The sequence below is a fragment of the Pseudomonas sp. IT-P253 genome (genome assembly GCF_949768125.1).
Classification (GTDB): domain Bacteria; phylum Pseudomonadota; class Gammaproteobacteria; order Pseudomonadales; family Pseudomonadaceae; genus Aquipseudomonas.
The window spans coordinates 1-56,852 of the sequence record NZ_CATKPT010000022.1; the positions used below are offsets into that span (position 1 = coordinate 1).

Below are 56,852 nucleotides of genomic sequence, written 5' to 3' on the forward strand. Positions count from 1 at the left end.
TCGTGGTGAGATTTGACGGGTTGGAATCATCCGACCCGGTACTAAGGGATGAGCAATCTCAGCATTGCGGGTAATTGTTGCAAAGGCGGCGGCGGCCAAGAATCTGCACCAGACCGGGAAAATTTCCCGGGTATAACAAAAAACCGCAGAGGTAGCCGTCATGACCCAACCCGCACGTCGCCAACCCTTCGTCTTGAGTGTGCTGCTCAGTGCCATGCTGTTGTCCGGCCAGGCATTGGCCGCCGTCTCCGATCAAGACATCCTCCAGGACCCCAAGAACCCGGAGCAGATCGTCACCAACGGTCTGGGCGTCCAGGGTCAGCGTTACAGCCCGCTGGATACCCTCAACGTCGACAACGTGAAGGAGTTGCGGCCCGTGTGGGCGTTCTCCTTCGGCGGTGAAAAACAACGTGGTCAGCAAGCACAGCCGATGATCAAGGACGGCGTGATGTACATGACCGGCTCTTACTCGCGAGTGTTCGCGGTGGATGCACGCACCGGCAAGAAACTCTGGCAATACGATGCGCGCCTGCCCGACGACATCCGTCCGTGCTGCGACGTAATCAACCGCGGCGTGGCGCTGTATGGCGACCTGGTGTTCTTCGGCACCCTCGACGCCAAACTCGTGGCCCTGAATAAAGACACCGGCAAAGTGGTGTGGAGCAAGCAGGTCGCCGACCACAAGGAAGGCTATTCGATCAGTGCCGCGCCGCTGGTGATCAACGGCAAGCTGATTACCGGCGTGGCCGGCGGCGAGTTCGGGGTGGTCGGCAAGATCTCGGCCTACGACCCGAAAAACGGCGATCTATTGTGGACCCGGCCGACCGTCGAGGGGCACATGGGCTACGTCTACAAGGACGGCAAAGCGATAGAAAACGGTATCTCCGGCGGTGAAGCGGGCAAGACCTGGCCCGGCGATCTGTGGAAAACCGGGGGCGCGGCGCCTTGGCTGGGTGGCTATTACGACCCGGAAACCAATCTGCTGCTGTTCGGCACCGGCAACCCTGCGCCATGGAACTCGCACTTGCGTCCGGGCGACAACCTCTACTCATCGTCGCGTCTGGCCCTCAATCCAGACGACGGCACGATCAAATGGCACTTTCAGAGCACGCCTCACGACGGCTGGGACTATGACGGCGTGAACGAACTGATCTCGTTCAACTACACCGAAGGCGGCAAAGAAATCAAAGCCGCAGCCACCGCCGACCGCAACGGTTTCTTCTACGTACTGGACCGCACCAACGGTAAGTTCATTCGCGGCTTCCCGTTCGTGGACAAGATCACCTGGGCCTCTGGCCTGGATAAAGATGGCCGGCCGATCTACAACGAAGCCAGCCGCCCCGGCGCCCCAGGCTCAGAAGCCAAAGGCAGTTCAGTGTTCGTCGCACCGGCCTTTCTCGGCGCGAAAAACTGGATGCCGATGGCCTACAACAAAGACACCGGGCTGTTCTACGTGCCGTCTAACGAGTGGGGCATGGACATCTGGAACGAAGGCATCGCCTACAAGAAAGGCGCGGCGTTCCTCGGCGCCGGGTTCACCATCAAACCCTTGAACGAAGATTACATCGGTGTGCTGCGCGCCATCGACCCGAAAACCGGCAAGGAAGTCTGGCGCCACAAGAACTACGCGCCGCTTTGGGGCGGGGTGCTCACCACCAAAGGCAACCTGGTGTTCACCGGCACGCCGGAAGGTTTCCTCCAGGCGTTCAACGCCAAGACCGGCGAGAAGGTCTGGGAATTCCAGACCGGCTCCGGCGTGCTCGGCTCGCCCGTGACCTGGGAAATGGACGGCGAACAGTATGTATCGGTGCTGTCCGGCTGGGGCGGCGCTGTTCCGCTCTGGGGCGGCGAAGTGGCCAAGCGCATCAAGGATTTCAACCAGGGCGGCATGCTCTGGACGTTCAAGCTGCCTAAAGACCTCGTGGCCAAACACTAACCCTGAACCCACCGCATAACCCTGTAGGAGCGAGCTCGCTCGCGATGAACCCGAGAACGTCGCGGAGTGTCCGGTTTTCAGCGTTATCGTTGACGACCATCGCGAGCAAGCTAGCTCCTACGACCAAAGCCTGTTTGCCCGACAGGCATCGACCCAGACAGAGGCCCACCATGATCTACGCACAACCCGGAACACCTGGCGCCGTCATTTCGTTCAAAGCGCGCTACGGCAATTTCATCGGCGGCGAATTCGTCGCGCCGGTCAATGGCCAGTACTTCACCAACACGTCGCCGGTCACCGGTGAAGTGATCGCTGAATTCCCGCGCTCCAGCGCCGCCGACATCGACAAAGCACTCGACGCTGCCCATGCCGCCGCGGATGCCTGGGGCAAGACCTCGGCCCAGGACCGCTCCCTGGTGCTGCTGAAAATCGCCGACCGTATCGAACAGAATCTGGAAATCCTCGCGGTCACCGAAACCTGGGACAACGGCAAAGCCGTGCGCGAAACCCTGAACGCCGATGTGCCGCTGGCCGCCGACCATTTCCGTTACTTCGCCGGTTGCATCCGCGCGCAGGAAGGTGGTGCCGCCGAGATCAACGAACTGACCACCGCCTACCATTTTCACGAACCGCTGGGCGTGGTCGGGCAGATCATTCCGTGGAACTTTCCGCTGCTGATGGCTGCGTGGAAACTCGCCCCGGCCCTCGCAGCAGGCAACTGCGTGGTGCTCAAGCCCGCCGAGCAGACGCCGCTGTCGATCATGGTGTTCGCCGAATTGATTGCCGATTTACTGCCGGCCGGGGTATTGAACATCGTTCAAGGCTTTGGTCGCGAAGCCGGTGAGGCGCTGGCCACCAGCAAGCGTATCGCGAAGATTGCGTTCACCGGTTCCACCCCGGTCGGCGCGCACATCCTGCATTGCGCTGCCGAGAACATCATTCCAAGCACCGTGGAGCTGGGCGGCAAGTCGCCGAACATCTTCTTCGAAGACATCATGAACGCCGAACCGCAGTTCATCGAGAAAGCCGCCGAAGGGCTGGTGTTGGCCTTCTTCAACCAGGGCGAAGTCTGCACCTGTCCGTCACGGGCGCTGGTGCAGGAATCGATCTACGAACCGTTCATGGCCGAAGTCATGAAGAAGATCGTCAAGATCAAGCGCGGCAATCCGCTGGACACCGAGACCATGGTCGGTGCCCAGGCCTCGGAGCAGCAATACGACAAGATCCTCTCGTACCTGAAAATCGCTCAGGAGGAGGGCGCCGAGCTGCTTACCGGCGGCGCGGCCGAACGTCTTGAAGGCGACCTGTCCAGCGGCTATTACATCCAGCCGACGCTGCTCAAGGGCCACAACAAAATGCGCGTGTTCCAGGAAGAAATCTTCGGCCCGGTGGTGGGTATCACCACCTTCAAGGACGAAGCTGAAGCCTTGGCCATCGCCAACGACAGTGAGTTCGGCCTCGGTGCCGGCCTGTGGACCCGCGACATCAACCGTGCGTACCGCATGGGGCGGGCGATCAAGGCGGGACGTGTCTGGACCAACTGCTACCACCTGTACCCGGCCCACGCTGCGTTTGGTGGCTACAAGAAATCCGGGGTCGGCCGTGAAAACCACAAGATGATGCTCGACCACTACCAGCAGACCAAAAACCTGCTGGTGAGCTACGACATCAATCCGCTGGGGTTCTTCTAACCCCTCAAACACACCACTAACCCTGTGGGAGCGAGCCTGCTCGCGAAAGCGGTCTGTCAGTCAACCAATGTGTTGAATGTGATGCCGTCTTCGCGAGCAGGCTCGCTCCCACATTGGTTTGGTGTGGTGGTGAAGATCTGCGTGCACCCCCTACCAACGCACGCCGCCACCTCCTTCGAAAGTAGCATTCGATTGCCTGGCCCCCCGTGCATTAATGGCTTTACCGGAATGACCCGGCACAAGAAGAGGATTGACCCATGTGGAATAAACCCGCGTTCACCGACCTGCGCATTGGCTTCGAAGTGACGATGTATTTCGCCAACCGTTGATTGTTCACCCGGCCAACCGTTGTGTTGGCCGGGCCTGCCTTCAGGAGCATCGACCATGCATATCCGCGTTCTCGGTTCCGCCGCTGGCGGCGGTTTTCCGCAATGGAACTGCAACTGCCGCCAGTGCACCGGTGTGCGTAACGGCAGCTTGCGGGCGCAACCTCGCACGCAGTCTTCCATTGCCCTGAGCGACAACGGTGTGGAGTGGGTGCTGTGCAATGCTTCACCGGACATCCGCGCGCAACTTGCGAGTTTCGCGCCCCTGCAACCGGCACGCCGGTTGCGCGACACCGCGCTTGCCGGTGTCGTCCTGCTGGACAGCCAGATCGATCACTGCACCGGCCTGTTGAGCCTGCGCGAAGGTTGTCCACATTCAGTATGGTGCACCGCGCGAGTCCATCAGGACCTGAGCAGCGGCTTCCCGTTATTCACCATGCTGACGCACTGGAACGGCGGCTTGCAGTGGCAACCCATCGGCCTCGACCGCCAGCCGTTCAGCATCGCGGCCTGCGAACACCTGCAGTTTCGGGCGATTCCCCTGGTCAGCAACGCACCGCCGTACTCGCCTAATCGCGGCCATCCGCAACCCGGCGACACGATCGGCCTGTTTGTCGAAGACCTGCGCAGCGGTGCCTCACTGTTCTATGCGCCTGGCCTGGGACAGATCGATGACGACGTGTCGAGCTGGATGCAACGCGCCGATTGCCTATTGCTGGACGGCACGTTATGGCGCGATGACGAGATGCGCGTGTGCGAAGTCGGCCACAGCCTGGGCAGTGAAATGGGCCATCTGGCACAGAGCGGTCCCGGCGGCATGCTTGAGGTGCTGGAGGATTTCCCCCGCCAGCGCAAGGTGCTGATCCACATCAACAACACCAACCCGATCCTTGATGAAGAGTCGGCGGAGCGGGCGTTGCTGGAGCGGCGCGGGATTGAGGTGGCCTATGACGGCATGAGTATTGAGTTGTAGCGCAGGGCCCTTTCGCGGGCAAGCCTCGCTCCTACAGGACGTGGTCGTTCGCGAAATTAACGGCCAACACTTAACCCGTAGGAGCGAGGCTTGCCCGCGAAGGCGCCAGGCCAGACACCGCAGAGTTTCCAGGAGAACCGCAATGACCACCCCCCCCATGTCTCCCGCTGAATTCGAAGCCGCCCTGCGTGCCAAAGGCGCCTACTACCACATTCACCATCCGTTTCACCAAGCCATGTACGCCGGGCGCGCAACCCGTGAGCAGATTCAGGGCTGGGTCGCCAATCGCTTCTACTATCAGGTCAACATCCCGCTCAAGGATGCGGCGATTCTGGCCAACTGCCCGGACCGCGACGTGCGCCGTGAATGGCTGCAACGCATCCTCGACCATGACGGTGCGCCCGGCAGCGAAGGTGGCATCGAGGCCTGGCTGCGTCTGGGAGAAGCGGTGGGTCTGGAACGCGAGCAGCTGCTTTCCCAGGAACGGGTGCTCCCCGGTGTACGTTTCGCTGTTGATGCCTACGTCAATTTCGCGCGTCGCGCCTGTTGGCAGGAAGCGGCCAGCAGTTCACTCACCGAGCTGTTCGCTCCGCAGATCCATCAATCCCGGCTCGACGCCTGGCCCACTCACTACCCATGGATCGACGTCGCCGGTTACGACTATTTCCGTACCCGCCTGGGGCAGGCGCGGCGGGATGTCGAGCACGGTTTGCGCATCACTCTGGCGCACTACGTCACTGCCGAAGGGCAACAACGGATGCTGGAGATTCTGCAGTTCAAGCTCGACGTTCTCTGGAGCATGCTCGATGCCATGAGCATGGCCTACGAACTGGACCGGCCGCCTTATCACACCGTCACTGCACATAACGTCTGGCACCGGGGGATCGCGCTGTGAACCCGATTGATCAGCGTCCCGGCCCACCTTTGTGGCTGTTGGCAGAGCTGACTTACCGCTGCCCGCTGCAATGTCCTTACTGCTCCAATCCATTGGACTTCGCCGCATCAGGCGAAGAGCTGAGCACCGAAGAATGGATTCGGGTCTTTCGCGAGGCGCGAGCAATGGGCGCCGCGCAACTGGGGTTTTCCGGTGGCGAGCCGTTGGTTCGACCAGATCTGGCCGAGCTGATCAAAGCGGCGCGGGACATGGGTTACTACACCAACCTCATCACCTCGGGGATCGGTCTGACCGAGCAGAAAGTGCGCGACTTCAAGGTCGCCGGGCTGGACCATATCCAGATCAGCTTTCAAGCGGCAGACGAAGCGGTGAACAACATGCTCGCCGGCTCGCGCAAAGCCTTCGCGCAAAAACTCGCCATGGCCCGAGCGGTGAAGGCCCAGGGCTATCCGATGGTGCTGAACTTCGTCACCCACCGGCACAACATCGATCAGATTGCGCAGATCATTGAGCTTTGCCTGGAGCTGGAAGCGGATTTCGTCGAATTGGCAACGTGCCAGTTCTACGGCTGGGCCGAGCTCAACCGTGTCGGCCTGTTGCCGACCCGCGAGCAACTGCAGCGCGCCGAGCGCATCACCAACGAATATCGACAACGTCTGGAGGCGCAGGGCCACCCGTGCAAGCTGATCTTCGTCACCCCGGATTACTATGAGGAACGCCCCAAGACCTGCATGAACGGCTGGGCCAATCTGTTTCTCGACATCACCCCGGACGGCAGCGCATTGCCTTGCCACAGTGCCCGACAGTTGCCGGTCGAGTTTCCCAATGTGCGCGAGCACAGCATCGAACATATCTGGACCGACTCCTTCGGCTTCAATCGTTTTCGCGGTGATGACTGGATGAAAGAGCCGTGCCGCTCCTGCGATGAAAAGCACAAGGATCTCGGTGGCTGCCGCTGCCAGGCGTTCATGCTGACCGGCGATGCCAGCAATGCCGACCCGGTGTGCAGCAAGTCAGCGCATCACGGCGTGATCCTCAAGGCCCGCGAAGAAGCCGATGCGCCGGGGCGGGGTATGGAGCACCTGACGTTACGCAACGAAAAGGCCTCGCGACTGATCTACCGCGGATGAATCACGCGACACAAATCCCCTGTGGGAGCGAGCTTGCTCGCGATAGCGGTTTAACATTCAACATCTATGTTGACTGACACGCCGTCATCGCGAGCAAGCTCGCTCCCACAGGGGATCTCCGGTGAATTCGAGTCTGAGTGCACATCGGCCCGCTACCCATTGGTCTGATTGCATTCGCAGCCGGATGCTTTAGTGTGGGATCTACCTTTCAAAACAATAAAAACAGGCTTTCCAATGAGCCAGAATCTCAGTCAGCTGCGTAAATTCGTTTCACCTGAAATCATCTTTGGTGCCGGCTGCCGGCACAATGTCGGCAACTACGCCAAGACCTTTGGTGCGCGTAAGGTGCTTGTGGTCAGTGACCCCGGGGTGATTGCCGCCGGGTGGGTCGCCGATGTCGAGGCCAGCCTGCAAGCGCAGGGCATCGATTACTTTTTATACAGTGACGTTTCACCCAATCCGCGGGTCGAGGAAGTCATGCTCGGCGCCGAGCTGTACCGGGAAAACCACTGCGATGTCATCGTGGCGGTCGGCGGCGGCAGCCCGATGGATTGCGGCAAAGGCATCGGCATTGTCGTCGCCCACGGACGCAACATCCTTGAATTCGAGGGCGTTGACACCATCCGCGTCCCAAGCCCGCCGCTGATCCTGATTCCGACCACCGCCGGCACCTCGGCAGATGTCTCGCAGTTCGTGATCATTTCCAACCAGCAAGAGCGGATGAAGTTCTCCATCGTCAGCAAGGCAGCCGTGCCGGATGTGTCGCTGATCGACCCGGAAACCACCCTGAGCATGGACCCGTTCCTGTCGGCCTGTACCGGCATTGACGCGCTGGTCCATGCCATCGAGGCGTTCGTCTCAACCGGTCATGGGCCCCTGACCGACCCCCACGCACTGGAGGCGATGCGGCTGATCAATGGCAACCTGGTGCAAATGATCGCCAACCCGACGGACATCGCCCTGCGCGAAAAAATCATGCTGGGCAGCATGCAGGCCGGGCTGGCGTTCTCCAATGCGATCCTGGGCGCAGTGCATGCCATGTCCCACAGTCTGGGCGGCTTTCTGGATTTGCCCCACGGCTTGTGCAACGCGGTGCTGGTGGAACACGTCGTCGCGTTCAACTACACGTCGGCACCGGAGCGTTTCAAGGTGATCGCCGAGACCTTCGGTATTGATTGCCGGGGCCTCAATCACCGGCAGATCTGCGGGCGTCTGGTCGAACACCTGATCGCCCTCAAACGTGCTATCGGCTTTCATGAAACCCTCGGTTTGCACGGGGTCAGCACGGCAGACATTCCATTCCTGTCGCAACACGCCATGCACGACCCGTGCATCCTGACCAACCCGCGTGAGTCCAGTCAGCGTGATGTCGAGGTCGTCTATGGCGAAGCCCTCTGACGAACAGCAACGGGCGCTGGCCGGGTTACTGGGTTTAGGCAACCACTCGGCGCGCAAGAGCCATTACCCGGAACTGTCCGCGCGCCTCGACGAACTGGAAGCCGAGCGCAATCGTTACAAATGGCTGTTCGAAAATGCGGTGCACGGGATCTTCCAGGCCAGCCTGCTCGAAGGCATGCGCGCCGCCAACCCCGCGCTGGCGCGGATGCTCGGCTATCAGGACCCGCAAGAGGTGTTGTTCTCCCTGGCAGATCTGGCAAGCAACCTGTTTGTCGGCGGTGCCGAAGAACTGGAAAACATTGGCGAAATCCTGAAGACTCAACGCAGCCTGCACGGCTATGAAACCCAGTTGCGCCGCAAGGATGGCAGCAGCCTCGACGTGCTGATGAACCTGCTGCTTAAACCCGATCAGGAAGGTCTGGTGGAAGGCTTCGTGGCCGACATCACCGAGCGAAAACTGGCCCAGCAACGCCTGCAACAACTCAATGACGAGCTGGAACAACGGGTCACAGCGCGTACCGACGAGTTGCTGGAAGCCAACCGCAACCTGCAACAGCAAATTACCCAGCGTGAGCATATCGAGCAGGCACTGCGCGATGCCCGTGACGCTGCCCAGGCGGCCAACCGCAGCAAAGACAAATACCTCGCGGCCGCCAGCCACGACCTGCTGCAACCGCTCAATGCCGCGCGGTTGCTGATCTCGACCTTGCGCGAGCGCAGGCTGCCCGATATCGAGCAGGTGCTGGTGGAACGCACGCACCAGGCCCTGGAAGGCGCGGAAGATTTGCTCACGGATCTGCTGGACATTTCCCGGCTCGATCAGGCGGCAGTCAAGCCAGACATCGCGCTGTACCGGCTCGACGAATTGCTCGGGCCGTTGGTTTCGGAGTTCCAGTCAGTGGCGCAAGCGACCGGGTTGAACCTGCGGTCGCACATCGGCGATTACGCCGTTCATACCGACTTGCGTTTGATGACTCGCATCCTGCGCAACTTCCTCAGTAACGCCTGCCGCTACACCGACCAGGGCAGTATCTTGCTGGGGGCCAGACGCAGGGGCGACGTGTTGCGTATCGAGGTCTGGGACACCGGGCGCGGAATTGCAGCCGATCGGCTCGACTCGATTTTTCTGGAGTTCAACCAACTGGACGTCGGACGCGCCGCCGACCGCAAAGGCGTGGGGCTGGGGCTGGCGATTGTCGAGCGGATCGCCAAAATACTTGACTACCGGATTCAGGTTCATTCGCTGCCGGGGCGCGGTTCGATGTTCAGCATCGACCTGCCGATATCCCATGAGATTCCGCTGCCGATCAGTCTGGCGGCACCGCAGCCGGGGATGGGCAACCCATTGCCGGGCCGGCGTTTGCTGGTGCTGGACAACGAGGTGAGCATTCTCGAAAGCATGCGTGCGTTGCTTGGGCAGTGGGGCTGCGAAGTACTCACCGCCACCGATGAGGTCTCAGCGCTGGCCGCGTTACAGGGCCAGGCGCCGGAGCTGATTCTGGCGGACTATCACCTCGATCACGGTGTGGTGGGCTGTGACGTGGTCAGGCATTTACGCGAGCATTTCAACCAGACGATTCCAGCGGTCATCATCACCGCTGACCGCACCGACCAGTGTCGGCGTGCATTGCAACGGCTCGACGCACCGCTGCTGAACAAACCCGTGAAACCCGGCAAGTTGCGTGCGGTGCTGAGTCAGATGCTGGGGTCGTCAAGTGCGCGATAGTGCAGGCTGAACCCCAACTCGGTGGATTGCCCCTGGTCCAGTAACCGCAACCCCGGCCGACCCGGCAGATGGTGCGCATTGACCGGATGACTCACCGGTTCGATACAGAAAAAGGCCAGGCCCACCGGGCAATACAGCAGGTAGTAATCGCTGCCGGTGACCTGGCAGTCCAGTTCATAACCGAGGTCAGGTTGCTGGATCAGGCAATGACCGTCCCATTCGCAGAAGCCGTTGTCGACCAGCGTGGCGGGCAATTCCTTCAATTGCTGGAAATCCCACTCGGCGGGTAATGAACTGAGGTGGGTCGGCAGTTTTGTGGCATCGCATAACCAGACGTGTCGAGCCGGCGCCTGCAATCGCGTATGGGCGGTGCGCGGAAAGAAAGGATGCAAACCCAGTCCATGCCAGGCGGCGCTTTCGTCCAGGTGGGTAACGTGCAAATCGATGCTCAGTTTGCCTTCGCTCAGATGGAAGCGTTGGCGGGCGCGGTAGGCGAAGGGCGTGGTGCTGTCGAGTTGCAGGACCACTTCATTGCGTGTCCGGGACATCACCTGCCACGGCTGTTGCCAGGCGCTGCCATGAATAGGCAGGGGATCGGTGAGGCTGTTAGGCGTCAGCGCCAGCCAGCCCTCGGGGCAGCCGAAACCGCCTTCGGCAATCCGGTTTGACCAGGGCGCCAAGGGATAGCACGCCAGTTTCCCGGGCAGCCCGGTGTTCAGGGCGTGGGCGTCGCTGTGGCGCAACAGCGGCTGGCCTGTGCTGCGAACGGTCCAGTTGACGATGCTCGCGCCGGTGTCGGGGGCGAGGGTGAGGCGGGTGAAGTCGTCTTCGAGTTCGAGGAGTGTTGGCGTCATTGCAATTGAGATCTGATGTGACTGAGCCTTGTAGCAGCTGTCGAGCACCGCGAGGCAGCGTTCGGCGGCGCAGCCGTCGCAAACCCTGCAACGAGTTCCTTCAGGCAGATTGCAGACGCAGCCTCGCGGTGCTCGGCAGCTGCTACAAGGGGGCGGATGTTGTTCATTCCTTGAACTGAGGTTCAGGCAAACCCTTGACGCCGGGATCAAGCGCGAACACGCCGCCGGCCAGCGATTGTTGGTCATGATCGTCGCCGGGGCGGATCGAGGTCACGAACAGCGTGTCCAGTCGACTGCCGCCGAAGGCACACATGCTCGGTTTTTTGACGGGCACGGTCAGCGAACGGTCCAGTCGACCGTCGGGGGTAAAGCGGTGAATCAGCCCGGCGTCGTTGGCACAGATCCAGTAGCAACCGTCGGCGTCGATGGCGGCTCCGTCGGGACGTCCGTTGAAGTGATTCATGTCGACGAATACCCGACGGTTCGATGGTGTGCCGCTGTCGATGTCGTAATCGAAGGCCCAGATCTGTTGGACCAAGGGGTGAGAGTCCGACAGGTACATCGTTTTCCCGTCCGGGCTGAAACCCAGGCCATTGGGCACCATGAGCCCGTGCAGTTGTGCATCGAGCGGGCCGCGCTGGCCGGCGCTGTAGCGATAAAGCATGCCGTCGGCGGCGTTGGCGCCCATGTTCAGCACCATGCTGCCGGCCCAGAAACGCCCCTGACGATCGCAGCGGCCATCGTTCAGGCGCATGTCGGTGCGGGCGTGATCGACGTGGGCCAGCAGCTCGCTGTCGAGGCTGCCGTCGTCGTGCGGACGCAGATGAAAGAAGCCGCTTTCCATCCCGGCCAACCAGCCACCTGCGCTGCTGCGGGTAATGCAGGCAAGCATTTGCGGGGCCGTCCAGGTGTCGACTTGGCCGCTTTCGGCACGCCAGCGCTGTAGCCCTCCGGCAGGAATGTCGACCCAGTACAGGGCGTTTTCGTCGGGAACCCAGACCGGGCACTCACCGACCGCGTTACGGGCATCGACAATCAATTCGGCTTGCATGGCAACGGTTTCCGCTGGTTTTTATCGCTGGGATTCTGGATCAGTCGCCGAACGGGCCGGCCACGCAAAAAGCCCCACCCTGGTAGACCCGGCTCGGGTCATCGGCAGATGGTAGTGGCAGCGCTTCGACCTTTTCACGGAACACGTCGGAGCTGTCCTGTGGCGCATAACCGAGGCCAGTTGCCAGATGATTGTCCCACCAGACGTTTTTGTTATCGGACATGCCATACACCACGGTGTGGCCGACGCCTGGGGCGTACAGCGCACGTTCAATCAATTGAGTCAGGTCACCGAAGCTCAGCCAAGTGCTCATCATCCGGCGATTTTGTGGCTCCGCAAACGCTGAGCCAATGCGGATGCTGACGGTCTCGATGCCATAGCGATCGAAATAGAACGTGGCCATGTCTTCGCCATAGGATTTGGACAGACCGTAGTAGCTGTCCGGGCGGCGTGGGGAGTGGGCGTCGATCACTTCGTTTTGCTTATAGAAACCGATCACGTGATTGGAACTGGCAAAAACCACGCGCTTCACGCCATGACGGCGTGCGGCTTCATAGATGTGGAAGACACCGCAGATGTTGGCGCCGAGAATCTCTTCGAAGGAACGCTCCACCGACACACCGCCGAAGTGCAGGATCGCGTCCACGCCTTCGACCAGTTGATGCACGGCTTGCTTGTCGGAAAGGTCGCAGGGCACCACTTCTTCGCGGTCATCGATGGCCGGCGCGATGTCGACGATGTCCGACAGGCGAATCACATTGGCATAGGGGCGCAGGCTTTCGCGCAGCACTTTACCGAGGCCACCGGCGGCGCCGGTCAGCAGCAGGCGGTTGAAAGGGGCTGTAGAAGTGATGGTCATGGAAGTCCTGGGCGCGCAGTTATTGTTGTTGAGTTCGTTGTAGGTTGTCGTACGACTGGGTCGAAGTATCGTTAGGCCTTCCGGTCCGTGTCAACGGATGTTCTGTTGAAATTGACGGAGGGTTATCACTCTCCTGGTAAACGCTGCCCCTTTGTAGGAGCGAGCTTGCTCACGATGGACGTTAACGATAACGCTTGTTTTCTGAATAAACGCGCCGCTCTTGAGTCCATCGCGAGCAAGCTCGCTCCTACAAGGGGCCGTGTCAGCGTGCCTTACAGCAACGAGATCGGGTAGCTGATAAAGACGCGGTTTTCGTCGAACTCGTTGGTGCTGAAATCCTTGCGGATACTCGAGTTGCGCCATTTGACGTTGAGGTTTTTCAGCGCGCCGCTCTGCACGGTGTAAGCCAGTTCCGATTCGCGACCCCATTCCTTGCCATCGGTGATCGCCCCGGTGTGCACGTTATCGCCACTGATGTAGCGGTTCATCATCGTCAGCCCGGGAATGCCCAGCGCGACGAAGTTGTAGTCGTGGCGCACCTGCCAGGATCTCTCCTGGGCATTGTCATAGCTGGAGTTGTAGCTGTCGTTGGCCAGGGTGCCGCCGCTGGTGCCGTTGACGCGCATCCAGGCACTGTCGCCGGTGAGTTTTTGCAGGCCGACATAGAAGGTGCTGCCGCCGTATTTGGCCGAGAGCATGGCGAAGGTGGTTTTGTTGTCGAGGTCGCCGGCCAGCGCGCTGCCGTTTTCCTTGCCATTGAAGAAGCCGAGGTTGGCGCCCAAGGTCCAGTCGCCGAGCGGCTGGCTGTGGTTGAGGTTGTAATACTGCTGCTGGTAAATGTCGCTGAGTTCCGAGTACCAGACGCCGACCTGGGTGTGCTTGTCGTTGAACGTGTACTCGCCACCGCCGAAGTTGAAGCGGTCCGAGGTGAACGCCGGTTTGCCGTTCATCGACATGTCTTCCATGCTCGCATCGTTGCGCGGGCTGTTCTGCTGGAACTGGCCGCCGTAGAGTGTCAAGCCACTGATCTCGGTGGACGTCACCTGGCCGCCGCGGAAGGTTTGCGGCAGGGAGCGGCCGTCATCCGAGCGCAGGATCGGCAGCACCGGCATCCATTCGCCGACCTTCACTTCGGTTTTCGAGATTTTCCCTTTTAGCGCCACACCCAGGCGGCCGAAGTTATCGGCGGGACGGCCATCGCTGCCGATCGGCAGCAACTGTGTGCCACCGGTGCCTTTACCGCCGTCGAGTTTCTGCGAGAACAAACCCAGCACATCGACGCCGAAACCGACGAAGCCCTGGGTGAAGCCGGACTTGGCGTCGAGAATGAAGTTTTGGGTCCATTCTTCGGCCTTGCCCTGGGGGTACGCCGGGTTGATGAAGTTGCGATTGAAGTAAGCATTACGCAGGTTCAACGTCGCTTTGGCGTCATCGGCGAACCCTTCGGCATGACTGGTCATCGGCAAGGCAAGTGCCAGGCTGCTGCAACCGATCAGGCTCAAGGTATGGCGACGTGCGAAGGTCGGGCGAGGGGTGCAGACGGAATGGCGGACGAGCTTGCTCACAGTAACGCTCCCTTGTTGCTTTTTGTTTTTATATTTGTCATACGTCGTCGTACAACATGGGGTGCGATTATTTGCGAGGCTTTCAGGGATTGTCAATCAGAAGTTGTACGATGACCCGGCAGGTCTTGATTCAACTTGTAGGAGCGAGCTTGCTCGCTCCTACACGGGATTTACGTTCAGCCTGCGATCATGGGCGGCAGGGTGCCCAGCAACGAAACCGCTGCCACCGCGCCCATCCCCAGTAACCACTCCAGCGCCACGCTGGCGCGCAAGGTCGTGAGGCGTAGTTCGCTGTCGTTGATCCGCAGGCGATTGAACAGCGCCAGGCCCAGCATCACGGCGACCAGTGACACCTTGATCAGCAGAATCAGCGCGAACCCGGTCAGCAACGGCGTCGGCCAAAAAGCCCCGGTGAGCACCCGCACGTTGATCAGGCCAGTCACGAGCAACCCTGCGACCAAGCCGAACCCGACACCGCTGAATCGCCGCAGGATGTCGCCGACGGCATGGCCGGCAGGTTGACGCAGGATCATCACCAACAGCATCAGCCCGCCAAGCCAGGCGCCGACGCAGATCAAGTGGACGATTTGATTGAAGATCAGCAATTGGCCGCTGAGACCATCGAGCATCGCCCCGTGGCCGACCGGGGCAAGGGTCGCCAACAAGAGGCTGGTGAGACCGATGCGCAGCGGGAAGTTCGAACGCAATGGCGTCAGCACCAGCACCACCAGTAACGCATTGATCAGCAGGTGCCAGCGCCAGACCTGACCGAAAAACGTTTTACCCAGCACCAGGCCCAGGGTCGATGGCTCGAATGCCGCACTCCAGCTGCCGGCCATGCTGACGGTGATCAGCAGCAACCAACAGACGCCGCTGACCAACGCCACCGAGGCGAGCCATCGACTGACGCGGGCCAGAGGTTGGTCCAGCACCGCCTCACGACCCAGCAGCAGAGGCCTGAACAGGCAGGCCCCGAACAGCATCAACACCACGGTGAAATGCAGGAAGCGGCACAGCACCATCGCACTCGCCATGAATTATTGGCCAACCTTGAAGCGGTAGGCGCCTTCACTTTGGTGGGTGTCGACCGACACGGCGTGCCATTCGACTTTGTAGGCACCTGCTGCCAAAGGGGCCGCGGGCGTGACGATCAGGGTTTTCTTGTCGCTGCCTTCGGTGGCCAGGCTTTTCACCGGGACATCGGCACCGTCCTTGCTGATCGTGACCTTGCTGAAGGTTGATTCAACGCCTTCGGAAAACACCAGGCGCAGTTCCGACGGCGAGCTCACGGTGCTGTCGGCAGCCGGCGTCTGCTTTTTCAGATGGGCATGGGCCAACACCGACGATGCGGCGAGAAGCGAACCCAGCAGGGCGGCGGTGGTCAGGGTTCTCTTGAGCTGCATCGTGGAATATCTCTGAGGCGGGGTCGAAGGGGGGCAGTTTACCTGCGAGAGACGGTGTGTACGAAGTTTCGTTTTCCCCTGTCGCCGCGAGGTAGAGCGGATGCTAGTCTTGACCCAGGCTGTTGTCAGGGAGCCCTCATGGGCAATCACAAGATCGAGATTCGTCGCAGTAACGTTGAGAAAATTCTGCTGGGAGCCGAGAAGGTCTTCGCCGAAAAAGGCTTCGGCAGCACCGCCATGGCGGACATCGCCGCCGAAGTGCAACTGCCACGCTCCAATCTGCATTACTACTTCAGCACCAAGAGTGAGTTGTACAGCGCCGTGCTGTTCGATCTGCTGGAGGTGTGGAAGCAGGATGCGCTGTGCTTCGAGATGTTCGACGACCCGCGCGTGGTGCTCAGCAGCTACATCCGCGCCAAGATGAACCATTCCCGCAGCCGGCCTTATGGCTCCAAAGTCTGGGCCAACGAGATCATTCACGGTGCGCCGACCCTGGGTGAGAAACTCGACGTCAGCCTGTACGACTGGGCCAAGATGAAAGAAGCGAAAATCCGCCAGTGGGTGGACGACAAACGCATCCTGCCGGTAGAGCCTTCAACCCTGCTGTACATGATCTGGGCGTCAACCCAGCATTACGCCGACTTCGATCACCAGGTGAATATCCTCAACGATCATCAGCCGTTGTCGGACATGCAGTTTGAGCGGGCGATTCAGACAGTGACCAGTGTGATTTTGCGGGGGATCGGGTTGGAGCCATAAATCAAGAGATCGCAGCCTCGTTTCACTCGACAGCTCCTACAGGGGAACGCATTTTTCTGTAGGAGCTGTCGAGTGAAACGAGGCTGCGATCTCTTGATCTTCAACGATCAAACAGTAACGTGGTAAGGATTCCTCGGATCATGGTTCCAATCCAGAAACGGCTTGCCGTTCTCGATCGGCACCATCTCGATGCAATCCTGCACCGGGCAGGTGATCTGGCACAAATTGCACCCTACGCACTCATCGTCGATCACTTCGTATTTATGCGTCCCGTCCGCCTGCTTCAGGCTGGCAATCGCCTGGTGCGCGGTGTCTTCGCAGGCGATATGGCAGCGTCCGCAACCGATACAGGCTTCTTGATCAATCTTCGCAATCACCTGGTAGTTGATGTCCAGGTACTTCCAGTCAGTGGTATTTCCCACCGCGCGCCCGGCAAAATCCGACACGCTGGCGTAGCCTTGGCTGTCCATCCAGCGTGACAAACCGTCCTTCATTTCTTCGACGATCCGGAATCCGTGCAGCATCGCGGCCGTGCACACTTGCACCGAGCCGCTGCCCAGCGCAATGAACTCCGCCGCGTCGCGCCAGCTGCCGATGCCGCCAATGCCGGAAATCGGCAGGCCTTGGGTCTGCGGGTCGCGGGCTATTTCGGCGACCATGTTCAGTGCAATCGGCTTGACGGCCGAGCCGCAATATCCGCCATGGGTGCTCTGGCTGCCGACGGCGGGATTGGCGACCATGCGCTCCAGGTTGACGCTGGTGATCGAGTTGATGGTGTTGATCAGCGACACCGCGTCAGCGCCGCCACGATGGGCCGCGCGGGCGGCGACGCGGATGTCGGTAATGTTCGGCGTGAGCTTGACGATCACCGGCAGCGAGCAATACGTCTTGCACCAGCGCGTGACCTGCTCGACGTACTCCGGAACCTGGCCGACCGCTGCGCCCATGCCGCGTTCCGGCATGCCATGAGGGCAGCCGAAGTTCAGCTCGATACCGTCGGCGCCAGTGGCTTCCACCAGCGGCAGGATGTATTTCCACGACTCTTCAACGCAGGGCACCATCAGCGACACGATCAGCGCACGGTCCGGCCAGTCCTTCTTGACCTGGGTGATTTCCCGCAGGTTGATCTCCAGTGAGCGGTCGGTGATCAGCTCGATGTTGTTAAAGCCCATCACCTCGCGGTTGGCGCCGAAGTGCGCCGAGTAGCGCGACGAGACGTTGACCGCCGCCGGGTCTTCACCCAGGGTTTTCCAGACCACGCCGCCCCAGCCAGCCTCGAAGGCGCGGACCACGTTGTAGGCTTTGTCGGTGGGCGGCGCGGAGGCCAGCCAGAACGGATTGGGGGCTTTGATGCCGGCGAAGACAATCGAGAGATCGGCCATTTACGCAGCCTCCACGTTGAGCATGAGTTGAGCGTTGATGGCTTCGGCGGCCCGCTTGCCGTGCTGCACGGCTTGCACGGTGAGGTCCTGATCGAGGCTGGTGCAGTCGCCGCCGGCATACACGCCGGGAATGCTGGTGCGCAGGTGCTCATCTACCAGGATTCGATCACCCTGACGCTTGAGCTCCCGGGCCAGTGGATCGGCCAGGGCACTGCCATCAAAGGCCTGGCCGATGGCTTTGAAGATGGCGTCGGCGACCAGTTCGAAGGTCTCCCCGGTGGTTTGCAAGCGGCCTTCGAACAGTCTGGTGCGGGCGAAGCGCATGCCGCGCACATTGCCCTGATCGTCGAGCAACACCTCTTCGGGTTGTGCCCACGTCAGCAAGCGCACTTGATTGGCTTTGGCGATGTCCTGTTCGTGCCTGGTGGCACCCATGTCTTCGACGCCGCGACGGTACACCAGATTGACGTCATGAGCGCCGAGGCGAGCCATCTGCACGGCCATGTCGATGGCGGTGTTGCCGGCGCCGAGGACGATGCAATGGTCGGCGAGTGGGAGCTGGGTCAGGTCGTCGGACTGGCGCAGTTCGCGGATGTAGTCGGTGGCGGCGAGCAGGCCGGGTGCGTCTTCATGGGCCAGGCCCAGTTGTTTACTGGCATTGAGGCCGAGGCCGAGGAATACGGCATCGAATTGCTGATGCAGGTCGCTGAGGGTCAATTGCTCGCCGAGTTTCTGGCCGTGGCGGATCTCGATGCCACCGATCTCCAGCAGAAACTCCAGTTCCTTCTGCGCGTAATCATCCACCAGTTTGTACTTGGCAATCCCGTACTCATTGAGGCCGCCAGCCTTTTCCCGCGCCTCGAAAATCACCACGTCGTGACCGTGCATGGCACTGCGATGGGCACAAGACAAACCGGCCGGTCCTGCGCCGACCACGGCGATGCGCTTGCCGGTCGCGGCGGCGCGCTGGAACGGGTGTTCGCTGAACTGAGCGTTGTCCACTGCGTAACGTTGCAACAGGCCGATCAGCACCGGGGCGCATTCATGGTCGTTGTTGCGCACACAGGCTTGCTGGCAGAGGATTTCCGTCGGGCAGACCCGGGCACAACTGCCGCCGAGAATGTTCGCCGAGAGGATTTTCTGCGCGGCGCCCTGAACGTTGTCCTGATGGATATTGCGGATGAACGAGGGAATGTCGATCTCGCTCGGACAGGCATTCACACACGGCGCGTCGTAGCAGTACAGGCAGCGCGAAGCTTCCAGATGCGCCTGCCGCTCGTTGAGGGGCGGCGCCAGATCGGTGAAATGGCCGGCGAGGGCGGCCGCACTCTCTTGGGAATGCGGGAGGTGGTTCAGGGTCTTGATCACGGTGTTGGCCTCACGGTTATTGAGGTACTGCCTCTGATGGGCATGGTTTTTTGTTGTCCGGGCCGGCGCCTTCGCGGGCAAGCCTCGCTCCTACATTTTGAAATGCACTCCCTTGTAGGAGCGAGGCTTGCCCGCGAAGGCCGAAGGCCTCGATTTCAGCGTTTCACAGCAGTTGGCTTATTCAACTCAGCGCGCTTACTCAACAAATCAAACACCGCCGGATACGCCGGCCGCTCGACATACCGCCCGGCACCACGCTCGGCGCGCAGATCGCCATCGGCCCATACCACTCGGCCCTGGCTGATGGTATGGCTAGGCACGCCGCGCACGGTCTTGCCTTCGAAGATGTTGAAGTCGACCTGCTGATGGTGAGTTGTCGCTGAAATTGTCCGCGTCCCGTGCGGATCCCACAGCACCAGGTCCGCATCGGCCCCGACACGAATCGCACCTTTGCGTGGGTAGAGGTTGAAGATCTTCGCGGTATTGGTGGAAGTGAGCGCGACGAAGTGCTGCATCGACAAGCGACCGGTGTTCACCCCTTCGTCCCAAAGCACGGCCATGCGGTCTTCGATGCCGGCGGTGCCATTGGGGATTTTGCTGAAGTCGTCACGGCCCGCCGCTTTTTGCTCGGCGCAGAAGCAGCAATGGTCCGTGGCGGTGGTGTGCAGGTTGCCCGATTGCAGGCCGTGCCAAAGTGCTTCTTGATGGCCACGAGGACGGAAGGGCGGGCTCATCACGTAACCGGCGGCGGTCTGCCAGTCCGGGTGTTGGTAGACACTGTCGTCGAGCAGCAGATGCCCGGCCAGCACTTCGCCGTAGACTTGTTGGCCCTTGCTGCGGGCATAGGTGATTTCGTCGAGGGCTTCCTTGGTCGAGACGTGCACCAGGTACAGCGGGGTGCCCAAGGTCTCGGCAATGCGGATCGCCCGGCTCGCGGCTTCGCCTTCCACCTGCGACGGCCGCGACAATGGATGCGCTTCAGGACCGGTCATGCCCTGGGCCATCAACTTGCGTTGCAGGTGATAAACCAGTTCGCCGTTTTCCGCGTGCACCGTCGGCACCGCGCCAAGCTCCAGGCAACGCTCGAAACTCGCTACCAGGGTGTCGTCGGCCGCCATGATCGCGTTCTTGTAGGCCATGAAATGCTTGAAGCTGTTGACCCCGTGATGGTTGACCAGCTCCGCCATTTCCTCGCGGACCTGCTCGCTCCACCACGTGATGGCGACGTGGAAACCATAATCTGCGGCTGACTTCTCGGCCCAGCCGCGCCATTGGTGAAACGCCTCCATCAGCGATTGCTGCGGATTGGGAATCACAAAGTCGATGATCGACGTGGTGCCGCCGGCCAGTCCCGCTGCTGTGCCACTAAAAAAGTCTTCGCTCGCCACCGTGCCCATGAAGGGCAGTTGCATATGCGTGTGCGGGTCGATGCCGCCGGGCATCAGGTATTGGCCGCTGCCGTCGAGCACCTCGGCACCGGCCGCAACATCGAGGTTGTCACCGATGGCTTTGATCACGCCGTCAGCGCAATAGACGTCGGCACGGTAACTTTCATCATGGGTAATAACGGTGGCGCCACGGATCAACAGAGACATTCCGAGTTCCTCGCAGGCAATGACCGACTGGTGCCGGTTCTAAATGTTTTATATGAAGCCGGCGCAAACAGGTGTATTCCTGTCAGCGCTGTCAGGAATAGACGCTAGTCGGAGATTCAGGAATCAGCAAGAATATTTTTTATAAGCTTATAACGTTAATAACTATCTGATAAATAACGATTAAATATGCAAGTAACCAAAATGGTTCACACGCTCACCATTTTGACGCACTTGACAGGTTCAAAAAATAGACGAGATTTCCTATGTGAAATCAGCCGGTTGAGAAAGGTCTATGGTTGATGCGCTACATTCAAGAAAAGTTTGATGCACCCGATTGAGTCCTGACTTTTCGGACGACGTGCCTGGCATTCCGTCTGAGTGAACAGGCAAGTGACCGCGGACTGATTGGTTTATCAATAAAACTGATAAACATCAGTTGGTTGCAAAGTTTTATGGAACTGCCCGATGCGCAAACGGGGTGCGCGGCACAGTTATTGATGCCGTTAGCCCCTGATGAGCAAAAAATAATTCAAAGAACAGTGGAGCGGCCATGCAACAGATCAGATCGCAGGTGACCGAGCGCGACGGCTTGTTTGAGCTGGAAGCCGGCAGCGACGTCCTCGACAGTCCCCGTTACAACCACGACATGGCACCGACCAAGGTGCATGAACGAACCTGGAACAAATGGCACATCACTGCGCTGTGGATCGGCATGTCGATCTGCGTGCCGACCTACACCCTCGGTGGGGTGCTCACGGCCTATTTCGGTCTGAGCGTGGGCGAAGCGCTGCTGGCCATCCTGTTCGCCAACCTCATTGTGTTGATCCCGCTGACGTTGAACGCTTTTGCCGGCACCAAGTACGGCATTCCGTTCCCGGTGTTATTGCGCTCCTCCTTCGGCATTCTCGGTTCCAACGTGCCCTGTTTGATTCGGGCGCTGGTCGCGTGCGGCTGGTTCGGCATTCAGACGATGTTCGGTGGCCTGGCCATTCACTTGTTTTTGGGTTCGATGTTCGAAGGCTGGAAATCCCTCGGTGGCACCGGTGAAGTGATCGGCTTCATGATCTTCTGGGTGCTGAATTTGTGGGTGGTGCTACGCGGCGCCGAGTCGATCAAATGGCTGGAAACCCTCTCGGCGCCGCTGCTGGTACTGGTGGGCGTGGGCCTGTTGGTATGGGCCATGCCGAACGTATCGATGACCGAACTGTTTGCGATTCCGGCCAAGCGACCGGAAGGGGCCAGCGTCGTCAGCTACTTTGCCGCCGGCCTGACCGCCATGGTCGGGTTCTGGGCCACCTTGTCCCTGAATATCCCCGACTTCAGCCGCTACGCCAAAAGCCAGAAAGACCAGATCCTCGGGCAGATTATTGGCTTGCCGCTGACCATGTTCCTGTTCGCTTCCCTGGGCGTCGTCATGACCGCCGCCTCGGTGAAACTGGTGGGTGTCACCGTCTCTGATCCGGTTAGCCTGATCGGTCATATCCAGAGCCCGATTTGGGTGGCATTGGCCATGGCGCTGATCATCATTGCCACGCTGTCCACCAACACCGCGGCGAACATTGTGTCCCCTACCAACGATTTCCAGAACATCGCGCCCAGGGTGATCAACCGCACGAAAGCGGTGTTGCTGACGGGGTTGGTGGGCTTGTTGCTGATGGGCCATGAACTGCTGAAAAAGCTCGGGCTGATTGTCTCGGACGTGAGCCTGGAAACGGTTTACTCCAACTGGTTGCTGGGTTACTCCAGCCTGCTCGGACCCATCGCCGGGATCATGGTGGTGGACTATTTCCTGATCAAGAAGCAGCAGCTGGACCTGGCCGGGTTGTATCGAGATGACGTCTATCCGGCGTGGAACTGGTTCGGGTTCATCGCCTTCGGCGTGCCGGTGGTGTTGACGCTGTTGTCACTGGGAAGTGATGCGTTCAGCTGGTTTTACAGCTATGGCTGGTTCACCGGCTCGGCGTTGGGCGGGCTGATTTATTACGGGTTGTGCTCGATGCGGCCTAGCCCGTCTGTAGCGAAATCTGCGGTGTAGCGGATGGCCTCTTCGCGAGCAGGCTCGCTCCCACATTTGAAATGCATTCCCCCTGTGGGAGCGAGCCTGCTCGCGAAGGCGGCCTCAAAAACACCAAAGCAATTCTTGAACAAACCTACAAAAACTGCCTGAGGAGATCACCATGAACGCTGCTGTAGACGTTCTGCAGTCCACCCATCAGCACATCAACCGCGACCGCCTGTGGCAGTCGCTCATGGAACTGGCCAGGCTCGGCGCCACGGTCAAGGGCGGCGTCTGTCGCCTGGCCCTGACCGACCTTGACCGCCAGGCCCGTGACATCTTCGTCAAGTGGTGCGAGGAGGCAGGTTGCACCGTCAGCATCGACGCCGTCGGCAACATCTTCGCCCGCCGCGCCGGTCGCAACCCCAACTTGCCCCCGGTGATGACCGGCAGCCACATCGACACCCAGCCCACCGGCGGCAAGTTCGACGGCTGTTTTGGCGTGCTGGCCGGCGTCGAAGTACTGCGCACCCTCAATGACCTCGGCGTAGAAACCGAAGCGCCGCTGGAAGTGGTGGTCTGGACCAACGAAGAAGGCTCGCGCTTCGCCCCGTGCATGATGGGTTCCGGCGTGTTCGCAGAAAAATTCACCCTGGAAGAAACCCTGGCCAAGGTCGATGCCGAAGGCGTCACCGTCGGCGAAGCGCTGAACGCCATTGGCTATGCGGGTCCACGTAAGGTCAGCGGTCACGCCGTCGGCGCGTATTTCGAGGCTCACATCGAGCAAGGCCCGATCCTTGAAGACGAACACAAAACCATCGGCGTGGTGATGGGCGCCCTCGGCCAGAAATGGTTCGACCTGAAACTGCGCGGTGTCGAAGCCCACGCCGGCCCAACCCCGATGCACCTGCGCAAGGACGCACTGGTCGGGGCGGCGGTGATCGTCGGCGCCGTCAATCGCGCCGCCCTCAGCCATCAACCGCACGCCTGCGGCACCGTGGGCTGCCTGCAAGCCTACCCCGGCTCACGCAATGTCATCCCCGGCGAAGTGCGCATGACCCTCGATTTCCGGCACCTGGAGCCGGCGCGTCTGGACTCGATGATCGCCGAAGTCCGTGAGGTCATCGAAACCACCTGTGAAGAACACGGACTGACCTTCGAACTCACACCCACTGCCGACTTCCCTGCGCTGTACTTCGACAAGGGCTGCATCGAAGCGGTACGCGGTGCCGCACAAGGTCTGGGGCTGTCGCACATGGACATCGTCAGCGGAGCAGGGCACGACGCGATCTTCCTCGCCGAACTCGGCCCGGCCGGGATGATCTTCGTGCCGTGCGAAGGCGGCATCAGCCACAACGAAATCGAAAACGCCGCGCCGGATGATCTGGCGGCCGGGTGTGCGGTGTTGTTGCGGGCGATGCTGGCGGCGTCGGCAGCGATTGCCGGTGGTCAACGGGCGGCCTGAAGCTCAGAAAACCGAGAGCCTGCGGCAGCTCCTACAGAACGGGTTAGCACTATCCCAACCGACTGCGGTCGACATCTTCACAGGCCGGCGCGTGAATGCGCCGGCGCACGTGTGGAGATCCAATGAGCCAGGACGTCCTGATCACCGAAACCAATCGCCGGCAGTTGCAGCAGATCATCGCCGGCTTGTCCGATGGCGTGATTTTGCTGGAGCTCGACCAGAGGATCCTTTGGGCCAATGACGCCGCGCTGGCCATGCACGGTGTCGGGCAGATCAGCGAGTTGGGCGCGAATGCCAAGGCGTACGCCAAACGCTTCGCCTTGCGCTATCGCAACAATCATCCGGTTCCGGTCGATAACTACCCGATCAACCGTGTCGCCCGTGGCGAAACGTTCAGCGATGTGGTGGTGCATGTGCGGTCAGGGCAGGACCCGGATCGCACCTGGGTTCACAGTGTGCGCAGCATGGTGTTGGCCAACAGTGCGGGCGACCCGGAGTCGCTGGTGCTGATCATGGACGATGTCACCGAGTGGGCCAGCGCCGAGCAGCGCTTTGAAAAAACCTTCAGCGCCAACCCGGCCCCCGCGGTGATCTGCCGACTCAGTGATTTGCGCTACATCAAGGTCAATTCCGGTTTTCTGGAAATGACTGGCTATGCGCGTGATCAAGTGATCGGCTGTTCGACGTATGAGTTGGACGTGCTCGAAGGCGCCGAAAGCAAAGACCTGGCCAAGCAGCGTTTGCGCGAGGGGGCAACCATTCCGCAAATGCAGGCCGAGCTGCAATTGCCCGAGGGCGGGAGCAAGCAGGTGATCGTCGCCGGTCAGCCCCTGGAACTCAATGACGAAGCGTGCATGCTGTTTTCCTTCGTCGACATGGAGCCTCGACGCAAGGCCGAGGCCGCCCTGCGCCAGAGTGAGGAGCGGTTCGCCAAAGCCTTTCGCCTGACGCCGGTGCCGATCCTGGTGTGCAGTGCCGCTGATCAGGTGGTGATGGACGTCAATGAAGCATTCCTCGACACCCTCGCATTTCCCAGTGATGAAGTGCTCGGCAAGACCATCGCCGAGATCGATTTTATTCACGACAAGGGCGCACGGACACGGCTGTTCACGGCGCTGGAGAAAACCGGTGGGCTGGATCGCGTCGATGTTCGCGTGCGTAAAAAAGACAACGAACTGATTGATTGCGCGGTGTCGGCCGACACCGTGAACATTCAGGACAGCCCTTGTTACCTGCTGGTACTGATAGACATCACCGACCGTAAGCGCACAGAGCTGGAGTTGGTGGCGGCGATCGAAGAGGTGATGAAAGACGCTTCTTGGTTCAGCCGCACGCTGATCGAAAAACTCGCCAACGTGAAGAACGTTAACTCACCCAGGTTGCCCAGCGTCACGCTCACCGAACTGACCGCCCGGGAGCGCGATGTGCTGGGACTCATCTGCGAAGGCCTGGCCGACAAGGAGATCGCTGCACGGTTGAAACTGGCGCCCAATACGGTGCGCAATCATGTGTCGACGGTGTATTCCAAACTCGATGTTCACAGTCGCAGCGAGGCGATTGTCTGGGCGCGAGAACGCGGTTTGTTCTCCGGCGAGTGGCGGCCCAAGTCACCGCGATAAGGTGCAAATGCACTAATTGGTGAGGTGCAATTTCGTGTGTTGGCGCAGTGCGTCTGTGCTTATCCTGTGAAGGTGCGATACGGGTGTTCAGGCCGGGTTCGCATCCTTCGAACAGCGACAGGAATGAGCAAAATGATTCATCTGGCGCAATTGCGTATGCATCTGGAGCGCAGCTTTTCGCCATTGGCCTGTGATTGCACTGTCACGGGTGATCATTCATTGACGGTGAAGCTCTATCACCCGATCTCAGGCCAGGTCGACCTGGTGGTCAGCGGGCTGAACCTGGCAACGCTAAGGACGGCAGACGCAGTGAACGCACTGATTGAAGAACTGCGTTATGAGCTGGAGAGCAATTGCCTGCATCGCCCCGGCGCGATTTCGTAGCAATTGCCAGGCTTTGCTGGCGTTGACGACGGCCTGAACGATAAGGAAAACACGGTAACTGTTCTGTGAACGGACTTTCCGGGGATGTTTTGTTGTCACACAAGGGTGTCGATCACTTATAGCGGGTCAACCTATGAACAGTTCTGGGAAATGCGTTTTATCGCCTGTGGCGCTCGCGTTCTGCGCAGCGATCCTCGGTGGGTGTGCCAGTCCACCACCGCCACCCCCTGCCGCACCGCCGCCCGATCCCGTGCGTACCTGCCAAACCAATGAAAACACCGATGTGCAAGGCGACGCGAGAGTCGACGCGCAGGTGACACGGGTCACGACCACGACTCGCTGCGTCACCCAGTAGGAGCGAGCTCGCTCGCGAAAGTCGTGAATGCAACGCGGTTATTCAGGAAGAACGCGTTATCGTTCACGACCATCGCGAGCAAGGTATGTGTCTGAATTGGATCAGGACAGGAAGCCACCGTCCACGTTCAGCGAAACCCCTGTCGTGTAGCTCGACGCATCGCTGGCGAGATACAGGACGGCACCGGCCATTTCACTTGGGTCCGCCACGCGCTTGAGCGGAATCTGCTGCAACGCGGTGTTCAAAATAGCCTCGTTTTTCACCAGTGCCGACGCGAATTTGGTGTCGGTCAGGCCTGGCAGCAGGGCGTTGCAGCGGATGCCGAACTGCGCGCATTCCTTGGCGAAGACTTTGGTCATGTTGATCACCGCCGCCTTGGTCACTGAGTAGATGCCCTGGAAGATCCCTGGCGAGACGCCATTGATCGAGGCGACGTTGATGATGCTGCCGCCGCCGTTGTCGCGCATCAGCTTGCCGGCTTCCACCGACATGAAGAAGTAGCCGCGGATGTTCACATCGACGGTTTTCTGAAAGGCGCTGAGGTCGGTGTCCAGCACGTTGCAGAATTGCGGGTTGGTCGCGGCGTTGTTGACCAGAATGTCCAGGCGTCCGAACTGTTCGCGGATACCGGCGAAGACCTGGCTGATCTGTTCCATCTCACCGATATGGCATGCAACAGCGGTGGCCTTGCCGCCGGCGGCGATGATGGCGTCGGCCACGTGCTGGCAACCCTCGAGCTTGCGGCTCGAGACGATGACGTGAGCGCCTTGTTGGGCCAACAGTTTGGCGATGGCTTCGCCGATGCCGCGGCTGGCGCCGGAAACGAAAGCGATTTTGCCGTCAAGGTCGAACAACTGAGTCTTGGACATGGGATTCTCTTATAAAAAGTCTTGTTAATTAGTCAGGGGCGCAATCAAAGGCTGGATTTCTGGATGACCTGCAGGCTCATCTGCTCCAGCAGTTTGTTCATGTGAATGAACTGCGCGAAGCGTTTGTCCTGGGTCTGACCATGGAAGAAGCGGTAGTAGATCTGCTGCACGATGCCGGCCAGACGAAACAGGCCATAGGTGTAGTAGAAGTCGAAGTTGTCGATCTGGATGCCTGAGCGTTCGGCGTAGTAATCGACGAACTCGCGGCGGGTCAGCATGCCCGGGGCGTGGCTCGGCTGGCGGCGCATCAGTTGCACGGGGGCCGGGTCGCCGGCTTCGATCCAGTAGGCGAGGGTGTTGCCCAGGTCCATCAGCGGGTCGCCGAGCGTAGTCAGTTCCCAGTCGAGCACGCCGATGATTTGCATCGGGTTGTTCGGGTCGAGGATCACGTTGTCAAAGCGATAGTCGTTGTGAACGATGCTGGGGGTCGGGTGATCGGCCGGCATCTTGTCGTTGAGCCAGGCCTTGACCGCTTCCCACTGCGGCGCGTCGGGAGTCAGCGCTTTTTCGTAGCGCTCGCTCCAGCCTTTGATCTGCCGGGCCACGTACCCTTCGGGTTTACCGAGGTCGCCCAGGCCGTAAGCCTTGTAGTCGACCTGGTGCAGCTCAACGAACTTGTCAATGAAGCTCTTGCACAGGGCTTCGGTTTTGGCCGAGTCCAGGCCCAGTTCCGGCGGCAGTTCGGAGCGCAGGATGATCCCGTTGACCCGTTCCATCACATAGAACTCGGCACCGATCACCGATTCGTCCGTGCAATGCACGTAGGCTTTGGGGCAGTACGCAAAGCCGTCCTTGAGTTGGTTGAGGATGCGAAATTCGCGGCCCATGTCATGGGCGGACTTGGCTTTGTGACCGAACGGCGGCCGACGCAGGACAAACTCCTGCTCGGGATATTCCAGCAAGTAGGTGAGGTTCGATGCGCCGCCGGGAAACTGGCTGATCCGTGGCAAACCGCTCAGGCCCGGAATATGGGCCTTGAGGTACGGATCGATCAGGCTGGCATCGAGCTCTTCGCCGGTGCGGATACGGGTGGACTGGTCAGTAAGCGCCATACTTATCCCTTCTGCTTATTCTGGAGGCCTGAGACTATTGGCTAATCTAATGCGCACACCCAACACCCACAACCACGAGCAGCCCTTATAGGTGAGCGTGTTGCCTGCCAATCATTGCTTTTGATACACCTGTTTGAAAGCGCTTCAGAACATGGCCTTGCTTATCGCCGGGGGCAGGGCGACCGGCGTCAGCACCGGCTGATTGGAGAAAAACGCCACCAGGTTGCGGCCCACCAGCTCCACCGTGCCTTGCGTGGCTTCCGGCGACAGACCGGCGACATGCGGGGTCAGGATGACGTTGGTCAGGCCCTTGAGAGCGTCCGGCACGTGGGGTTCGGCATCGAAGACATCCAGCGCGGCTCCGGCAATTCGCAGCTGCTCCAGCGCATTGATCAGGTCTGCAGTGACGATCACGCTGGCTCGGGCGATATTGACGATGAAACCTTTGGGGCCCAACGCGTCGAGCACCTGTCGGTTGATCAGGTGTTTAGTGGCAAGGCCGCCGGGTGTAGCGATCATCAGGAAATCCGAGACGCGTGCCAGCTCGGTGGGGGTCGAACAGAAGGTGTAAGGCACGTCGCTGCGATGCTGGCGGTTGTGGTAACTCACTGTCATGTCAAAACCGTGGGCGGCACGTTTGGCGATGGCCATGCCGACGGCCCCGAGGCCGAGGATGCCCAGGCGTTTGCCAGCCAGGGAGGGACGCATGATTTTTGGCCATTCGCCGCGGCGCACGGCGGCGTCGCAGCGCGGAATGTCTCGCACCAGTGACAGCAGCATCGCCATGGCGTGGTCGGCGACCGAAGAGGCGTTGACCCCGGCACCGTTGGTGACGGTAATGCCCCGGTCGGCGGCGGCTTGCAAGTCGACGTGTTCATAACCGGCGCCGATCACGCAAATGATCTTGAGATTGGCCAAGGCGGCGATTTCATCGGCATACAGCCCCAGCGGACCGCGCGTCAGGACCGCATCGATTTGCCCGGCGTGCCGTGTAATGGCAGCGGCGCGCTCGGCAGGGGTGGGAGCCAGTATCAGGTGAAAGCCCTGATGCTCGAGAATCGACAGGTAATCATTGATGGTTTCAACCAGTACCAGAACGGTTACAGGCATGCTGGGCTCCTGTGGGCGGCGGAATGTCGAGGCTCGAATAGCGCTGGAGATTGCTGGCACCAACGCCGTTTGGCAATGTGCATCTACAGCATAGTTTCAAGCCCTTGAGTGTAGGTCTGGTGCAAGCCACTTTCCGCTGTTTCATGACACATGTTGCCGGCAAACGCGATGACCGGGCAGCTTTCTCCCGGATTATCACGATTGGCCGCTGACAAATACGGCGCGATGATGCTCGCGCTGGCCGTGACGCGGCCTCGACGAAGGTTTCGCCATCTCTATTAATTAAGGTCTCGAAAAATCTCATCCGTAGCACCACTCCTCAGCTAAGTCTTTGCTTCTGCTCACTAATCCCGGACAATCGCGCCCCTGTTTCGGTCAGGACGCTGCCTGTCGGGTTTTTCCGACTCGTTCTGACCGGGTAGCAAATGACCGGAATGCGGAGATCTCACCGGATGAATGATCAGGCCAATAGCGTCGACGAACGCTATATAGCGGCGACACCATCGACTCTTTCGAACTGGAATCGCCATGACACCACGTGGATGCTCGGCCTGTTTGGCACGGCCATCGGCGCCGGCACCCTGTTTTTGCCGATCAACGCGGGGCTGGGCGGGTTCTGGCCATTGATGGTCCTGGCGGTGTTGGCGTTCCCCATGACGTTTTACGCGCACCGTGGCCTGACCCGCTTCGTGTTGTCCGGACGCGAAGGCGCAGACATCACCGAAGTGGTTGAAGAACACTTCGGTATCAAGGCCGGTGCGCTGATCACCTTGCTGTACTTCTTCGCGATTTTCCCGATCCTGTTGATCTATAGCGTGGCGCTGACCAACACCGTGGGCAGTTTCCTCGAACACCAACTGCACATCATGCCGCCGCCGCGGGTCGTGCTGTCGTTCGTGCTGATCGTTGGCCTGCTGGCCGTGGTGCGTTGCGGCGAGCAAGCGATCGTCAAGGCCATGAGCCTGATGGTTTATCCGTTTATCGTTGCGCTGCTGTTTTTGGCGGTGTTCCTGATTCCTCACTGGAACGGCGGCATCCTCGCGACCGCATCGACCCTGCCTGAGCCGTCGGCGTTGCTGCACACCTTGTGGCTGGCGATTCCGGTGATGGTGTTCTCGTTCAACCACTCACCGATCATCTCGGCGTTCGCCGTGGATCAGAAACGTCGTTACGGTGAGCACGCCGAGGAGCGCAGTTCGCAAATCCTGTCCCGCGCCCACGCCATGATGGTGGTTATGGTGCTGTTCTTCGTCTTCAGCTGCGTGTTGACCCTGTCGCCCGCGCAACTGGCGGAGGCCAAGGCGCAGAACTTGTCGATCCTGTCGTACCTGGCTAACCACTTCAGCAACCCGACCATCGCCTTCGCGGCGCCGTTGATTGCGTTCGTGGCCATTTCCAAGTCGTTCCTGGGCCACTACATTGGCGCCAGTGAAGGCCTTAAGGGCTTGATTGTAAAAAGCGGCAAGCGCCCGGCGCCGAAGACGCTGAACCGTATGACTGCCGGGTTCATGCTGGTGGTTTGCTGGATCGTTGCGACGCTGAACCCGAGCATTCTCGGGATGATCGAAACCCTTGGCGGGCCGGTTATTGCGGCGATCCTGTTCCTGATGCCGATGTACGCGATCCGCAAAGTGCCGGCCATGGCGCGTTATCGCGGTCAGGCGTCCAACGTCTTCGTGGCGGCGGTGGGCCTGGTGGCGATCTCGGCATTGATCTATTCGCTGTCTGCCTGACGCATTCCCCGTAGGAGCGAGGCTTGCCCGCGAAGAACGATAACGCGGGCTTGCAGTATGTCCGCGTGATGGCCTTCGCGGGCAAGCCTCGCTCCTACGAGGGGTGGGGTTTTATTGCGTTGTAAACACTCGGCACTTGATCCAGGGCCGGCATTGTGTGTGATTAACGACTAATCTGGAGCCTGCATAAGCGCGTCGTAGAGCGTTTTTTGATCTTTCTCTGGAGACGCTTCATGGCAGGTGCTCACGACGCATTGACGCAATCCCGTGATCCGTCCAACCGATGGCTGGACGTCCTGGCCGGGTTATCGATTGCCGGCTTGTTGTTGCCCGAGGCCGTCGCCTATTCAAGCATTGCCGCGTTGCCGCCACAGACCGGGGTCATTGCGTTGTTTGCCGGTCTGCTTTGCTACGGCCTGTTCGGCACCAGCCGCTTTGCCATCGTTTCCGCGACCTCATCGTCGGCAGCGGTCCTGGCCGCCGTCACCGCCACGATGGCCAATGGTGACTCGGGTTTGCGCATGACCCTGGCGGTCGGCCTGGTGTTGGTGACCGGTGGTTTCTTCCTCCTGGCCGGGTTGTTCAAACTCGGTAGCACCACTTCATTTATTGCCAAACCGGTATTACGCGGCTTTGCGTTGGGCCTGGCCATCACTATCATCCTCAAACAGGTCGCGAGTGCCGTCGATGTGCACTTGGACAGCGGCAATCTGATTCGTTTCATGCCGCAATTGCTGGAGCAATTGCCCCAGTGGAATCGGGTCGGCGCGCTCGTGGCGGCCGTGTCATTGCTGGTGTTGTGGCTGTGCGCACGCGTGCGGCGTTTACCGGGTGGGTTGCTGGTGGTGGCGCTCGGTATTGCGGCCGGCCAATGGCTGGATTTGTCGGCCTACGGCGTGAAGCTGATCGGCGTGATCGATTTAAGCCTGGACGTGCCACATCTTCCGGTGTTGCCGTTTGCTAATTGGCTGCGGCTTGGGGAGTTGGCATTTGCCATGGTGATGATTCTGTATGCCGAATCCTACGGATCGATCAGCTCCTTTGCGCTCAAACACGGCGATCGGGTGTCCTCGAACCGTGACCTGTTGGCCCTCGGTGCGGCCAATCTGCTGTCGGGCTTGTTCCATGGCATGCCAGCGGGCGCAGGCTACTCTGCGACCTCGGCCAATGAGGCCGCGGGTGCAGGTTCGCGGATGGCGGGTGCCGTAGCGGCGGGGGTGGTGTTGCTGATCGTCTTGACGGCGTTGCCTTACATTGCACTGACGCCTGAGCCGGTGCTGGCCGCTATCGTCATTCACGCCTTGGCCCGAGGCTTGAGTTTGCAGCCGTTGGGGCGCTATTTCATCTGGCGCCGCGACCGCCTGCTGGTGATCTGCGCGGTGGCAGCGGTGTTGGTGCTTGGCGTGCTGGACGGCTTGTTGGTCGCAGTGGCGATCAGCGTGCTGCTGATGCTCAAACAGATGTCATCGGCGGATATTCAAGTGCTCGGGCAAATGGCTGGGGGGCACGATTTTGTCGACTTGCACCTCCATCCTCAAGCCAAGGAAATACCGGGCATACTGATTGTCAGGCCGAACGAAGCGCTGTTTTTCGCCAATGTGGAGCGCATTCTGGGTGGCGCCTTGCACTTGGCCCGCCACGCCGAGCCGCCGATTCATACGATTATTTTGAGCCTGGAAGAATCTCCGGACCTGGACGGCACGAGCATCGAAGCGCTGGAAGCATTCTTTTTGCGGGTGCGTGCCGAAGACAAATTGCTGATTCTGGCGCGGCTAAAGGACCAGGCTAAAGTTGTACTGTCGCTGTTACCGGCGCGAGAGCTGGAGCAGGTGATTCTCAGCGATTTGAGTGTCGACGGTGCGGTGCAACAAGCACTTAAGTTGTCTGCATAACCTCGCGCTTAACCTGTGGGAGCGAGCTTGCTCGCGATAGCGGTATTTCATTCAACATCACTATTGACTGACACACTGCCATCGCGAGCAAGCTCGCTCCTACAGGGTTAGTGCAAATCGTACAGGCATAAAAAAACGCCGCTCATCTCACGATGGGCGGCGTTTTTTATAGCGTTGTAACGTTAGGCTTGAACGACCGGAATATTGGCGTTCGCAGCGGCTTCACGGAACTCGGCAATCTGGTCGAAGGACAGGTAGCGGTAGACATCGGCCGCCATGCTGTCGATCTTGCCAGCGTATTCCATGTACTCCTCGACGGTCGGCAGGCGACCCAGGATGGAAGCAACAGACGCCAGCTCGGCCGAAGCCAGGTAGACGTTCGCGCCGTCACCCAGACGGTTCGGGAAGTTACGGGTCGACGTCGACACTACAGTGGAGTTCGGCTCTACACGTGCCTGGTTACCCATGCACAGCGAGCAGCCTGGCATTTCCATGCGTGCGCCGGCCTTGCCGTAGATGCCGTAGTAGCCTTCTTCGGTCAACTGGTGAGCATCCATCTTGGTCGGTGGCGACAGCCACAGACGGGTTGGAAGCTGACCCTTGACCTGATCCAGCAACTTGCCGGCAGCACGGAAGTGACCGATGTTGGTCATGCACGAACCGATGAACACTTCGTCGATCTTTTCGCCAGCAACGCTGGAGAGCAGACGGGCGTCGTCCGGATCGTTTGGCGCGCAGAGCACAGGCTCTTTGATGTCGGCCAGGTCGATTTCGATGACTTCAGCGTATTCGGCGTCAGCATCGGCCACCATCAACTCAGGGTTGGCGATCCAGGCTTCCATCGCTTGGGCACGACGTTCCAGGGTACGCGCATCGCCGTAGCCTTCGCCGATCATCCAGCGCAGCAGGGTGATGTTGGAGCTCAGGTACTCGGTGATCGACTCTTTCGACAGCTTGATGGTGCAACCGGCAGCCGAACGTTCGGCCGAAGCGTCGGACAGCTCGAACGCTTGCTCGATGCTCAGGTTGTCCAGGCCCTCGATTTCCAGGATGCGGCCGGAGAAGGCGTTCTTCTTGCCTTTCTTCTCGACGGTCAACAGGCCAGCCTGAATCGCGAAGTAAGGAATGGCGTGAACCAGGTCACGCAGGGTGACGCCCGGTTGCATCTTGCCTTTGAAGCGCACCAGGATCGATTCCGGCATGTCCAGCGGCATAACGCCGGTGGCCGCGGCAAACGCAACCAGACCGGAACCGGCCGGGAACGAAATGCCCATCGGGAAACGGGTGTGGGAGTCACCACCGGTACCGACGGTGTCCGGCAGCAGCATGCGGTTCAGCCAGCTGTGGATGATGCCGTCGCCCGGACGCAGGGAAACGCCGCCGCGGGTCATGATGAAGTCTGGCAGGGTGTGGTGGGTGGTCACGTCGATCGGCTTAGGGTAAGCCGCGGTGTGGCAGAAGGACTGCATCACCAGATCGGTCGAGAAGCCCAGGCACGCCAGGTCTTTCAGTTCGTCACGGGTCATAGGACCGGTGGTGTCCTGGGAGCCGACGGTGGTCATCTTCGGTTCGCAGTAAGTACCTGGACGAACGCCTTTGCCTTCTGGCAGGCCGCAGGCCTTGCCGACCATTTTCTGCGCCAGGGTGTAGCCTTTGCCGGTGTCGACAGGGGCTTCAGGCAGCTTGAACAGGTCGGTAGGACCCAGACCCAGCTCGGCGCGGGCCTTGTCGGTCAGGCCGCGACCGATGATCAACGGGATACGGCCGCCAGCACGGACTTCGTCCAAAAGAACCGGAGTCTTCATTTGGAAGGTGGTCAGGACTTCGTCGGTGCCGTGTTTGCAGACTTTGCCAGCATGCGGGTACAGGTCGATCACGTCGCCCATGTTCATGTTGGTAACGTCGAATTCGATCGGCAGGGCGCCGGCATCTTCCATGGTGTTGTAGAAGATTGGAGCGATCTTGCTGCCGAAGCAGAAACCGCCAGCACGCTTGTTCGGCACGTAAGGAACGTCGTCGCCGAAGAACCACAGTACCGAGTTGGTCGCCGATTTACGCGAAGAACCGGTGCCGACCACGTCGCCAACGTAGGCGATCGGGAAGCCGGCGTTGCGCATTTCTTCGATCTGCTTCATCGGGCCGGTGACGCCCTGGGCGTCAGGCACGATGCCTTCACGGGCCATTTTCAGCATGGCCAGGGCGTGCAGAGGGATGTCCGGACGGGACCAGGCATCCGGGGCAGGGGACAGGTCGTCGGTGTTGGTTTCGCCGGTGACCTTGAACACGCGCAGGCTGATCTTGTCGGCCAGCACAGGGCGGTTCTTGAACCACTCGCCGTCAGCCCAGGATTGCAGCACGCCTTTAGCGTGAACGTTACCGTTCTTGGCTTTTTCAGCGACGTCGTGGAAAGCATCGAACATCAGCAGGGTGTGCTTGAGTTCTTTGGCGGCGACTGGCGCCAGTTCGGCGTCGTCCAGCAGGTTGACCAGGGTGACGATGTTGTAGCCGCCCTGCATGGTGCCGAGCAGTTCAACAGCGCGCTTTTTGTCGATCAGAGGGGATTTTGCTTCGCCTTTAGCGAGGGCAGACAGGAAGCCGGCCTTTACATAGGCTGCTTCGTCCACGCCTGGCGGAACGCGATTGGTGATCAGGTCAACGAGGAAAGCTTCTTCGCCAGCCGGGGGATTCTTCAGCAGCTCGACCAGGCCTGCAGTTTGTTCGGCGTTAAGCGGCTGGGGAACGATACCCAGTGCTGCGCGCTCTTCGATATGTTTGCGGTAGGCTTCAAGCACAGTTATTACCCTCATCAGTGGTCCCAAATGGGTGTCCGGGACGCTCATCCCGAAATTGCCGTACTCATGCGCTGCGTGGCGTTGTGGGCCACTTAGCCAGAATTACCGACAATTCCTTACAGAAGCTGCTTTCAAAGTTTTACGCCTGCAGAACGGGAGCTGATGAGGGTTGGCGTTGGGCTTTTCCCCGCTGGAAAAACCCGTCGCCAACACCGCTCTGAAGGAACGACTGTGCTCGTGACGCTTTGAAAACAGCTTCTAACGGACATTGGCGCCTTAAAAGGCTGGCTGATTCTACGGCAAAAAAAAATTAAAGGTAAGTTCGGCCCTGAATTTTGAGGGGTGATGAATGTTAGACAAAGGGCTAACATGCCAACCTGTTCTGCTTTCCCGTGTTTTCCTTACCTATGCCCAATCAGACCATCAAGACCCCTTGCGTCGGCCTCTGCTCCACTGTTTACGGTGATCTGGTGTGCCGTGGCTGCAAGCGTTTCCATCACGAAGTGATCAACTGGAATGGTTACAACGAGGAAGAAAAGCGCGCGGTGTGGCTGCGTCTGGAGCAGCTGTTATCGCAGGTGATGGCCAGCAAGCTGGAGGTTTTTGATCCTCAGCGCCTGCGTCTGCAGTTGGAGCAGCGCAAGATTCGCTTTGTGCCGCATCAGTCGGAATATTGCTGGGCTTATCAGCTGATCGCCCGGGGGGCGCGGGTGATTAACAATCTGGAAGCCTACGGGATGGTGCTGATGCCGGAGTTCCGTGACTGGAATTTGCCGGAACTGCGCGACGCCATTGATCGGGAATTCTTTCTGCTCTCCGAGGCGCATTACCAGCGGTACATCGCCCCCGGGTTCCTCAAGGACGCCTTCGGCGGCTAAGCGCTTCGCGAGCAGGCTCGCTCCCACAGGGGAATGTATTTCCAATGTGGGAGCCTGCTCGCGAAGGCGATATATACAGGCACCAAAAATCAATGTCGGGTCACAACTTCCTCTAGATGGTCCGAGATCTCTTCCGGTTTCAGCACCAGCACATCGCTCTCCACCGAATCCAGCACCACCTCCGCCGTATTACCGATCAAAGCTCCCGATAACCCGCTGCGCGCCACGGTGCCGATCACGACCACCGCCGCCTGCAGTTTGTGCACCATGAACGGAATCAACACATCCGCCGGCCCCTCCTCGATATGCAGGTGGTCGTCGTCGATGTCGAATTCGGCCTGGAACGCCTTGCACTGTTCGCGATAGCTCGCCTCGATGGTTTCGCTCAGCTGCAACGCCGGGTCGGGCGACGACAGCATGGGCGACGGGTGGGCACTGATCACATGCAGTTTGGCCTTGGCCAGGCTGGCGATGTCATAACCGATATCGATGATGGTGTGGTGCAGGTGGCGGTGTTCACCATCCGTGTTGCCCACATCGATTGCCGCCAAAATCACTTTGTCCTTCCACGAACCGGCGGTTTTTACCAGCAGCACCGGACTTGGACAGGTGCGCAGCAGTTTCCAGTCGTCGGGAGTCAGCAACGCTCTTTTTAGCGGGTTGTCCTGGTAATGCTGTTTGACCACCAGCCCGCAACCTTCCGCCTGCTGAACATCGACAATGGTTTCATGCAGGCTTTCATTCCAGGCCTGCTCGGTGGTGACGCTGTAACCGTCCGCCAGCAGGGCGGCCTTAAGTACGCCCAGCATGGCGCTGTGGTCATGTTTGCGGTCGCAGACCAGCAGGTGCAAATGGGCCTGGGTCACGCCGGCAATCAATTTCGCGCGCTTGAGCGCCAGGCTTTCCGAGTGTTCGGGCTCGATGACCACCAGAATGCTGCGAATGGCTTGCATGATCGGGATCTCCAGGAAGTAAAAAATACTGCGTGGAACAACTATAGTTGCTGGTCGGGCATTCGGGACTTGATGCATATCAACGGTTGGCGACTGGTGGTCTGCGGGCAGGCCGGTATAATCGGCGCCCTTCGTTTTGAACCTTTTATCCGTGAGCCCCATGATCCTTCCCGAAATTCACGAGTTCCTCGGCTGCCGTACTCCCGACGGCTGGGTCCAGGCCGCGCTGGCTGATCAGGAAACCCTGCTGATCGACCACAAGAACTGCGAATTCAAGGCCGCCAGCACGGCGTTGAGCCTGATTGCCAAGTATCACTCCCATGTCGATCTGATCAACCTGATGTCGCGTCTGGCCCGGGAAGAGCTGGTGCATCACGAACAGGTCATGCGCCTGATGAAAAAACGCAAGATCGAGCTGCGTCAGCTGTCCGCCGGGCGTTACGCCTCGGGCCTGCGCAAAGTGGTACGCAGCCACGAGCCGGTGAAGCTGGTGGACACGTTGGTGGTCGGCGCCTTTATCGAAGCTCGCAGCTGCGAGCGTTTCGAAGCGCTGGTGCCGCATCTCGACGAGGAGCTGGGCGCGTTCTACTTCGGCCTGTTGAAAAGCGAAGCGCGACATTTTCAGGGTTACTTGAAACTGGCCTATCAATACGGTGACGCCAAGGACATCGCTCAGGTGATCGACAGAGTCCGCGCCGCCGAGCAGGCACTGATCGAGTCGCCGGACGTGGAATTCCGTTTCCACAGCGGTGTGCCTGCCGCGGCCTGACACGTGGTCCATTTTGTAGGAGCGAGCTTGCTCCGGGCGGCGTTCCGACGATGGATTCAAGAACGCCGCGGTTAGCCAGTAAACACGCGTTATCGTTAAAGACCATCGTCGGAACGCCGCCCGGAGCAAGCTCGCTCCTACAAGTACCCCTTAGCGACTCAAACCCAGGCGTTCGTGCCAGTCGGCGATTGATTCTTCGGGATAAACCTCGAACTGTAGATCGCCGGGATGTACCTCGACTTCGACCCACGGCGCTTTGGAACCCAGCATCAAATGCGTGTGCTCCGGCGGCACTGGCAATGGAGTGTCGATGGCCGACGCAAACGGGTGAATCAGCTCTGGCCATTCAGGGCTGAACAACCACAAACCTGACCCGCACAGTGAACAAAAATGCCGCTGCGCCGTGCTGCTGTGGGCGCGCTTGTCACCTTCGTCCTTGAGTCGCGCATGGTAAATCGCGATGTACTTGCGGCCGCGAACCTTCAGGCTAGCGGCGTCGCCACCCAGGTTGATCGCATAACCGCCACCGCCCTGGGTCTTGCGGCAAATCGAGCAGTAGCAACGTTGGTAAGGGTAGGGGGTTGCGCTGTTCAAACTGAACGACACGGCGCCGCAATGGCAGGAACCTTCGAGTTGCATGGGAACCTCCGGCAGTTGAATTGATTTAAAACAGCCTGGCGGGCCCCTTCGCGAGCAGGCTCGCTCCCACAGGGGTCTTCAATGAATACAAGTTTTGTATATGACATCGATCCCCTGTGGGAGCGAGCCGGCTCGCGAAGAACGATAACGCGGACTACCGGTTAGGCACCCGCCACAAATACCAGGAAGCCACCGTCCGAAACGGACTCCACCCCAACCCGATCTCGATCATCTGCTTACGCATTGGCTGCACCTCCAATCCCTTCAGCCGGCGATACCCTTCGCGCACGCCAAAGTCATCTGCCGGTAAAATATCCGGCCGCTCCAGGCTGTAGATCAGCAACATCTCAACCGTCCAGCGCCCAACTCCGCGCAGTGTGATCAGGCGCTCGATCAGCGCCTCATCCTCCATCGCCAGTGCTGTGGCGTAATCGGGTACCACACCAATCAGCGTCGCTTGAGCAATGCCCTGAATGGTCGCGATCTTGCTGGCGGAAAAACCGCAACTGCGCAATTGATCGAACTCAGTCGCGACAATCTGTTCAGGCCTCGGAAACGCGCCCGTCCCAAACAACGCCAGCAGCCGACCGACAATCGCATCCCCGGCCCTGGCGTGCAGTTGCTGGTAGGCAATCGCCCGCACCAGCGACTCATAAGGATCGCGCGCCGCATGGGGCTGGTGCAGGCAGGGGCCGATGGCAGCGATATGGCGACGCCAATCTTCGTCGATGGACGCCATGAACTCAGTGGCGGCCAGATAGGTATCGGGCATGGTGGTTAAACGTTCCTGGTCGCTGTCAACAAGGCGTTAACTTCCCCATATGTGAAGGCCTTGAGGTGGCGGGTGTCGAGCTTGCCTGTTTGCAGAAAACTCTGCGCCAGGGATGCCATGGCACCATAAAGAAACTCGGCGATACCCGAACCTGCGCTCAAACGGCGTACGCCGAGCGCTTTCAACTCTTCAGGCGATGGCAGGCCGGGGAGCCCGAGTACGTTCACCGGCAGCGAGGTGCCCTGGCACAGCGCAGCGATCTCGTACTCTGCCGTGACGCCAGCGGCGAACAATCCATCGGCACCGGCCGCCTGATACAACGCGGCGCGCTTGAGCGTCTCTGCCACGCGATCTTCGGCGGGCACCAGGCTTTTGAGGTACACATCGGTTCGGGCGTTGATGAACAGCTTTACCTGGCGGCGACTGGCAACTTCGCGAGCGATTTCAATCTTGCGCACCAGCAGCTCTGGCGCGGAGGTTCCGTCCTCGATGTTGATCCCGACGGCCCCGGCGGCCATTACCGCCTCAATGACTTTGGCAACCCGCTTCAGGTCATCGGAATAACCGGCCTCGATGTCCACGGTCAACGGCACCGAAATCACCCGAGCGATGGACTCGACCGTTGATACCAGGCGCTCAAGGGGCAGGGCGTTGCCATCCGGATAACCGTGAGCCCAAGCAACCGCCGCGCTGCTGGTGGCAACGGCTTTGCTGCCCAGTTGCTCGACGATTCGCGCGCCAGCGGCATCGGCGACGTTGGTGAGAATCAACAGGCCGTTTTGGTGTAACTGGTGAAATAGGGTGTCCATCGAATGTCCTTCCTTATGACTTTTTGAGAAACCTGCCAGTAATCAGAATGCAAATTGTCGGGTGATCTGCACCGCCACTTTTTCCAGCCGGAGCAAGAATGCCTTGCGCGCTTGTCCTCCACCATAGCCCGTCAGCGAGCCGTCTGCGCCGATCACCCGGTGACAGGGCACCACAATCGAGAGACGGTTATGCCCGTTGGCCAGGCCCACGGCGCGACTGGCGCCGGGTTTGCCCAACAGGGCCGCGATGGCGCCGTAGGTGCTGGTCTGGCCGTAGCGGATTTTCATCAGCTCGGCCCAGACTCCTCGAGCGAAATCGCTGCCAGGCAAGTGCAGTGGAACGTTGAAGTCAGTGAGTTCGCCAGTGAAGTACTGCGCCAGCTCCTTTTCGATTTGCTGCAAATGCGCGTTATGTCCTGGCGCGACCGCATAACCGTATCGATTCTGCAATTCTTCGACTTCCCTGGTCAGCGCAGGTCGATCAAGAAACTCCAGCAGCACCAGCCCGCGTCGCTCGGCCATGGCGATCATCGGCCCCAGTGGTGTAGTCAGGCGCGTGAACAGCAGCGGCTCGCTGTTAGCGGCCCGCCCCGGCGTGATGTGGAAGGATTTGTGAAACGCATCGCGAAAGCCGCTGAGGGATTCGTAGCCGGAGTCGAACGCGGCGGCATCGATAGAATCACCCTGCTTAATGCCGCCCAACGCCATGCCGAGGCGTCGGGTGCGCAGCCAGGCGTGGAAGGTCATGCCGAAATGCTGCTTGAACCAGCGGCGCAGTTTCAGCGGCTCGATACCCTCGGCCAGCAACTGGGCATCAGTCCAGCGCTGGTCGGGCTCGGCGTCTACCGACTTGAGCAGCCGCTGCACCCAGTCCGGGGCAATGGCCGCCGCGTCCAGCGGCTTGCAGCGCAGGCAGGCGCGGTAGCCGGCCGACATGCACTCATCGGCATTGGCGAAGAACTCGACATTCTCCGGTTTCGGTTTGCGCGCCGTGCAACTGGGGCGACAGAAGATGCCGGTGGTTTTGACCGCGGTAAAGAACACCCCCTCATAGGCGGTGTCTCGTTCGAGCATGGCGCGAACCATCTCGGCGTGGGGCGGAAGAAAAGCGTTTTGTAGGTTCATGAAGTCAGCATAAGACGCGTCGTCTAACGCCTCCACCGGAAAATCGACAGAGAATTCCAGTCATTCATCATCACGGCTGGCTAATGGTCATGTCGGTGATGGATGTCGGGAAAATGTGCATGACTGTGGCGCAGCGGCGTGTGTTCATGTTCGTGACTATGGGGTTCGGTTCCGTCCCACTGGAACGAGTGTTCATGTTGATGGTGCTCGTCGTGCACGTGGGGATGAGCATGCTTGAGCGCCTCATGTTGATGCTCATGGGCATGACTTTCCTTGAGATGAATCCATACCCCAAGGCCCATTAACAGCGACGCAGCCCAAAACGTCAGCGTGACGGGTTCATCCAGCAGCAGGATGGCAATCGCCGCGCCGAGGAAAGGTGCCGTGGAAAAATAGGCGCCGGTACGCGCAGTGCCCAGGCCTCGAAGCGCCAGAACGAATAACACCAGGCTGATGCCATACCCCAGGAAACCGACGATCAACGTAGGTCCAAGCACCGTTATATGTGGCAGTGTTGCGCCGAGCACCAGCGCCAGAGAACAGTTCACCACCCCGGCGACCAACCCCTTGATGCCGGCGATAAATAGCGCGTCCGAGGCCGATACCTTGCGTGTCAGGTTGTTATCGATCGCCCAGCAGGCGCAGGCGAGCGCTACCGCCAACGGTCCGATCCAGCCCTGTGGCTGAGCCGAGTTCTGGGGCCAGGCCAGCAGCAAGCCACCGGCGACGATTGCCAGCATTCCGGCGACGATGCGCCGGTCAGCGTTTTCCTTGAATACCACCCAGGCCAGCACGGCGGTCAATACTGATTCGAGGTTGAGCAGTAACGAGGCCGTGGCGCCGGAGGTCAGGGTCAAACCGAACATCAGCGCCACCGGCCCGAGCACGCCACCGAAAGCGATGGCACCGATCAGCCATGGCCACTCCGACGATTTCAGGCCGCTGCGCTGCCAGCCCCGGTCACGCAACAGTCTGACGAGCGTCAGGCCCACACCGCTGCCCATGTACAACAACCCGGCCAGCAGGATAGGTGAAAGGTTCAGGCCCAGTAACTTGGCCAATGGCGTACTCGCGCCAAAAAGAGCGGCAGCGCCAAGGGCGTAGACAATGTTCAGGTTCATTCAAGGCTCGTTGGGTATTGATTACGGATCACGCGCAGTTTGAACCTGTGTTGCATCCAGTCAACCGATAACCTCAGGCTCGCCGCGCCATCAGCAATACCGAAGCTGCCGCCGACAACAAACCTGCGCAGCAACGGTTGAAAATCCGCTTGCCCCGGGGTTCGGCAAACCAGCGCCGCATGTGCAGGCCCATGTAGGCGTAGGCAGCGATGGCGATCCATTCCAGTACCAGGAACAACGCGCCCAACACCGCGAATTGCGGCGATACGGCGTGGGTCGAGTCGACGAACTGGGGCAGGAACGCGGTGAAGATCAGGATGGCTTTCGGATTCCCGGCCGCCACCAGGAACTCCTGCCGCGTCAACGCCAGAATCCCCAGCGGTGCGTTTGCTGCCACGGTGCCCGCCCCAGGGGCCGCGCGCCACAATTGCCAGGCGAGGTAGAGCAGATACGCCGCCCCCAGAATCTTGATCCCGTAGAACAACAACTGCGACGTTTGCAGCACCACCGCCAGCCCCGCCGCGGCGAGGGCGATCATGCCGGCGAACGCGAGCAAACGACCGATCCCGGCGACACAGGCGGTGCGGTAGCCGTAGCGGGTCGAATTGCTGACCGACAACAAGTTGTTTGGCCCGGGCGCCATGTTCAAGGCAAAGCAGGCCGGAAGAAACAGGGTGAGGGTGGCGAGGTCCATGACGGGGCTCCAAAAGCGGGAGCGGTATTTTTATCACAGGCGTGGGGTGGCTTGCCCCATACAGTGGAAGACGCCGGTCGCGGTACAGCTTAGGGGTGTTTTGTTCAATACAGCCATCAGTCCGCTATTTACCTTGAGGCTTCGTTCAACTGAAGTGAAGAAGGTCTGTGATGAGTCTGATTATCTCCATGGCGGCGTTCGCATTGGTGGCGTCGATTACGCCGGGACCGGTGAATATCGTGGCGTTGAGTTCTGGCGCGCAGTTTGGTTTTCGCGCCAGTCAACGGCATGTCGCCGGGGCAACGCTGGGTTTCGTCGCGTTATTGGTGTTGATGGGATTAGGCCTGCATGAAGTGTTGCAGCGATGGCCAGCACTGACGCAGGTCGTGCAATGGGCGGGTGTGGCATTCCTGTTGTACATGGCCTTCAAGTTGGCGGCCGACAATGGGCTTATGGATGTGAAGGCATCAGGCCGGGCGCCGTCGATGGTGTACGGCGCCGTCATGCAATGGCTCAACCCGAAAGCCTGGCTGGCCTGTGTGGCCGGCATGGGCGCGTTTGTCGCCGATGGCGAAGCGCGGCTGGTCTGGCAGTTTGCAGCGGTGTATCTGGTGATTTGCTACCTGTCCGTCGGTTGCTGGGCGTATGCGGGGACGTTTTTACGCGGCTACCTGAGTAACCCGGCGGGCATGCGTCTGTTCAATCGGAGCATGGCGTTGCTGCTGGCCGCGAGCGCGATGTACCTGTTGTTTTAGCCGCGATACTGCCCCGGTGTCGCCGCCAGGTGTTGCTTGAACGCACGCTGGAAATGCGCCTGATCGGCAAACCCGGCTTCGAGCGCCACATCGGCGATCAACTTGCCGCTACGTAATTGATCCTGGGCGAACTGGATGCGCCGGTTGACCAGAAACGCGTGGGGCGTCATGCCGTAACGTTGCTTGAACGCGCGTATCAGGTAGGACGGCGACAGCTGAGCGGCTTCGCAAATGTCTTCGAGCTTGAGCAGGTGCGTGCAGTGGTCGCGGATGTATTCGGCGGCGCGCTCCAGTTTGAAATTGGGCTCGCGCAGCGGTTGATCGCCGGGGTTGAGTCGTTGCTGCACCTCGGTGAAAAACTCCACCGTAGCGCTGTGTTTGCCCAGCACGTCTTGCTGTGGATCGACCAACACCTCGTACAAACCTTTCAGGCCGTGAAACAGGCTGGCGTCGCGATTGTGGCTGATGGCGAACCGGCGAAAGGCCAGGTCGTGGCTGAACCCCAACTGGTGCTGCAAATCGGTGAGCCACGCCGTATCGACGTACAACATCAGGTAGGACCAGGGCTGATCGTCAATCGGATTGCAGGCGTGAACATCGCCCGGATTCATCAGCACCACGGTGCCAGCGCTGACCTGAAACTGCGATTGCTCATGAATATAAGTGCTGCACCCGGCGGTGATTGCACCGATGGAAAAGTGCGCGTGAGAATGCCGGGTGTAGCAGACCTCGCGTCCATCGGCGATGGAACGGGCTTCGATGAAGGGCAGGGCGTCGTCGCGCCAGAAGCGCGGGGCTTTGTCAGCATCCTTGGCAACAGTGTGCTTCATCGTCAGTATCCTCGGCCGGCGAGCACAGGAGTGTATTAGCTCTCACCGTTAAAGGCTCGTTGCAACGTGGCAATATCGAGTTTTTTCATTTGCATCATCGCTTGCATGGCGCGCTGGGACTTTGCTGTGTCCGGGTCTTTGAGCATGTCCATCATTGCGATCGGCACGATCTGCCACGACAGGCCGAATTTGTCCTTGAGCCAACCGCATTGCTCGTTCTGCGGATGAGCGGACAGTGCTCCCCAGAAATGGTCGACTTCATCCTGGGTCTGGCAATTGACCTGAAATGAGATCGCTTCGGTGAACTTGAATACAGGGCCGCCATTGAGGCCGGTGAATGGTTGCCCATCCAGTTCGAAACTGACCGTCATGACCGAGCCGGCAGGCCGGCCATGAACCTCCTGGCCAGCCTTGCCGTAATGGGTAATGGCGGTGATTTTCGAATGATCGAAGATCGAGCAATAAAACGTTGCCGCCGCTTCAGCCTGATCGTCGAACCAGAGGCAGGGAGTCAGTTTTTGAACGCGTTGCATGGTGGTGCTCCTCTACGGGTTACGCATGCCGGACTTTCAGCGTAGTCAGGCTCTGGTCGTCTGGCCGTACCGTAGATCGACAAATGCAGCGGGTTAATCGTGTTTGATGAAGTCGATATGACTACTGATAGAGTCATAACGACCATTTCTGGTGGTGGTCGTTTTGACATCGAATGATGTCAGGGCCTTGATTTTCAAGGGCTCAATAACTGGCACGACACTTGATAGGTCACACGTACAACTGATCTGCTTCAGGAGTACGGATAATGTTCGATTTCTTCAGCGATCCTCAGAACGTTCAGCGCCTGTCGAGCCGAGTGCTGAGCGTTGGCCTGGCGATGCTGTTGGCTGGCATCTACGGTGCTTACCTCTATGCGGGTCACTTGCCCATCGCCGCGCTGGTGTCGATGCACGCCATGACCATCATCGGGCCAACCCTGCTCAAAATCGGCTACGTCATGCGTCTGCTGTCCCAGCATCGGTTGAGTCAACATCTGGTCGGGGTAATGGCCTGATGCGCAACTTCGCTGCCGCGCCAGTCTTCAGTCTCGGTTTTCGGCCCTTCTTTCTCGCCGGCGCCGGTTTTGCCACCGTTGCGGTGGCGATCTGGGCGCTTTGGTTGTACGGCCGTTTACCCGGCGCACAACCCATCGGCGGGATGCTGTCCTGGCATCGACATGAGATGCCATTCGGGTTCGCCACGGCCATCATCGCCGGGTTCCTGCTGACGGCAGTGCCTAACTGGACGGGGCGTCCGGGGCTCCAGGGCTGGCCGCTGATCGGGCTGCTGCTGGTGTGGCTGGTGGCCAGACTGGCATGGCTGATGCCGATGCCGACGGCGTTATTGCTGCTGTTGCAGATGCCTTTTCTGCCATTGCTGGCCTGGATGCTGGGGCGGGATCTGGTGGCCGCCGGTAAACGTGACAATTACCCGATCCTGCTGATGGTCGCGCTGCTGGCCGGCTGTCAGGCGATGACCTTGTGGGGGCTTTCGACGGATGACACCGGCCTGCAACGGCGGGGTGTACTGGCGGCATTGTGGTTGGTGGGGGCGCTGATGAGTGTCATTGGCGGGCGGGTGATTCCCTTCTTCATTCAACGTGGCTTGAACCGTCCCGCCGTACCCGCGGCGAATCCATGGCCAACCAAGGCCCTATTGATCAGTGGATTACTGGCAGCGGTGTCGTTTGCCGCCGGTTTGAACGACGTCCCCCAGCGTTGGCTGGCGGTGCTGTTTCTGTTGATGAGCGCGTTGCATCTACTGCGTCTGTGGCGCTGGCATGACCGGGGCATCTGGCGCGTGCCGCTGCTTTGGTCGTTGTATCTGGCTTACGTCTGGTTGGTGCTGGCGACATTGGCCATGGCGCTGTGGCACGCAGGTGTCATGCCGCAACAAAGCCTTGCGACCCATTCGCTGGCGGTGGGCGGCATTGGCGGGCTGATCCTGGCGATGATTGCGCGGGTCAGCCTGGGCCATACCGGGCGAGTGTTGCAGCCCTCGAAAGGCATCATTTTGGGTTTTGCGCTGGTGTCGATCGCGGGCGTGTGCCGGGTGTTGCTTGTGCCGTTTTCCGGGGTTGGATTGGGGGTGTCGGCGTTGCTTTGGTGTGGGGCTTTCGGGCTGTTTTTGACGCGCTACACCTGGATCTTGCTCAAGCCTCGGCTCTAGTGCCGTGAACTGTCCTCGTCACATAAGCTGATTCTAAGGGTCAAGATCAAGATCAAAAGATCGCAGCCTTCGGCAGCTCCTACAGAGCGTACGCATTCCCCCTGTAGGAGCGAGCTTGCTCCGGGCGGCGTTCCGACGATGAATTCGAAGGCAACGCATCTTTCCAGACAGCACGCGTTATCGTTCACGTCCATCGCGAGCAAGCTCGCTTCTACAGTTTTGCGGTGGCTTTTATGTGACCGGTGGTCGATGAACCGGTCTCGCCCGGCAATTTGCGCTTAGCTGAAAGGATAAGCCGACCTTGTAGGAGCGAAGCTTGCTCGCGAAGGCGCCGGTCCTGACACACCGCGTTAACGTTCTTCGCGAGCAAGCTTCGCTCCTGCCAAAACAAAAACGGCGTCACCGTCAGTCTGAGGAACTTGCAATGCTGACCCTTAACATCAACGGCAAGGATCAGGAGCTGGATGTCCCCGCAGACATGCCGCTGCTCTGGGTCCTGCGCGATGTCGCGCACCTCACTGGCACTAAGTTCGGTTGTGGCATGGCCCAGTGCGGCGCCTGCACCGTGCACGTCGACGGCGCGCCGTTGCGTTCCTGCATCACGCCGGCCACGACCGTGGCCCATGGGCAGAAAATCCTCACCATCGAAGGCCTGTCCACCGACGGTTCGCATCCGGTGCAGCAAGCGTGGGCCGAACTCGATGTGGTCCAGTGCGGTTACTGCCAGTCAGGACAAATCATGTCGGCCGCGGCGCTGCTCGCGAAAATCCCCAAACCCACAGACAGCGACATCGATCAGGCGCTCTCCGGCAACATCTGCCGCTGCGGCACCTATCCAAGAATTCGCGCCGCAGTCAAACGGGCCGCCGAGATCGGTTGATGCCACGTTGGTTGATGGAGACTGAGCAATGAACAGCATCAATCGCCTGTCGCGTCGGGGATTTCTAAAGGGCAGTGCGCTGCTGGGCAGTGGTCTGGTGGTGGCGTTCGTCATTCCCGGCGCCCATCGCTTTGCCCAAGGCGCCGAGAATCAAGGCAACGTGTTCGCGCCCAATGCCTTTTTGCGAATCGGCAATGACAACAGCGTCACCGTGCTGCTTGGCCATTCGGAGATGGGGCAGGGGATCTGGACCGGTCTGACCATGCTGATCGCCGAAGAACTGGACGCCGACTGGTCGAAAATCCGCGTCGAACACGCGCCTGCTTCGGCCGCTGACTATGGACTGCCCGCATTTGGCGGGATGCAGATCACCGGTGGCTCGACATCGACCTGGATGGAGTTTGACCGCTACCGCCAGGCCGGCGCGGCGGCGCGTTTGATGCTGGTCGATGCGGCCGCCAAGCGCTTCAGCGTCGCCCCCTCCGAGATTCGTACCGAGTCAGGCGTGGTCATTGCTGGTGACCATCGCGCCTCTTACGGTGAGCTGGCCGATGACGCGGGCAAGCTGCCGGTGCCGGATCCGGCCTCGATCAAGCTCAAGGAGTCCAGGGACTGGAAACTCATCGGTAAACCGACCAAGCGCCTGGACACACCGGAGAAAATCACCGGCCGCGCCAAGTTCGGCATCGACGTGCAGTTCGACGGGCTGATGACTGCCATGGTCGCGCGCTCGCCGGTGTTCGGTGGCAGCGTCAAATCCTTTGAAGGCGCCGAAGCGCTGTCGATTCCGGGTGTCCACAAAGTTGTGCAGGTGCCCACCGGGGTGGCGGTGATTGCCGATCATTACTGGGCCGCGAAGCTGGGGCGCGATGCGCTGAAAATCGAGTGGGATCTGGGGCCGAACACCGGGCTCGACAGTCAGAAACTACTGGAAAGTTTCCGCGCACTCGCCGCCACGCCGGGCATTTCGGCCAGTAATGCGGGCGATGTCGCTGCAGCAATGGGCAAGGCGCTCAAGACGATCGACGTCGAGTACAGCGTGCCGTATCTGGCCCACGCGCCGATGGAACCGCTCAATTGCACGGTGAACATCAGCAAGGACACCTGTGAAATCTGGACGGGCACCCAGTTTCAGACGCTGGATCAAATGATCGCGGGGAAAATTACCGGGCTCAAGCCTGAGCAGGTCAAGATTCATACCGAATTTCTCGGTGGCGGTTTCGGCCGCAGGGCCAATCCGACCTCGGATTTTGTCGCTGAAGCGGTGCAGGTGGCCAAGGCTGCGGGTGCGCCGGTAAAAACGGTCTGGTCGCGCGAGGACGACATACGCGGTGGCTATTACCGCTCGGCCTTCCTGCATCAGGCGCGCATCGGGCTGGGTGCCGACGGTATGCCCATTGCCTGGAAACACGTGATGGTCGGGCAATCGATCATGGACGGCACTGCATTTGCTGCAACCATGGTCAAGGACGGCGTCGACAAAACCTCGGTCGAAGGGGTCGCCGACAGCCCTTACCTCGAAGACCTGGCCAATCATCAGGTGGAATTGCACTCACCGAAAACCGGCATCAGCGTGTTGTGGCTGAGGTCGGTGGGGCATACTCATAGCGCCTTCGTCATGGAATCGCTGATTGATGAAATGGCCGAGGCGGCCGGCAAAGATGCGGTGGAATACCGACGAACCTTGCTCAAGGCGCATCCGCGACACTTGGGTGTGCTGAATCTGGCGGTGGAGAAAGCCAACTGGAACGCGCCATTACCGGACGGCCATGCGTTGGGTGTGGCGGTGCATGAGTCCTTTGGCAGCTACGTGGCCCACGTTGCCGAGGTGTCCCAGGACAACCTGGCGATCCGTGTGCACCGGGTAGTGTGCGCGGTGGATTGCGGGATTGCGGTCAACCCGATGAGCATCGCGGCACAAATGGAGTCGTGCATCACCTTCGGCCTCGGATTCACCTTGCACAGCAAGCTGACCTTCAAGGACGGTCAGGTGGTGCAATCCAATTACCACGACTATCAGGTCCTGCGGCTCAACGAAATGCCGGTGGTCGAAGTGCATATCGTGCCAAGTACCGAAAGGTCCGGCGGCATCGGCGAGGCCGGTGTCCCACCCACAGCGCCGGCAGTGGCCAACGCGGTGTTTGCCCTGACCGGGCAGCGCTTGCGGGAACTGCCCTTGCAACTGTCGGGGGTGTGAGATGAAACGCCATCTGATTCTGGGTGCGGTGGTGTTGGTCGGCCTGGCGGCCTATGCCTCTGAACTGTTCGCTGACGATAAGGAAGCCCTGAAGGCGTTCGACACCGTGCAGAAAGTCTTCCAGAGTCCACGCTGCCAGAACTGCCATATTCCTGGGGACTCGCCGTTGCAGTTCGACGCCGGCATTCCCCATGCGATGAACGTGGCGCGTGGCATGGATGGCAAGGGCGCCGCCGGTTTACCGTGCACCACCTGCCACGCCGAAAACAACCCGCCAGCCAGTTACGGCCCTCATGCCCCACCGGGAGCGCCGCACTGGGGCCTGCCGCCGGCGGCGCACAAAATGGCCTGGATCGGCCTGCCGGCCGACCGGTTGTGCGCCCTGATCAAGGACCACTCCAGCAACGGCGACCGCGATTTCGCGGCGCTGATCAAACATGTCAGCGACGACAAACTGGTGCTGTGGGGCTGGAACCCAGGCGGCAATCGCGCTCCGGTGCCGGTACCGCACGACATTTTCGTGACTCAATTCAAACTGTGGGCAGAGGCGGGAGGCCCGTGCCCGGTGGTGGGGAGCTGACCGGCGGTCCGTTACCAGTGAGTCAAACCGGGTGCGGACGACTCTAAAGTACATATCCGCCAATGGAGTATCCGATGCTGATCTCAGGCAAACCGGGCAAATCAGGTGTACGTGTAGGGACGCCACAACAGGAGCGCGAGCTGCTGCGCGATCTGGCCCGCAAAGCCGAGCAAGAGTTGATCGGGGTGCAGATGGCGAGCATGGATGAGCTGACGCTGCTGCCCAATCGGCACGGTTTCATTGCCCTGGCTCAATTGGGCCTGGACGCCTGCCAACAACTGGGCAGGCCGGCGACGCTGCTGTTCTTCAACCTCGACGAGTTCAAGCGCATCAATTACCTGTTCGGCCGCACCGAGGGCGACAACGCGCTAAAAACCTTTGCCGATGTGCTGCGCATCGGCTTTCGGGAAAGCGATGTGGTCGGGCGGCTGGACGGTGCCACCTTCGTGGCCTTGCTCATAGGGTCCGCCTCAGTGGAAGTCAGCGCAATCAAGGCGCGCCTTGAAGAAATGCTCGATGAGCGCAATGCCATGGCGCATCGCGGGTATGAGATTCGTTTCAGTATTGGGCAGATCGAATATGACCCGGTTCTTCATGGTTCGGTTGAAGAGCTTTTAGATGAGGCAGAGAGGGTATTGGGCCACTAGGGTGGTGTTGAGTCGGCGGGCCCTTTCGCGAGCAGGCTCGCTCCCACACTGATTTTCTGTGATTACATAAATTTGTATGCAACACAAACCCACTGTGGGCGAGCCTGCTCGCGAAGGCGGTCGTGCGGACAACACTATTTGGCAAACAACTGCCCAATATCCTTGAACGCCTTGAACTCCAGCGCATTGCCGCACGGGTCGAACAGAAACATCGTGGCTTGCTCGCCCACCAATCCCTGAAAGCGAATGCCCGGTTCAATCACGAATCGAGTGTTGAGGGCTTTCAGTCGCTCGGCCAAGGCCTCCCATTCGTTCATGCTCAACACCACCCCAAAATGCGGCACTGGCACGTCATGACCGTCCACGGCATTGGTGTGCGCCGCTTCCTGGGAGGCGTTTTTCGGCGCCAGGTGAATCACCAGTTGATGACCGAAAAAGTTGAAATCGACCCAATGGTCGCTGGAGCGGCCTTCTTCCAGGCCGAAGACTTCGCCATAGAAACTGCGCGCAGCCGTCAGGTCATACACCGGGATGGCCAAATGAAAAGGGGAGAGTTGCATCGGATTGCCTCGCAGTTGTCGGTCGATGGGCTGAGTTTAGCGCTGTGATTTTTGATTGAAAGACGATAGTTTTTGCGTCGAGCACAAATTATTTTGATCAATCGAGAGCGCCATGTTGCGGGAATTGAAAACCTTCATCGCCGTCACCCGTTATGGCACCTTCGCGGCGGCCGGAATGCATATCGGCCTGACTCAGTCGGCAGTCAGCGCGCAGATGCGTAATCTGGAGCGCGCGTTGGGTATTCGGCTGTTCGACCGCACTGGGCGTCAGGCGATTCTCAATGCGGCGGGGCAGCGGGCATTGCCGATGGCCAGGGACATGCTGGAAACCTTCAGTCGCATGGCCGTCTGCGATGACGTTGGCGAATACCGTGGCGAGTTGAAAATTGGCGCCGTGGCGACGGCGCAGACAGGATTGTTGCCTCAAGCGTTGGTTCGATTACGGCAACAGGCGCCGTTGCTGGAGGCAAAACTGGTGCCCGGTGTCTCACTGAATCTGTTGAGCCAGGTCGACACCGGGGAAGTGGATCTGGCGATTCTGATCAAGCCTCCGTTCGAGTTGCCCAAGGAGTTGTCGGCGCAGGTCATTCGCCGGGAACCGTTCGTGTTGATTGTGCCGGCGAACCTTGAAGGCGATGACCCCTTGCAGTTGCTGGCGCAGCATCCTCATGTGCGCTACGACCGTAATTCATTCGGTGGACGCCTGGTGACGCGGTTTTTGCGCGAACAGCAACTCGACGTGCAAGTAGCCCTGGAGCTGGATGAGCTGGAAGCCATCGTGAAAATGGTCGAATGCGGCCTGGGTATCTCGTTGCTTCCCGAAGCCGGGTTGTGGCTCGAGTACGGCGCGAAGGTCAGAATCATTCGCTTGGGCGAGCTGACGTTCTACCGTGAGATCGTTCTGTTGCAGCGCTACAGCCAGCGCACACAGCCGATCCAGCAGCTATTTGCCAACTGCCTGACACAAATTGCTGACTAATCGCCAAACTCCTGTGGGAGCGAGCTTGCTCCCACAATGAATTGCGCTCGCTCTGAATTTTTGGCCATAAAAAAAACCCGCCTAAAGAGGCTAATGCCGATCAGTTAAGCAAATTCAGCAGCAACACATACCCCGTAGCAGCCGGACGCAGGCTTCGCCAGCTGCTACAAATCGCGTTACGGCTTAATTGACAGGCATTAGCCTGAAGAGGCGGGTTTTTTTATTTGCCTGGCCGAAGATTACTCTTCGAGGCTGCCCATGGCCGTGGTGTTGAAACCACCGTCCACGTACATGATTTCACCGCTGATACCGGAAACTGCTTGCTGACCAAACGCCAACCCCTGTAGGAGCGAGCCTGCTCGCGAAGGACTTGAGAGCAACGCATTTATTCAGGAGGCGCGTATTATCGTTAACGTTCTTCGCGAGCAGGCTCGCTCCTACAAGGATTGGCCATAAAAAACCCGCCTGAAGAGGCGGGTTTTTTAGTTGGCTAGCCGAAGATTACTCTTCGAGGCTGCCCATGGCCGTGGTGTTGAAACCACCGTCCACGTACATGATTTCACCGCTGATGCCGGACGCCAGGTCCGAGCACAGGAACGCGCCGGCGTTGCCGACTTCGTCGATGGTGACGTTGCGACGCAGCGGCGTTTGCGCTTCGTTGGCGGCCAGCATCTTGCGGAAGTTCTTGATGCCGGAAGCCGCGAGGGTGCGGATCGGGCCAGCCGATACGCAGTTGACGCGGGTGCCGTCCGGGCCCAGGGAGCCGGCCAGGTAACGTACGCCAGCTTCCAGGGAAGCCTTGGCCATGCCCATGACGTTGTAGTTCGGCATGGTGCGCTCGGCACCCAGGTACGACAGGGTCAGCAGGCTGCCGTTGCGGCCTTTCATCATTTCGCGGCCAGCCTTGGCCAGGGCCACGAAGCTGTAGGCGCTGATGTCGTGAGCGATGCGGAAACCTTCACGGGTGGTGGCTTCAGTGAAGTCGCCGTCCAGTTGGTCGCCCGGCGCGAAGCCAACGGAGTGCACGATGCAATCCAGGCCGTCCCACTTCTTGCCCAATTCGACGAAGACCTTGGCGATTTCTTCATCGCTGGCCACGTCGCACGGGAAGCACAGGTCCGGGTTGGAACCCCAGCTTTGTGCGAACTCTTCGACACGACCTTTCAGTTTGTCGTTCTGATAAGTGAAGGCAAGCTCAGCGCCCTCGCGATGCATGGCGGCAGCGATGCCGGATGCGATGGACAGCTTGCTGGCGACACCGACGATCAGTACGCGCTTACCGGCGAGAAAACCCATGTGTTGCTCCTCTCTTTCAGGTTATTGCGCAGTGGCTGGTGCCAGAAAAGCGGCTTCCAGCAACTGCTGTGTATACGGATGTTGGGGGGCGGCAAAGATACTTTGCGCGTCTCCCTGTTCGACCACTTGGCCATGCTTGACCACCATCAGCTGGTGGCTCAGCGCTTTGACGACAGCCAGGTCATGGCTGATAAACAGATACGTCAGGTTGTACTTGGTTTGCAGTGAACGCAGTAGCTCCACCACTTGGCGTTGCACTGTCCGGTCGAGGGCCGAAGTCGGCTCGTCCAGCAGAATCAACGCTGGTTTTAACACCAGTGCCCGGGCAATGGCGATTCTCTGCCGTTGCCCGCCGGAAAATTCGTGGGGGTAGCGGTTCCGGGTTTCCGGATCCAGACCTACCTCCTTGAGTGCCGCAATAATCGCTTGTTCCTGTTCCACCTCGGTGCCCATCTTATGGATCCGCAGGCCTTCGCCAACGATCTGGCTGACGGACATCCGCGGGCTCAGGCTGCCAAACGGGTCCTGAAACACCACCTGCATCTCCCGGCGCAACGGTCGAACCTGTTGCTGCGTCAGGCAGTCTAGCTGCTTGCCTTCAAAATGGATCGCGCCTTTGCTGCCAATCAACCGCAAAATCGCCAAACCCAGTGTCGACTTGCCGGAACCGCTTTCTCCCACAATCCCCAGGGTCTGGCCCTGGGGCAGGCTGAAATTGATGCCGTCTACCGCTTTGACGTAGTCCACCGTGGTTTTGAGAAAGCCTTTTTTGATCGGGAACCAGACTTTCAGGTCCTCGACTTGCAGCAAGGGCGGGCCAATCACATTGGTCGCCGGCTTGCCGCTGGGCTCCGCTGCCAGCAGTTCCCGAGTGTACGGATGCTGCGGCGCGCGGAACAGCTCTTCGCACGATGCCTGTTCGACGATGCAACCTCGCTGCATGACACATACGCGATGCGCAATTCTTCGCACAAGGTTCAAATCGTGACTGATCAGTAGCAATGCCATGCCCAGGCGGGCCTGCAATTCCTTGAGCAATTCGAGGATTTTCAGCTGTACGGTGACGTCCAGAGCGGTGGTCGGCTCGTCGGCAATCAGCAATTCCGGTTCGTTGGCCAGGGCCATCGCGATCATCACCCGCTGGCGCTGACCACCGGACAACTCGTGGGGCAGGGCCTTGAGGCGCTTATGCGGTTCTGGAATACCGACCATTTCCAGCAATTCCAGCGTACGTTTGGTCGCTACTTTACCGACCAGACCTTTGTGAATGCCCAGTACCTCGTTGATCTGCTTTTCAATCGAGTGCAGCGGATTCAGCGAGGTCATCGGCTCCTGAAAGATCATCGCGATCCGGTTGCCGCGGATGTGGCGGATGGTTTTCTCTTTCAGACTCAGCAGGTTTTGCCCGGAATATTCGATGGTTCCGGACGGGTGCCGGGCGAGCGGGTAGGGCAACAAACGCAGGATCGAGTGGGCGGTGACCGATTTGCCGGAACCACTTTCGCCCACCAGCGCCAGGGTTTCGCCGCGCTTGATGTCAAAACTGACGCCCTCGACGACACGCTGGCAGCGCTCACCAACGACGAATTCGACGGCCAGGTCGCGCACTTCGATCAGATTGTCCTGATTCATTTCACTTCCTCGGGTCGAAGGCATCGCGAGCGGACTCGCCGATGAACACCAGCAGACTCAACATCAACGCCAGCACTACAAACGCGCTCATGCCGAGCCACGGCGCCTGCAAGTTGGATTTGCCCTGCGCGACCAGCTCGCCGAGGGACGGCGCGCCGGGCGGCAGGCCGAAGCCGAGGAAATCCAGGGCGGTCAGGGTGCCGATAGCGCCGGTCAGGATGAACGGCATGAAGGTCATGGTCGAGACCATTGCATTGGGCAGAATGTGGCGGAACATGATCGCACCGTTCTGCATC

51 protein-coding genes and 2 pseudogenes (1 of these 53 running past the window's edge) are annotated in these 56,852 nt (G+C 59.8%); 25 read left to right on the top strand and 28 right to left on the bottom strand.

Features of this window, described 5'->3' with window-relative positions:
- Positions 1–160: 160 nt before the first annotated feature.
- From ACM6IR_RS12850 to ACM6IR_RS12885, 8 genes are all read left to right on the top strand, one after another.
- Positions 161–1,936 carry a PQQ-dependent methanol/ethanol family dehydrogenase gene (locus tag ACM6IR_RS12850; RefSeq protein WP_414908041.1) on the top strand — a complete coding sequence of 592 codons (1,776 nt, stop codon included), beginning with the start codon at positions 161–163 and terminating at the stop codon, positions 1,934–1,936.
- Between the two features lie 170 nt (positions 1,937–2,106).
- Entirely contained in the window at positions 2,107–3,627 is a 1,521-nt protein-coding gene (locus ACM6IR_RS12855) for an aldehyde dehydrogenase family protein (protein WP_414908042.1), read from the top strand.
- Positions 3,628–3,884: 257 nt separating this feature from the next.
- Positions 3,885–3,956 (top strand): pyrroloquinoline quinone precursor peptide PqqA, encoded by a 72-nt coding sequence (gene pqqA, locus ACM6IR_RS12860; RefSeq protein WP_010455123.1) that lies wholly within the window; start codon positions 3,885–3,887, stop codon positions 3,954–3,956.
- Positions 3,957–4,011: 55 nt separating this feature from the next.
- Positions 4,012–4,926, top strand: a complete 915-nt coding sequence (gene pqqB / locus ACM6IR_RS12865; RefSeq protein WP_414908043.1) for a pyrroloquinoline quinone biosynthesis protein PqqB — start codon at positions 4,012–4,014, stop codon at positions 4,924–4,926.
- Positions 4,927–5,068: 142 nt separating this feature from the next.
- Entirely contained in the window at positions 5,069–5,821 is a 753-nt protein-coding gene (gene pqqC / locus ACM6IR_RS12870) for a pyrroloquinoline-quinone synthase PqqC (RefSeq protein ID WP_414908044.1), read from the top strand.
- The gene (gene pqqE, locus ACM6IR_RS12875) at positions 5,818–6,951 is read left to right on the top strand and encodes a pyrroloquinoline quinone biosynthesis protein PqqE (RefSeq protein ID WP_414908045.1); all 1,134 of its coding nucleotides are present in this window, start codon (positions 5,818–5,820) and stop codon (positions 6,949–6,951) included. The genes pqqC and pqqE overlap by 4 nt, the downstream gene beginning before the upstream one ends.
- 234 nt (positions 6,952–7,185) lie before the next feature.
- Positions 7,186–8,349 (top strand): alcohol dehydrogenase-like regulatory protein ErcA, encoded by a 1,164-nt coding sequence (gene ercA, locus ACM6IR_RS12880; RefSeq protein WP_414908046.1) that lies wholly within the window; start codon positions 7,186–7,188, stop codon positions 8,347–8,349.
- Positions 8,333–10,075, top strand: a complete 1,743-nt coding sequence (locus tag ACM6IR_RS12885) for a NahK/ErcS family hybrid sensor histidine kinase/response regulator (protein ID WP_414908047.1) — start codon at positions 8,333–8,335, stop codon at positions 10,073–10,075. The genes ercA and ACM6IR_RS12885 overlap by 17 nt, the downstream gene beginning before the upstream one ends.
- Here the strand turns inward: ACM6IR_RS12885 and ACM6IR_RS12890 are convergent.
- The 6 genes from ACM6IR_RS12890 to copC all read right to left on the bottom strand — a co-directional run bounded on the left by ACM6IR_RS12890 (position 10,045) and on the right by copC (position 15,807).
- On the bottom strand, positions 10,045–10,929 hold the full coding sequence (locus ACM6IR_RS12890; protein WP_414908048.1) for an aldose 1-epimerase: 885 nt from the start codon (positions 10,927–10,929) through the stop codon (positions 10,045–10,047). The genes ACM6IR_RS12885 and ACM6IR_RS12890 overlap by 31 nt on opposite strands.
- A gap of 163 nt (positions 10,930–11,092) precedes the next feature.
- Positions 11,093–11,980, bottom strand: a complete 888-nt coding sequence (locus ACM6IR_RS12895) for an SMP-30/gluconolactonase/LRE family protein (RefSeq protein WP_414908049.1) — start codon at positions 11,978–11,980, stop codon at positions 11,093–11,095.
- Positions 11,981–12,020: 40 nt separating this feature from the next.
- Positions 12,021–12,839, bottom strand: a complete 819-nt coding sequence (locus tag ACM6IR_RS12900) for an NAD-dependent epimerase/dehydratase family protein (protein WP_414908050.1) — start codon at positions 12,837–12,839, stop codon at positions 12,021–12,023.
- A 272-nt stretch (positions 12,840–13,111) separates the two neighbouring features.
- Complete coding sequence (locus ACM6IR_RS12905; RefSeq protein WP_414908051.1) at positions 13,112–14,404, bottom strand: OprD family porin; 1,293 nt, start codon at positions 14,402–14,404, stop codon at positions 13,112–13,114.
- A 176-nt stretch (positions 14,405–14,580) separates the two neighbouring features.
- Positions 14,581–15,438 carry a copper homeostasis membrane protein CopD gene (copD, locus tag ACM6IR_RS12910; RefSeq protein ID WP_414908052.1) on the bottom strand — a complete coding sequence of 286 codons (858 nt, stop codon included), beginning with the start codon at positions 15,436–15,438 and terminating at the stop codon, positions 14,581–14,583.
- A 3-nt stretch (positions 15,439–15,441) separates the two neighbouring features.
- On the bottom strand, positions 15,442–15,807 hold the full coding sequence (gene copC / locus ACM6IR_RS12915) for a copper homeostasis periplasmic binding protein CopC (RefSeq protein ID WP_414908053.1): 366 nt from the start codon (positions 15,805–15,807) through the stop codon (positions 15,442–15,444).
- A gap of 138 nt (positions 15,808–15,945) precedes the next feature.
- Here copC and ACM6IR_RS12920 point away from each other — a divergent pair, with 138 nt between their 5' ends.
- The gene (locus tag ACM6IR_RS12920; protein ID WP_414908054.1) at positions 15,946–16,566 is read left to right on the top strand and encodes a TetR/AcrR family transcriptional regulator; all 621 of its coding nucleotides are present in this window, start codon (positions 15,946–15,948) and stop codon (positions 16,564–16,566) included.
- 107 nt (positions 16,567–16,673) lie between these two features.
- On the opposite strand, the gene preA is transcribed toward ACM6IR_RS12920, so the two are convergent.
- The 3 genes from preA to hydA all read right to left on the bottom strand — a co-directional run bounded on the left by preA (position 16,674) and on the right by hydA (position 20,911).
- Positions 16,674–17,948 carry an NAD-dependent dihydropyrimidine dehydrogenase subunit PreA gene (gene preA, locus ACM6IR_RS12925; protein WP_414908055.1) on the bottom strand — a complete coding sequence of 425 codons (1,275 nt, stop codon included), beginning with the start codon at positions 17,946–17,948 and terminating at the stop codon, positions 16,674–16,676.
- Positions 17,949–19,316, bottom strand: a complete 1,368-nt coding sequence (locus ACM6IR_RS12930) for an NAD(P)-dependent oxidoreductase (RefSeq protein WP_414908359.1) — start codon at positions 19,314–19,316, stop codon at positions 17,949–17,951.
- Between the two features lie 155 nt (positions 19,317–19,471).
- Positions 19,472–20,911 (bottom strand): dihydropyrimidinase, encoded by a 1,440-nt coding sequence (gene hydA / locus ACM6IR_RS12935; protein WP_414908056.1) that lies wholly within the window; start codon positions 20,909–20,911, stop codon positions 19,472–19,474.
- A gap of 550 nt (positions 20,912–21,461) precedes the next feature.
- On the opposite strand from hydA, the gene ACM6IR_RS12940 reads away from it, so the two are divergent.
- The 4 genes from ACM6IR_RS12940 to ACM6IR_RS12955 all read left to right on the top strand — a co-directional run bounded on the left by ACM6IR_RS12940 (position 21,462) and on the right by ACM6IR_RS12955 (position 26,375).
- A complete protein-coding gene (locus ACM6IR_RS12940) occupies positions 21,462–22,946 on the top strand; it encodes an NCS1 family nucleobase:cation symporter-1 (protein ID WP_414908057.1) in 1,485 nt (494 codons plus the stop codon).
- A gap of 142 nt (positions 22,947–23,088) precedes the next feature.
- A complete protein-coding gene (locus ACM6IR_RS12945) occupies positions 23,089–24,372 on the top strand; it encodes a Zn-dependent hydrolase (protein WP_414908058.1) in 1,284 nt (427 codons plus the stop codon).
- 122 nt (positions 24,373–24,494) lie between these two features.
- Positions 24,495–25,991: a PAS domain S-box protein gene (locus ACM6IR_RS12950; protein ID WP_414908059.1), complete on the top strand. Its 1,497-nt coding sequence runs from the start codon at positions 24,495–24,497 to the stop codon at positions 25,989–25,991.
- 132 nt (positions 25,992–26,123) lie between these two features.
- Positions 26,124–26,375 (top strand): DUF1652 domain-containing protein, encoded by a 252-nt coding sequence (locus tag ACM6IR_RS12955; RefSeq protein ID WP_414908360.1) that lies wholly within the window; start codon positions 26,124–26,126, stop codon positions 26,373–26,375.
- 456 nt (positions 26,376–26,831) lie between these two features.
- On the opposite strand, the gene ACM6IR_RS12960 is transcribed toward ACM6IR_RS12955, so the two are convergent.
- From ACM6IR_RS12960 to ACM6IR_RS12975, 4 genes and pseudogenes are all read right to left on the bottom strand, one after another.
- Entirely contained in the window at positions 26,832–27,599 is a 768-nt protein-coding gene (locus tag ACM6IR_RS12960; protein ID WP_414908060.1) for an SDR family oxidoreductase, read from the bottom strand.
- Positions 27,600–27,643: 44 nt separating this feature from the next.
- The gene (locus ACM6IR_RS12965) at positions 27,644–28,711 is read right to left on the bottom strand and encodes a phosphotransferase family protein (protein ID WP_414908061.1); all 1,068 of its coding nucleotides are present in this window, start codon (positions 28,709–28,711) and stop codon (positions 27,644–27,646) included.
- Positions 28,712–28,855: 144 nt separating this feature from the next.
- Positions 28,856–29,821, bottom strand: a complete 966-nt coding sequence (locus ACM6IR_RS12970; protein WP_414908062.1) for a 2-hydroxyacid dehydrogenase — start codon at positions 29,819–29,821, stop codon at positions 28,856–28,858.
- An 86-nt stretch (positions 29,822–29,907) separates the two neighbouring features.
- A pseudogene (locus ACM6IR_RS12975) lies at positions 29,908–30,048 on the bottom strand (TetR/AcrR family transcriptional regulator); the annotation flags it as partial.
- A 225-nt stretch (positions 30,049–30,273) separates the two neighbouring features.
- Between ACM6IR_RS12975 and ACM6IR_RS12980 the strand changes: the two are divergent.
- Together ACM6IR_RS12980 and ACM6IR_RS12985 are read left to right on the top strand one after the other, a co-directional pair.
- Positions 30,274–31,554, top strand: coding sequence for a serine/threonine transporter (locus ACM6IR_RS12980; protein ID WP_414908063.1), 1,281 nt, complete (start codon positions 30,274–30,276; stop codon positions 31,552–31,554).
- Positions 31,555–31,787: 233 nt separating this feature from the next.
- Positions 31,788–33,446: a SulP family inorganic anion transporter gene (locus ACM6IR_RS12985; RefSeq protein WP_414908064.1), complete on the top strand. Its 1,659-nt coding sequence runs from the start codon at positions 31,788–31,790 to the stop codon at positions 33,444–33,446.
- 182 nt (positions 33,447–33,628) lie between these two features.
- Here ACM6IR_RS12985 and acnB read toward each other — a convergent pair whose 3' ends face one another.
- A complete protein-coding gene (acnB, locus tag ACM6IR_RS12990; RefSeq protein ID WP_414908361.1) occupies positions 33,629–36,238 on the bottom strand; it encodes a bifunctional aconitate hydratase 2/2-methylisocitrate dehydratase in 2,610 nt (869 codons plus the stop codon).
- 407 nt (positions 36,239–36,645) lie between these two features.
- Between acnB and ACM6IR_RS12995 the strand changes: the two genes are divergently transcribed.
- Positions 36,646–37,116 (top strand): DUF1289 domain-containing protein, encoded by a 471-nt coding sequence (locus tag ACM6IR_RS12995; RefSeq protein WP_008028699.1) that lies wholly within the window; start codon positions 36,646–36,648, stop codon positions 37,114–37,116.
- Positions 37,117–37,205: 89 nt separating this feature from the next.
- On the opposite strand, the gene ACM6IR_RS13000 is transcribed toward ACM6IR_RS12995, so the two are convergent.
- On the bottom strand, positions 37,206–38,069 hold the full coding sequence (locus ACM6IR_RS13000) for a universal stress protein (RefSeq protein ID WP_414908065.1): 864 nt from the start codon (positions 38,067–38,069) through the stop codon (positions 37,206–37,208).
- A 160-nt stretch (positions 38,070–38,229) separates the two neighbouring features.
- Between ACM6IR_RS13000 and ACM6IR_RS13005 the strand changes: the two genes are divergently transcribed.
- On the top strand, positions 38,230–38,838 hold the full coding sequence (locus ACM6IR_RS13005; RefSeq protein ID WP_414908066.1) for a tRNA-(ms[2]io[6]A)-hydroxylase: 609 nt from the start codon (positions 38,230–38,232) through the stop codon (positions 38,836–38,838).
- A 150-nt stretch (positions 38,839–38,988) separates the two neighbouring features.
- Here the strand turns inward: ACM6IR_RS13005 and ACM6IR_RS13010 are convergent, their stop codons facing one another.
- The 6 genes from ACM6IR_RS13010 to ACM6IR_RS13035 form a co-directional block, all read right to left on the bottom strand.
- Entirely contained in the window at positions 38,989–39,477 is a 489-nt protein-coding gene (locus tag ACM6IR_RS13010) for a GFA family protein (protein ID WP_414908067.1), read from the bottom strand.
- A gap of 154 nt (positions 39,478–39,631) precedes the next feature.
- Positions 39,632–40,249 carry a DNA-3-methyladenine glycosylase family protein gene (locus ACM6IR_RS13015; RefSeq protein WP_414908068.1) on the bottom strand — a complete coding sequence of 206 codons (618 nt, stop codon included), beginning with the start codon at positions 40,247–40,249 and terminating at the stop codon, positions 39,632–39,634.
- Between the two features lie 5 nt (positions 40,250–40,254).
- Entirely contained in the window at positions 40,255–41,058 is an 804-nt protein-coding gene (locus tag ACM6IR_RS13020; protein WP_414908069.1) for an isocitrate lyase/PEP mutase family protein, read from the bottom strand.
- Between the two features lie 42 nt (positions 41,059–41,100).
- The gene (locus ACM6IR_RS13025; protein ID WP_414908070.1) at positions 41,101–42,183 is read right to left on the bottom strand and encodes a bifunctional transcriptional activator/DNA repair enzyme AdaA; all 1,083 of its coding nucleotides are present in this window, start codon (positions 42,181–42,183) and stop codon (positions 41,101–41,103) included.
- A gap of 80 nt (positions 42,184–42,263) precedes the next feature.
- Entirely contained in the window at positions 42,264–43,304 is a 1,041-nt protein-coding gene (locus tag ACM6IR_RS13030; RefSeq protein WP_414908071.1) for an EamA family transporter, read from the bottom strand.
- Positions 43,305–43,377: 73 nt separating this feature from the next.
- Positions 43,378–43,998, bottom strand: a complete 621-nt coding sequence (locus ACM6IR_RS13035; protein ID WP_414908072.1) for a LysE family translocator — start codon at positions 43,996–43,998, stop codon at positions 43,378–43,380.
- Between the two features lie 170 nt (positions 43,999–44,168).
- Between ACM6IR_RS13035 and ACM6IR_RS13040 the strand changes: the two genes are divergently transcribed.
- On the top strand, positions 44,169–44,753 hold the full coding sequence (locus ACM6IR_RS13040; protein WP_414908073.1) for a LysE family translocator: 585 nt from the start codon (positions 44,169–44,171) through the stop codon (positions 44,751–44,753).
- Here ACM6IR_RS13040 and ACM6IR_RS13045 read toward each other — a convergent pair.
- The gene (locus tag ACM6IR_RS13045) at positions 44,750–45,583 is read right to left on the bottom strand and encodes a helix-turn-helix domain-containing protein (RefSeq protein ID WP_414908074.1); all 834 of its coding nucleotides are present in this window, start codon (positions 45,581–45,583) and stop codon (positions 44,750–44,752) included. The genes ACM6IR_RS13040 and ACM6IR_RS13045 overlap by 4 nt on opposite strands.
- A gap of 35 nt (positions 45,584–45,618) precedes the next feature.
- Positions 45,619–46,116, bottom strand: coding sequence for a VOC family protein (locus ACM6IR_RS13050; RefSeq protein ID WP_414908075.1), 498 nt, complete (start codon positions 46,114–46,116; stop codon positions 45,619–45,621).
- Positions 46,117–46,382: 266 nt separating this feature from the next.
- Between ACM6IR_RS13050 and ACM6IR_RS13055 the strand changes: the two genes are divergently transcribed.
- The 6 genes from ACM6IR_RS13055 (at position 46,383) to ACM6IR_RS13080 (ending at position 52,089) form a co-directional block, all read left to right on the top strand.
- Complete coding sequence (locus ACM6IR_RS13055; protein WP_414908076.1) at positions 46,383–46,631, top strand: transmembrane sensor/regulator PpyR; 249 nt, start codon at positions 46,383–46,385, stop codon at positions 46,629–46,631.
- A complete protein-coding gene (locus ACM6IR_RS13060) occupies positions 46,631–47,785 on the top strand; it encodes an NnrS family protein (protein WP_414908077.1) in 1,155 nt (384 codons plus the stop codon). The genes ACM6IR_RS13055 and ACM6IR_RS13060 overlap by 1 nt, the downstream gene beginning before the upstream one ends.
- 424 nt (positions 47,786–48,209) lie before the next feature.
- Positions 48,210–48,665 (top strand): (2Fe-2S)-binding protein, encoded by a 456-nt coding sequence (locus ACM6IR_RS13065; protein WP_414908078.1) that lies wholly within the window; start codon positions 48,210–48,212, stop codon positions 48,663–48,665.
- A gap of 28 nt (positions 48,666–48,693) precedes the next feature.
- Entirely contained in the window at positions 48,694–50,862 is a 2,169-nt protein-coding gene (locus tag ACM6IR_RS13070) for a molybdopterin cofactor-binding domain-containing protein (RefSeq protein ID WP_414908079.1), read from the top strand.
- A gap of 1 nt (position 50,863) precedes the next feature.
- Complete coding sequence (locus ACM6IR_RS13075) at positions 50,864–51,442, top strand: hypothetical protein (RefSeq protein WP_414908080.1); 579 nt, start codon at positions 50,864–50,866, stop codon at positions 51,440–51,442.
- A 74-nt stretch (positions 51,443–51,516) separates the two neighbouring features.
- Positions 51,517–52,089, top strand: a complete 573-nt coding sequence (locus ACM6IR_RS13080) for a GGDEF domain-containing protein (protein WP_414908081.1) — start codon at positions 51,517–51,519, stop codon at positions 52,087–52,089.
- A gap of 134 nt (positions 52,090–52,223) precedes the next feature.
- On the opposite strand, the gene ACM6IR_RS13085 is transcribed toward ACM6IR_RS13080, so the two are convergent.
- Entirely contained in the window at positions 52,224–52,649 is a 426-nt protein-coding gene (locus tag ACM6IR_RS13085) for a VOC family protein (RefSeq protein ID WP_414908082.1), read from the bottom strand.
- 112 nt (positions 52,650–52,761) lie between these two features.
- On the opposite strand from ACM6IR_RS13085, the gene ACM6IR_RS13090 reads away from it, so the two are divergent.
- Positions 52,762–53,628, top strand: coding sequence for a LysR family transcriptional regulator (locus ACM6IR_RS13090; protein ID WP_414908083.1), 867 nt, complete (start codon positions 52,762–52,764; stop codon positions 53,626–53,628).
- A gap of 239 nt (positions 53,629–53,867) precedes the next feature.
- Here ACM6IR_RS13090 and ACM6IR_RS13095 read toward each other — a convergent pair.
- The 4 genes and pseudogenes from ACM6IR_RS13095 to ACM6IR_RS13110 all read right to left on the bottom strand — a co-directional run.
- A pseudogene (locus tag ACM6IR_RS13095) lies at positions 53,868–53,942 on the bottom strand (hypothetical protein); the annotation flags it as partial.
- A gap of 187 nt (positions 53,943–54,129) precedes the next feature.
- Positions 54,130–54,924: an enoyl-ACP reductase FabI gene (fabI, locus tag ACM6IR_RS13100; RefSeq protein WP_008152082.1), complete on the bottom strand. Its 795-nt coding sequence runs from the start codon at positions 54,922–54,924 to the stop codon at positions 54,130–54,132.
- Positions 54,925–54,945: 21 nt separating this feature from the next.
- Positions 54,946–56,556 carry an ABC transporter ATP-binding protein gene (locus tag ACM6IR_RS13105; RefSeq protein WP_414908084.1) on the bottom strand — a complete coding sequence of 537 codons (1,611 nt, stop codon included), beginning with the start codon at positions 56,554–56,556 and terminating at the stop codon, positions 54,946–54,948.
- A gap of 1 nt (position 56,557) precedes the next feature.
- Positions 56,558–56,852: the 3' portion of an ABC transporter permease gene (locus ACM6IR_RS13110; RefSeq protein WP_414908085.1), read on the bottom strand. It continues 725 nt past the right edge of the window; 295 of the gene's 1,020 nt are visible here — the last part of the coding sequence; the start codon falls outside the window, past its right edge; the stop codon is at positions 56,558–56,560.

Coding starts and splice junctions, on each gene's coding strand:
- ACM6IR_RS12850 (WP_414908041.1), top strand. CDS start 161: ATGACCCAACCCGCACGTCGCCAACCCTTCGTCTTGAGTGTGCTGCTC.
- ACM6IR_RS12855 (WP_414908042.1), top strand. CDS start 2,107: ATGATCTACGCACAACCCGGAACACCTGGCGCCGTCATTTCGTTCAAA.
- pqqB (WP_414908043.1), top strand. CDS start 4,012: ATGCATATCCGCGTTCTCGGTTCCGCCGCTGGCGGCGGTTTTCCGCAA.
- pqqC (WP_414908044.1), top strand. CDS start 5,069: ATGACCACCCCCCCCATGTCTCCCGCTGAATTCGAAGCCGCCCTGCGT.
- ercA (WP_414908046.1), top strand. CDS start 7,186: ATGAGCCAGAATCTCAGTCAGCTGCGTAAATTCGTTTCACCTGAAATC.
- ACM6IR_RS12885 (WP_414908047.1), top strand. CDS start 8,333: ATGGCGAAGCCCTCTGACGAACAGCAACGGGCGCTGGCCGGGTTACTG.
- ACM6IR_RS12890 (WP_414908048.1), bottom strand. CDS start 10,929: ATGACGCCAACACTCCTCGAACTCGAAGACGACTTCACCCGCCTCACC.
- ACM6IR_RS12895 (WP_414908049.1), bottom strand. CDS start 11,980: ATGCAAGCCGAATTGATTGTCGATGCCCGTAACGCGGTCGGTGAGTGC.
- ACM6IR_RS12900 (WP_414908050.1), bottom strand. CDS start 12,839: ATGACCATCACTTCTACAGCCCCTTTCAACCGCCTGCTGCTGACCGGC.
- copD (WP_414908052.1), bottom strand. CDS start 15,438: ATGGCGAGTGCGATGGTGCTGTGCCGCTTCCTGCATTTCACCGTGGTG.
- copC (WP_414908053.1), bottom strand. CDS start 15,807: ATGCAGCTCAAGAGAACCCTGACCACCGCCGCCCTGCTGGGTTCGCTT.
- ACM6IR_RS12920 (WP_414908054.1), top strand. CDS start 15,946: ATGGGCAATCACAAGATCGAGATTCGTCGCAGTAACGTTGAGAAAATT.
- preA (WP_414908055.1), bottom strand. CDS start 17,948: ATGGCCGATCTCTCGATTGTCTTCGCCGGCATCAAAGCCCCCAATCCG.
- hydA (WP_414908056.1), bottom strand. CDS start 20,911: ATGTCTCTGTTGATCCGTGGCGCCACCGTTATTACCCATGATGAAAGT.
- ACM6IR_RS12940 (WP_414908057.1), top strand. CDS start 21,462: ATGCAACAGATCAGATCGCAGGTGACCGAGCGCGACGGCTTGTTTGAG.
- ACM6IR_RS12945 (WP_414908058.1), top strand. CDS start 23,089: ATGAACGCTGCTGTAGACGTTCTGCAGTCCACCCATCAGCACATCAAC.
- ACM6IR_RS12950 (WP_414908059.1), top strand. CDS start 24,495: ATGAGCCAGGACGTCCTGATCACCGAAACCAATCGCCGGCAGTTGCAG.
- ACM6IR_RS12955 (WP_414908360.1), top strand. CDS start 26,124: ATGATTCATCTGGCGCAATTGCGTATGCATCTGGAGCGCAGCTTTTCG.
- ACM6IR_RS12960 (WP_414908060.1), bottom strand. CDS start 27,599: ATGTCCAAGACTCAGTTGTTCGACCTTGACGGCAAAATCGCTTTCGTT.
- ACM6IR_RS12965 (WP_414908061.1), bottom strand. CDS start 28,711: ATGGCGCTTACTGACCAGTCCACCCGTATCCGCACCGGCGAAGAGCTC.
- ACM6IR_RS12970 (WP_414908062.1), bottom strand. CDS start 29,821: ATGCCTGTAACCGTTCTGGTACTGGTTGAAACCATCAATGATTACCTG.
- ACM6IR_RS12980 (WP_414908063.1), top strand. CDS start 30,274: ATGAATGATCAGGCCAATAGCGTCGACGAACGCTATATAGCGGCGACA.
- ACM6IR_RS12985 (WP_414908064.1), top strand. CDS start 31,788: ATGGCAGGTGCTCACGACGCATTGACGCAATCCCGTGATCCGTCCAAC.
- ACM6IR_RS12995 (WP_008028699.1), top strand. CDS start 36,646: ATGCCCAATCAGACCATCAAGACCCCTTGCGTCGGCCTCTGCTCCACT.
- ACM6IR_RS13000 (WP_414908065.1), bottom strand. CDS start 38,069: ATGCAAGCCATTCGCAGCATTCTGGTGGTCATCGAGCCCGAACACTCG.
- ACM6IR_RS13005 (WP_414908066.1), top strand. CDS start 38,230: ATGATCCTTCCCGAAATTCACGAGTTCCTCGGCTGCCGTACTCCCGAC.
- ACM6IR_RS13010 (WP_414908067.1), bottom strand. CDS start 39,477: ATGCAACTCGAAGGTTCCTGCCATTGCGGCGCCGTGTCGTTCAGTTTG.
- ACM6IR_RS13015 (WP_414908068.1), bottom strand. CDS start 40,249: ATGCCCGATACCTATCTGGCCGCCACTGAGTTCATGGCGTCCATCGAC.
- ACM6IR_RS13020 (WP_414908069.1), bottom strand. CDS start 41,058: ATGGACACCCTATTTCACCAGTTACACCAAAACGGCCTGTTGATTCTC.
- ACM6IR_RS13025 (WP_414908070.1), bottom strand. CDS start 42,183: ATGAACCTACAAAACGCTTTTCTTCCGCCCCACGCCGAGATGGTTCGC.
- ACM6IR_RS13030 (WP_414908071.1), bottom strand. CDS start 43,304: ATGAACCTGAACATTGTCTACGCCCTTGGCGCTGCCGCTCTTTTTGGC.
- ACM6IR_RS13035 (WP_414908072.1), bottom strand. CDS start 43,998: ATGGACCTCGCCACCCTCACCCTGTTTCTTCCGGCCTGCTTTGCCTTG.
- ACM6IR_RS13040 (WP_414908073.1), top strand. CDS start 44,169: ATGAGTCTGATTATCTCCATGGCGGCGTTCGCATTGGTGGCGTCGATT.
- ACM6IR_RS13045 (WP_414908074.1), bottom strand. CDS start 45,583: ATGAAGCACACTGTTGCCAAGGATGCTGACAAAGCCCCGCGCTTCTGG.
- ACM6IR_RS13050 (WP_414908075.1), bottom strand. CDS start 46,116: ATGCAACGCGTTCAAAAACTGACTCCCTGCCTCTGGTTCGACGATCAG.
- ACM6IR_RS13055 (WP_414908076.1), top strand. CDS start 46,383: ATGTTCGATTTCTTCAGCGATCCTCAGAACGTTCAGCGCCTGTCGAGC.
- ACM6IR_RS13060 (WP_414908077.1), top strand. CDS start 46,631: ATGCGCAACTTCGCTGCCGCGCCAGTCTTCAGTCTCGGTTTTCGGCCC.
- ACM6IR_RS13065 (WP_414908078.1), top strand. CDS start 48,210: ATGCTGACCCTTAACATCAACGGCAAGGATCAGGAGCTGGATGTCCCC.
- ACM6IR_RS13070 (WP_414908079.1), top strand. CDS start 48,694: ATGAACAGCATCAATCGCCTGTCGCGTCGGGGATTTCTAAAGGGCAGT.
- ACM6IR_RS13075 (WP_414908080.1), top strand. CDS start 50,864: ATGAAACGCCATCTGATTCTGGGTGCGGTGGTGTTGGTCGGCCTGGCG.
- ACM6IR_RS13080 (WP_414908081.1), top strand. CDS start 51,517: ATGCTGATCTCAGGCAAACCGGGCAAATCAGGTGTACGTGTAGGGACG.
- ACM6IR_RS13085 (WP_414908082.1), bottom strand. CDS start 52,649: ATGCAACTCTCCCCTTTTCATTTGGCCATCCCGGTGTATGACCTGACG.
- ACM6IR_RS13090 (WP_414908083.1), top strand. CDS start 52,762: ATGTTGCGGGAATTGAAAACCTTCATCGCCGTCACCCGTTATGGCACC.
- fabI (WP_008152082.1), bottom strand. CDS start 54,924: ATGGGTTTTCTCGCCGGTAAGCGCGTACTGATCGTCGGTGTCGCCAGC.
- ACM6IR_RS13105 (WP_414908084.1), bottom strand. CDS start 56,556: ATGAATCAGGACAATCTGATCGAAGTGCGCGACCTGGCCGTCGAATTC.